The sequence below is a fragment of the Sphingomonas sp. BL-S-29 genome, assembly GCF_055521495.1.
Genome location: NZ_CM145482.1, coordinates 2,159,958 through 2,217,628 on the forward strand (window position 1 = coordinate 2,159,958; position 57,671 = coordinate 2,217,628).

51 protein-coding genes, 1 tRNA gene and 1 pseudogene (1 of these 53 only partly in view) are annotated in these 57,671 nt (G+C 64.5%); 14 read left to right on the top strand and 39 right to left on the bottom strand.

The annotated features are described in order from the left end of the window. The 3 genes in view from ACZ1I2_RS10320 to ACZ1I2_RS10330 are tightly spaced (at most 52 nt apart) and all read left to right on the top strand, a layout consistent with a single transcriptional unit that may run on beyond the window. Positions 1-435, top strand: partial view of a UDP-glucuronic acid decarboxylase family protein gene (locus ACZ1I2_RS10320; protein ID WP_465169786.1) — the end only. It extends 492 nt beyond the left edge of the window; only the last 435 of its 927 coding nucleotides appear in the window; its start codon lies beyond the left edge, outside the window; the stop codon is at positions 433-435. Between the two features lie 18 nt (positions 436-453). Continuing rightward, a complete protein-coding gene (locus ACZ1I2_RS10325) occupies positions 454-1,932 on the top strand; it encodes an oligosaccharide flippase family protein (protein ID WP_465174184.1) in 1,479 nt (492 codons plus the stop codon). Positions 1,933-1,984: 52 nt separating this feature from the next. Continuing rightward, complete coding sequence (locus ACZ1I2_RS10330) at positions 1,985-3,013, top strand: glycosyltransferase family 4 protein (RefSeq protein ID WP_465174183.1); 1,029 nt, start codon at positions 1,985-1,987, stop codon at positions 3,011-3,013. Between the two features lie 68 nt (positions 3,014-3,081). Here ACZ1I2_RS10330 and ACZ1I2_RS10335 read toward each other — a convergent pair whose 3' ends face one another. The 27 genes and pseudogenes from ACZ1I2_RS10335 to ACZ1I2_RS10465 form a co-directional block, all read right to left on the bottom strand. Beyond that, on the bottom strand, positions 3,082-3,918 hold the full coding sequence (locus ACZ1I2_RS10335) for a glycosyltransferase family 2 protein (RefSeq protein ID WP_465181633.1): 837 nt from the start codon (positions 3,916-3,918) through the stop codon (positions 3,082-3,084). Between the two features lie 2 nt (positions 3,919-3,920). Next, complete coding sequence (galE, locus tag ACZ1I2_RS10340; protein WP_465174181.1) at positions 3,921-4,913, bottom strand: UDP-glucose 4-epimerase GalE; 993 nt, start codon at positions 4,911-4,913, stop codon at positions 3,921-3,923. Next, entirely contained in the window at positions 4,910-5,527 is a 618-nt protein-coding gene (locus tag ACZ1I2_RS10345) for an LbetaH domain-containing protein (RefSeq protein ID WP_465181634.1), read from the bottom strand. Before ACZ1I2_RS10345 ends, galE begins: the two co-directional genes overlap by 4 nt. Next, entirely contained in the window at positions 5,482-6,654 is a 1,173-nt protein-coding gene (locus ACZ1I2_RS10350; protein ID WP_465174179.1) for a glycosyltransferase, read from the bottom strand. The genes ACZ1I2_RS10345 and ACZ1I2_RS10350 overlap by 46 nt, the downstream gene beginning before the upstream one ends. Then, complete coding sequence (locus ACZ1I2_RS10355; protein ID WP_465174178.1) at positions 6,651-7,913, bottom strand: glycosyltransferase family 4 protein; 1,263 nt, start codon at positions 7,911-7,913, stop codon at positions 6,651-6,653. Before ACZ1I2_RS10355 ends, ACZ1I2_RS10350 begins: the two co-directional genes overlap by 4 nt. 33 nt (positions 7,914-7,946) lie before the next feature. Further along, positions 7,947-9,074: a glycosyltransferase family 4 protein gene (locus tag ACZ1I2_RS10360; protein ID WP_465174177.1), complete on the bottom strand. Its 1,128-nt coding sequence runs from the start codon at positions 9,072-9,074 to the stop codon at positions 7,947-7,949. Further along, on the bottom strand, positions 9,071-9,904 hold the full coding sequence (locus ACZ1I2_RS10365) for an FkbM family methyltransferase (protein WP_465174176.1): 834 nt from the start codon (positions 9,902-9,904) through the stop codon (positions 9,071-9,073). Before ACZ1I2_RS10365 ends, ACZ1I2_RS10360 begins: the two co-directional genes overlap by 4 nt. A gap of 150 nt (positions 9,905-10,054) precedes the next feature. Further along, positions 10,055-11,227 (bottom strand): glycosyltransferase family 4 protein, encoded by a 1,173-nt coding sequence (locus ACZ1I2_RS10370; RefSeq protein WP_465174175.1) that lies wholly within the window; start codon positions 11,225-11,227, stop codon positions 10,055-10,057. After that, positions 11,224-13,221 (bottom strand): acyltransferase family protein, encoded by a 1,998-nt coding sequence (locus ACZ1I2_RS10375; RefSeq protein WP_465177155.1) that lies wholly within the window; start codon positions 13,219-13,221, stop codon positions 11,224-11,226. Before ACZ1I2_RS10375 ends, ACZ1I2_RS10370 begins: the two co-directional genes overlap by 4 nt. 107 nt (positions 13,222-13,328) lie before the next feature. After that, positions 13,329-14,630, bottom strand: a complete 1,302-nt coding sequence (locus ACZ1I2_RS10380; RefSeq protein ID WP_465174174.1) for a hypothetical protein — start codon at positions 14,628-14,630, stop codon at positions 13,329-13,331. Between the two features lie 27 nt (positions 14,631-14,657). Continuing rightward, positions 14,658-15,476: an FkbM family methyltransferase gene (locus ACZ1I2_RS10385; RefSeq protein ID WP_465174173.1), complete on the bottom strand. Its 819-nt coding sequence runs from the start codon at positions 15,474-15,476 to the stop codon at positions 14,658-14,660. A 10-nt stretch (positions 15,477-15,486) separates the two neighbouring features. Continuing rightward, positions 15,487-16,533 carry a glycosyltransferase gene (locus tag ACZ1I2_RS10390; protein ID WP_465174172.1) on the bottom strand — a complete coding sequence of 349 codons (1,047 nt, stop codon included), beginning with the start codon at positions 16,531-16,533 and terminating at the stop codon, positions 15,487-15,489. A gap of 42 nt (positions 16,534-16,575) precedes the next feature. Continuing rightward, positions 16,576-17,916 carry an O-antigen ligase family protein gene (locus tag ACZ1I2_RS10395; protein ID WP_465174171.1) on the bottom strand — a complete coding sequence of 447 codons (1,341 nt, stop codon included), beginning with the start codon at positions 17,914-17,916 and terminating at the stop codon, positions 16,576-16,578. Between the two features lie 64 nt (positions 17,917-17,980). Continuing rightward, entirely contained in the window at positions 17,981-19,048 is a 1,068-nt protein-coding gene (locus ACZ1I2_RS10400; protein ID WP_465174170.1) for a tetratricopeptide repeat protein, read from the bottom strand. A gap of 149 nt (positions 19,049-19,197) precedes the next feature. Next, positions 19,198-21,303, bottom strand: a complete 2,106-nt coding sequence (locus tag ACZ1I2_RS10405) for a GumC family protein (protein WP_465169769.1) — start codon at positions 21,301-21,303, stop codon at positions 19,198-19,200. Positions 21,304-21,461: 158 nt separating this feature from the next. Next, positions 21,462-22,163 (bottom strand): polysaccharide biosynthesis/export family protein, encoded by a 702-nt coding sequence (locus tag ACZ1I2_RS10410; protein WP_465169768.1) that lies wholly within the window; start codon positions 22,161-22,163, stop codon positions 21,462-21,464. 161 nt (positions 22,164-22,324) lie between these two features. Continuing rightward, positions 22,325-23,290, bottom strand: a complete 966-nt coding sequence (locus ACZ1I2_RS10415) for a GDP-L-fucose synthase family protein (protein WP_465169767.1) — start codon at positions 23,288-23,290, stop codon at positions 22,325-22,327. Positions 23,291-23,527: 237 nt separating this feature from the next. Then, the gene (gmd, locus tag ACZ1I2_RS10420; protein WP_465169766.1) at positions 23,528-24,628 is read right to left on the bottom strand and encodes a GDP-mannose 4,6-dehydratase; all 1,101 of its coding nucleotides are present in this window, start codon (positions 24,626-24,628) and stop codon (positions 23,528-23,530) included. Between the two features lie 168 nt (positions 24,629-24,796). Continuing rightward, positions 24,797-25,033 carry a hypothetical protein gene (locus ACZ1I2_RS10425; RefSeq protein WP_465169765.1) on the bottom strand — a complete coding sequence of 79 codons (237 nt, stop codon included), beginning with the start codon at positions 25,031-25,033 and terminating at the stop codon, positions 24,797-24,799. 95 nt (positions 25,034-25,128) lie between these two features. Further along, positions 25,129-25,953 (bottom strand): HesA/MoeB/ThiF family protein, encoded by an 825-nt coding sequence (locus ACZ1I2_RS10430; RefSeq protein ID WP_465174168.1) that lies wholly within the window; start codon positions 25,951-25,953, stop codon positions 25,129-25,131. After that, positions 25,950-26,327 carry a hypothetical protein gene (locus ACZ1I2_RS10435; protein WP_465169763.1) on the bottom strand — a complete coding sequence of 126 codons (378 nt, stop codon included), beginning with the start codon at positions 26,325-26,327 and terminating at the stop codon, positions 25,950-25,952. The genes ACZ1I2_RS10430 and ACZ1I2_RS10435 overlap by 4 nt, the downstream gene beginning before the upstream one ends. Next, on the bottom strand, positions 26,327-26,773 hold the full coding sequence (gene dut, locus ACZ1I2_RS10440) for a dUTP diphosphatase (protein WP_465174167.1): 447 nt from the start codon (positions 26,771-26,773) through the stop codon (positions 26,327-26,329). Before dut ends, ACZ1I2_RS10435 begins: the two co-directional genes overlap by 1 nt. Positions 26,774-26,868: 95 nt before the next feature. Then, positions 26,869-27,252 (bottom strand): VOC family protein, encoded by a 384-nt coding sequence (locus tag ACZ1I2_RS10445; protein ID WP_465169761.1) that lies wholly within the window; start codon positions 27,250-27,252, stop codon positions 26,869-26,871. A 63-nt stretch (positions 27,253-27,315) separates the two neighbouring features. Further along, a pseudogene (gene coaBC, locus ACZ1I2_RS10450) lies at positions 27,316-28,487 on the bottom strand (bifunctional phosphopantothenoylcysteine decarboxylase/phosphopantothenate--cysteine ligase CoaBC). A 9-nt stretch (positions 28,488-28,496) separates the two neighbouring features. Continuing rightward, entirely contained in the window at positions 28,497-29,615 is a 1,119-nt protein-coding gene (locus ACZ1I2_RS10455) for a hypothetical protein (RefSeq protein ID WP_465169760.1), read from the bottom strand. A gap of 180 nt (positions 29,616-29,795) precedes the next feature. Continuing rightward, a complete protein-coding gene (gene ubiB / locus ACZ1I2_RS10460) occupies positions 29,796-31,331 on the bottom strand; it encodes a 2-polyprenylphenol 6-hydroxylase (RefSeq protein WP_465174166.1) in 1,536 nt (511 codons plus the stop codon). A gap of 10 nt (positions 31,332-31,341) precedes the next feature. Continuing rightward, positions 31,342-32,073 carry a class I SAM-dependent methyltransferase gene (locus tag ACZ1I2_RS10465; RefSeq protein ID WP_465174165.1) on the bottom strand — a complete coding sequence of 244 codons (732 nt, stop codon included), beginning with the start codon at positions 32,071-32,073 and terminating at the stop codon, positions 31,342-31,344. A gap of 80 nt (positions 32,074-32,153) precedes the next feature. Here ACZ1I2_RS10465 and mutM point away from each other — a divergent pair, with 80 nt between their 5' ends. From mutM to dnaA, 4 genes are all read left to right on the top strand, one after another. Next, positions 32,154-32,963 carry a bifunctional DNA-formamidopyrimidine glycosylase/DNA-(apurinic or apyrimidinic site) lyase gene (gene mutM / locus ACZ1I2_RS10470; protein WP_465174164.1) on the top strand — a complete coding sequence of 270 codons (810 nt, stop codon included), beginning with the start codon at positions 32,154-32,156 and terminating at the stop codon, positions 32,961-32,963. A 16-nt stretch (positions 32,964-32,979) separates the two neighbouring features. Next, on the top strand, positions 32,980-33,240 hold the full coding sequence (locus tag ACZ1I2_RS10475) for a pentapeptide repeat-containing protein (RefSeq protein ID WP_465174163.1): 261 nt from the start codon (positions 32,980-32,982) through the stop codon (positions 33,238-33,240). 134 nt (positions 33,241-33,374) lie between these two features. Beyond that, the gene (gene rpsT / locus ACZ1I2_RS10480; protein WP_272627889.1) at positions 33,375-33,638 is read left to right on the top strand and encodes a 30S ribosomal protein S20; all 264 of its coding nucleotides are present in this window, start codon (positions 33,375-33,377) and stop codon (positions 33,636-33,638) included. Positions 33,639-34,132: 494 nt separating this feature from the next. Then, a complete protein-coding gene (gene dnaA / locus ACZ1I2_RS10485; protein ID WP_465169755.1) occupies positions 34,133-35,485 on the top strand; it encodes a chromosomal replication initiator protein DnaA in 1,353 nt (450 codons plus the stop codon). Between the two features lie 39 nt (positions 35,486-35,524). Here the strand turns inward: dnaA and ACZ1I2_RS10490 are convergent, their stop codons facing one another. From ACZ1I2_RS10490 to secB, 4 genes are all read right to left on the bottom strand, one after another. Next, a complete protein-coding gene (locus ACZ1I2_RS10490) occupies positions 35,525-36,175 on the bottom strand; it encodes a DUF4136 domain-containing protein (RefSeq protein WP_465174161.1) in 651 nt (216 codons plus the stop codon). Between the two features lie 157 nt (positions 36,176-36,332). Further along, the gene (gene trpS / locus ACZ1I2_RS10495; RefSeq protein WP_465174160.1) at positions 36,333-37,337 is read right to left on the bottom strand and encodes a tryptophan--tRNA ligase; all 1,005 of its coding nucleotides are present in this window, start codon (positions 37,335-37,337) and stop codon (positions 36,333-36,335) included. A 12-nt stretch (positions 37,338-37,349) separates the two neighbouring features. Continuing rightward, positions 37,350-38,918, bottom strand: coding sequence for a murein biosynthesis integral membrane protein MurJ (murJ, locus tag ACZ1I2_RS10500; RefSeq protein ID WP_465174159.1), 1,569 nt, complete (start codon positions 38,916-38,918; stop codon positions 37,350-37,352). Between the two features lie 152 nt (positions 38,919-39,070). Then, positions 39,071-39,580, bottom strand: a complete 510-nt coding sequence (gene secB / locus ACZ1I2_RS10505; RefSeq protein ID WP_465169751.1) for a protein-export chaperone SecB — start codon at positions 39,578-39,580, stop codon at positions 39,071-39,073. A 177-nt stretch (positions 39,581-39,757) separates the two neighbouring features. Here secB and ACZ1I2_RS10510 point away from each other — a divergent pair, with 177 nt between their 5' ends. The 3 genes from ACZ1I2_RS10510 to ACZ1I2_RS10520 are packed head-to-tail and all read left to right on the top strand — an operon-like array spanning position 39,758 to position 42,268. Continuing rightward, positions 39,758-40,402 carry a Tim44/TimA family putative adaptor protein gene (locus ACZ1I2_RS10510; RefSeq protein WP_465169750.1) on the top strand — a complete coding sequence of 215 codons (645 nt, stop codon included), beginning with the start codon at positions 39,758-39,760 and terminating at the stop codon, positions 40,400-40,402. A gap of 5 nt (positions 40,403-40,407) precedes the next feature. Then, complete coding sequence (gene mltA / locus ACZ1I2_RS10515; protein WP_465177154.1) at positions 40,408-41,658, top strand: murein transglycosylase A; 1,251 nt, start codon at positions 40,408-40,410, stop codon at positions 41,656-41,658. A gap of 25 nt (positions 41,659-41,683) precedes the next feature. Further along, positions 41,684-42,268 (top strand): Smr/MutS family protein, encoded by a 585-nt coding sequence (locus tag ACZ1I2_RS10520; protein ID WP_465177153.1) that lies wholly within the window; start codon positions 41,684-41,686, stop codon positions 42,266-42,268. 207 nt (positions 42,269-42,475) lie between these two features. On the opposite strand, the gene ACZ1I2_RS10525 is transcribed toward ACZ1I2_RS10520, so the two are convergent. From ACZ1I2_RS10525 to ACZ1I2_RS10540, 4 genes are all read right to left on the bottom strand, one after another. Further along, the gene (locus ACZ1I2_RS10525) at positions 42,476-45,967 is read right to left on the bottom strand and encodes an autotransporter domain-containing protein (protein ID WP_465174158.1); all 3,492 of its coding nucleotides are present in this window, start codon (positions 45,965-45,967) and stop codon (positions 42,476-42,478) included. A gap of 540 nt (positions 45,968-46,507) precedes the next feature. Then, entirely contained in the window at positions 46,508-48,031 is a 1,524-nt protein-coding gene (locus ACZ1I2_RS10530; RefSeq protein ID WP_465174157.1) for a terminase, read from the bottom strand. 115 nt (positions 48,032-48,146) lie between these two features. Further along, positions 48,147-48,614, bottom strand: a complete 468-nt coding sequence (locus ACZ1I2_RS10535) for a helix-turn-helix domain-containing protein (protein ID WP_465174156.1) — start codon at positions 48,612-48,614, stop codon at positions 48,147-48,149. Between the two features lie 198 nt (positions 48,615-48,812). Next, positions 48,813-48,965, bottom strand: coding sequence for a hypothetical protein (locus ACZ1I2_RS10540; RefSeq protein WP_465169746.1), 153 nt, complete (start codon positions 48,963-48,965; stop codon positions 48,813-48,815). A gap of 288 nt (positions 48,966-49,253) precedes the next feature. On the opposite strand from ACZ1I2_RS10540, the gene ACZ1I2_RS10545 reads away from it, so the two are divergent. The 3 genes from ACZ1I2_RS10545 (at position 49,254) to ACZ1I2_RS10555 (ending at position 50,757) form a co-directional block, all read left to right on the top strand. Next, on the top strand, positions 49,254-49,898 hold the full coding sequence (locus tag ACZ1I2_RS10545) for a transposase (protein WP_465174155.1): 645 nt from the start codon (positions 49,254-49,256) through the stop codon (positions 49,896-49,898). A 30-nt stretch (positions 49,899-49,928) separates the two neighbouring features. Continuing rightward, entirely contained in the window at positions 49,929-50,582 is a 654-nt protein-coding gene (locus ACZ1I2_RS10550; RefSeq protein ID WP_465174154.1) for a Rossmann-fold NAD(P)-binding domain-containing protein, read from the top strand. Between the two features lie 98 nt (positions 50,583-50,680). Next, positions 50,681-50,757 (top strand) — tRNA-Pro (locus tag ACZ1I2_RS10555). A 50-nt stretch (positions 50,758-50,807) separates the two neighbouring features. On the opposite strand, the gene ACZ1I2_RS10560 is transcribed toward ACZ1I2_RS10555, so the two are convergent. The 3 genes from ACZ1I2_RS10560 to ACZ1I2_RS10570 all read right to left on the bottom strand — a co-directional run bounded on the left by ACZ1I2_RS10560 (position 50,808) and on the right by ACZ1I2_RS10570 (position 53,757). Further along, on the bottom strand, positions 50,808-52,115 hold the full coding sequence (locus tag ACZ1I2_RS10560; RefSeq protein ID WP_465174153.1) for an FAD-dependent oxidoreductase: 1,308 nt from the start codon (positions 52,113-52,115) through the stop codon (positions 50,808-50,810). Positions 52,116-52,296: 181 nt separating this feature from the next. Further along, positions 52,297-52,842 (bottom strand): peroxiredoxin, encoded by a 546-nt coding sequence (locus tag ACZ1I2_RS10565; protein WP_465174152.1) that lies wholly within the window; start codon positions 52,840-52,842, stop codon positions 52,297-52,299. 120 nt (positions 52,843-52,962) lie between these two features. After that, a complete protein-coding gene (locus ACZ1I2_RS10570; protein WP_465169741.1) occupies positions 52,963-53,757 on the bottom strand; it encodes a CsgG/HfaB family protein in 795 nt (264 codons plus the stop codon). Positions 53,758-54,092: 335 nt separating this feature from the next. Here ACZ1I2_RS10570 and lepA point away from each other — a divergent pair, with 335 nt between their 5' ends. Further along, positions 54,093-55,904 (top strand): translation elongation factor 4, encoded by a 1,812-nt coding sequence (gene lepA, locus ACZ1I2_RS10575; protein ID WP_465174151.1) that lies wholly within the window; start codon positions 54,093-54,095, stop codon positions 55,902-55,904. Between the two features lie 551 nt (positions 55,905-56,455). On the opposite strand, the gene ACZ1I2_RS10580 is transcribed toward lepA, so the two are convergent. Continuing rightward, entirely contained in the window at positions 56,456-57,427 is a 972-nt protein-coding gene (locus ACZ1I2_RS10580) for a hypothetical protein (RefSeq protein WP_465169737.1), read from the bottom strand. Between the last annotated feature and the right edge of the window lie 244 nt (positions 57,428-57,671).

The following is a 57,671-nucleotide window of genomic DNA, read 5'->3' on the forward strand; positions in this document are numbered from 1 at the left end:
GCCCGTATCTTCAACACCTATGGCCCGCGCATGCACCCGGCAGACGGTCGTGTTGTTTCCAATTTCGTAATGCAGGCGCTGAACGGTGAGCCGATCACATTATATGGCGACGGCCAGCAGACTCGCTCCTTTTGCTATGTTGACGATCTGGTCGCTGGCTTCATGGCGTTCATGGATACAGCCCCGGAAGTGTCGGGACCGATCAATCTGGGAAATCCGGTCGAGTTTACCATCCGGGAGCTGGCGGAACTGGTCGTCGAGATGACTGGCTCGAAATCGGAGCTGGTGTTCCGGCCATTGCCGCAGGACGACCCGATGCAGCGCAAGCCCGACATCACTCGTGCCCGCGAGACTTTGGGCTGGGAGCCATCGATTCCGTTGCGGCAGGGCCTGATCAAGACGATCGACTATTTCTCCGAGCTTCAGAAGGGCTGAGGCACAGCCGCCACAATCATGGCAATTCGCCGCAACAGTTTCGTCAATCTGGCAGGCAGCCTTGTAGGGCTGGTGCTGTTCGCGACGCTGACGCCGCTGTATTTCCATGTCATCGGCAACGAACGTTACGGTATCCTGGCGATCATCTGGGCGTTCCTGACCTTCTTTTCCGCGTTCGACCTGGGGATGGGCTCGGCCCTCACCTATCGGATCGCGAGCGAGAGCAAGGATGATCGAAGCCGTCAGTCGGACTATTTCTGGACGGCAATGGCAATCAGCGTGCCCGTTGGTGCGGTGACGGGTGTCATCCTGTTCGGTCTGGTCGGCGGCGGTTTCGGCAACCTGTTCAACCTCAGCCCTGCGGTGAGCGACGAATTGTTGCGCTCGACGCCCGCTTTGCTCGCGATCGGGCTCTCGACAGTGCTGAATTCCACGGCGGGGGGGCTGCTACGAGCGCGCGAGTATTTCGTCACCAGCGCCGTGCTCGGGGCGATCAACCTGGCGCTGTCGATTACCATGCCGGTGCTGGCCGCAGTGCTGATCTCGCCATCGCTTGAATCATTGATCATCGCGACGCTGATCGGCAGATTGATACTTGTCATCGCTTCCATGACGATCGCTCAGGTAATCCTCCTGCAGAATGCGCGGCCCACCATATCGCTGGCGTCGGCGCGGGCGCTGCTTGGATATGGATCTTCGGTGTCGATCGGTGGGCTGCTCGAACTGGCCATCTCGTCAGCCGACCGGTTGATTCTCGGCGCCGTGGCGGGCTCCGGCGCGGTCGCCTATTATGCGGTGCCGTCGAGCGCGATTTCCCGCGTGATGGTTTTTCCCGCCAGCCTGGGTCAGGCGGCCCTGCCGCAACTGGCCGCGCGTGCTGTCGAGGAAGAGAAAATTCTCGGGCAGAAGATGCTTCGAATGATCGCAGTGCTCAGCCCGGTCTTCGTTATCGGCATCTTTCTAACCAGGCCCTTTCTCACCCTGTGGATGGGGGCGTCGTTCGCGCTGCTGGCGACTTTACCCATGCAGATATTGCTGGCCGCGTTCTGGCTCGAGATGTTCTCCGGCTCGCTCTATTACCGCATCCTCGGGCAGGGACGGCCGGCCGCCAACATCTATGTCGCCGGCGTCATCATCGCACCCTATTGCGCCTTGCTGTTGGGCCTGTCGCATCTCTGGGGTGTCTCCGGCGCGTGCGTCGCTTATTTTGGTCGCAACATCATGTATCTCAGTGGCCGGGCATTCTTCACGAAATCGGGAAAGACCTTGCTTGCCACCATCGCGCCGGAAGGGAGTGTCGTTTTGGCGAGCCTGGTCGTCTGCCTCTTCGCACTGCCTGAACAGCCACCGGTGGCTGTCGGCATCATCCTTTCGATTATTTCCATCGGCATTTTTGCCCGGCGCCGTCCGGTTGAATTCGACACACTAATTCATGATCTTATGGGGCGATTCCGGCTTTCCTCCTTCATGCCCCATTCCTTCCGAGAACGGCCATGAGGCCTGCCTGCCCAGACCAGGGGCCTCTCTTCAATTTGGGAAAGAGCAGCGTTTGAAGATTATCTGGTGCGCCACGTCGTTCCTGCCGCGCGTCGGTGGAATCGAGAACATCGCCGACATGATGGCGCAGGCGCAGGCGCTTGCCGGCGATGACGTGACTGTGCTGACTCTTTATGACGGCCCTCCAATGCCGGAGCGTGCCTATCGCCTGATCCGGAATCCCTCCATGCTGACGGTCTTTCGCATCTGTCGTGAGGCGGATGTCGTCATCATGCCCAATATTGGGCTGAAGCTGGCCATGTCGGTCGTTGCCTCGGGCACGCCGCTCTTCGTCTGGCACCAGCATGAATATCGATTGTCTGACCGATCGGATCGGCAGCAATCCTACCCGACGCAACTCAAGGGCTTGCTTATCAAGCGTTATGTCACGGCCAATTTCGGGTGCAGCGATTACATCACCGCCACTCTGCCGCCGGGTCGGCCCCGCCTCACGTTGCTCAACCCTTATGACGCGGATGTGATCTACGAGGAAGAAGGCGTCGAGCGCGACCAGGATATCCTCGCGCTTGGCCGGCTCGTCGACGAAAAAGGCTTCGATGTGGTGCTGCGGGCGATGGCACTGCCGGGAGGCCCGCTGGATCACGCCAGGCTCACGATCGTCGGCGAGGGCTCAGCTGAAGGAAAACTGCGGGATCTTGCAGCGTCACTGGGTTTGTCCGATCGCGTGGAATTTTTCGGTCCGGCCCGCGGTGCAACGATCAGAAAATTGTTGAACGCGCACAGGATTCTCGTCGTCCCCTCGCTCTGGCCGGAACCCTTCGGTATCGTTGCGCTTGAAGGACTGGCGGGCGGTTGCGCCACCGTGGTCTCGGATGTTGGGGGATTGGCCCAGGCCGCGGGAACACAAGGGCGGTTGTTCCGTTCGGGCGATCCCGTTGATGCGGCACGGGCGCTCGCGGCTGCGTTAAGCGAACCGCGCGACCCGAATCCGGCCGCGCGACAGGCCCATCTCGCCCGGCACACGGCGCACGCCGTGGCGAAGGAAATGCGTCGACTGATGGTTTCTTTCCTGCCGGCGTAGAGCCTGGTCTGGGATGCCGGACGGGCTATCTGCCGCGCCGTCGCATGGGCGTCGCATGGGCGATGCCGTCAGGGCTTGATGTTGCGCGCGGCAAAACGGCGTTCGATCAGGAAGAGGGCGATCATCGCTTCGTAGAGCGCGTTCATCACGCAATAATAAAGACCGACGCGGCCGTCCAGAAAGCCCATGCGCAGCACCGTCATGTAGAAGAAGCGCGCAGGCGGCCGGGCAAGGGGAGGGAGCCTGTTTGCCATGCGTTTCATCGCCCGGCGCCGATTGGTCGAGCTGAGCTGGCCTGCTTCGTCCGGCGCCACCGCCTCGGCCCGTGATTGGACAATCTGATCGGCCTCCGCACGGGCATAGCCGACATGCTTGACGAACCAGTTTCTCAGCCCGTGGGAAAAAGCATAATGATTATAAGGCGTGTCGAGCGTGGCGACTTGGCTGGCCGTCAGGTTTTCGCGCTGGCCATGGCCATGTTCGTGGAAGGTACACAGGTCGCGGTCGCCGAGCCGCACCTGATAGACCGGATACATGCCCGATCGCCGGAGCCATTTGCCGAACAGGATCGTCCTGGACGGAATACGATATCCGTGGATGCCTGCCGGCGGAACGAGCCGTTCGACCGCGGCCCTGAATTCGGGCGTTACTTCCTCGTCGGCATCGAGGTGGAGCACCCATTGGCAGCGAAGGTCGCCGTTGGCGAGCGCCCAGTTGCGCTGCGTCGAGAAATTGACCCAGGGATTGTGCATCACACGCGCGCCATATTCCGCGCACAGCGCGAGCGTGGCGTCGGTGCTGCCGGAATCGACGACCAGGATATCGTCGCACCATGCCAGCGATTGCAGGCACCGCGCGATATTGCCCTCTTCATTGAAGGTCAGGATGACCGCCGAGACCTTCATCGTCAGGCCGTATGCCGCGCAGGATTGTCGGCGGCGCGCAGCCACGCCCAGGCGCTACGCATGATCGTGTCGATATCCGAATGCCGTGCCTGCCATCCGAGCGTCGCCAGCGCCTTTGCCGGATCGGCGACCAGCACCGGCGGATCGCCGGGCCGGCGTGGCTTGATGTCAACGGCGATATGGCGACCGGTGATGCGCTCGGCCGCGGCGATAAGCTCGCGGACGGACAGGCCATATCCCGTTCCCAGATTGATCGCGTCGAATCCGGCGGTACCGCTCAATCTTTCAAGGGCGCGACAATGGGCGTCGGCCAGATCCTCCACATGGAGGAAGTCACGTACGCAGCTGCCATCGGGCGTGTCGTAATCGACGCCGAGGATGGAAAAGCGCTTCGCCGGATCCGCGGCCGCCTGAAGGATCAGCGGAATGACATGGGTTTCCGGATCATGCGCTTCCCCCAGATACCCCTCCAGATCAGCACCCGCGGCATTGAAATAGCGGAGCGCGACGCAATCGATCTGGTGCACGGCGCTCACGCCGCGCATCATCGTCTCGCCGAACAGCTTGGTATCGCCATAGGGGTTGATCGGGCGCTGCCGTGTGGCCTCGTCGATCGGCACGACGTCGGGGATCCCATAGGTTGCGCAGGAACTGGAGAAGACAAATTTGGTGACGCCGGCCTCCACGGCCGCTTCCAACACGTTGCGCGTTCCGCCGACATTGTTGCGGTAATATGCCAACGGCCTGGCGATCGACTCTCCCACATAGGCAGAGGCTGCGAAATGAATAATCGCGTCAGGCAGATGCCGCGCCAACGCAGCGTGAAGCGCGCCGACATCATTGATGTCGCCTTGGACCAACGGACCGAAACGGGCGAAGCCGCGGTGGCCCGTAGACAGATTGTCGAAGACGATCGGTTCATGGCCCGCCGCCGCAAGCTTCTTGCAGGTGTGACTGCCGATATAGCCGGCGCCGCCGGTGACCAGGATTCTCATCGCCTTCCGACCTCGCGCGCGGGGTTGCCCGCCATCACCGCACCAGCGGGCACATTACGCATCGCCACCGCCCGCGCGCCAACCACTGCCCGCGCGCCAATGGTGACGTGTGGACCAACGAAGCTATCGGCGCAGAGCCACGCCTCATCTTCCACCCGGATCGTCGCGCGAATCAGAGGCATGTGGGGATCGCGAAAATCATGCGTTCCAGCACAGAGATGTGCGCCTTGCGAAACCGTGACCCGCTCGCCGATGCTGATCGCGGCCAGATTGTACAGGATCGCCCGGTCGCCTACCGACGACCAGTCGCCGATCTCGAGCTGTGACGGCATGAAGATTCGCACCGTCGGATAAATCTGGCAATGCCTGCCGATTCTGGCACCGAACAGGCGCAGCCAACTTGCGCGCGCGGCGAAGAAGGGGCGAGGGATCGCCGCGAAAACCAGCCTTCCCATGCTCCAGGCGATCCGCGCAAGGCGCTCACGTCTCGTATAGTTCGAGGTGCGCCGGTTCGCCGCGATGTCGATGCGGGGTGCGGTCCGGTCGGATGGAGGTGTATCCGCCATGATCAGCTCGCGATATGATGCGGGCGCGGCCCCCGGCCTGCCAGCCACGAGAACAGCCCGATGTGCTGATCCACGATTCGCTCCCAGGTGAAACGTTCCTCCACCAGCCGACGGCCGCGCTCGCCAGTCCTCACCAGAGCGGACGGCTGATCCAGATGATACTGAAGCGCGGTGGCCAGGGCGCCGGGCTCGTTGTCGATGCGACAGGCCGCGCCGGCAACAAACCCCTCCGGTATGTTGCATGCATCGGTCATCAGGACCGGCTTGCGGTGGGCCCATGCCTCCAGCACGGTCATGGGCATGCCCTCGCTATAGGATGGCAGGATGAACGCATCGCATTGGGCATAAGCGGCCTGCTTTTCCTGCCCGTACAAGGGGCCCGGGAATGTCACATTGCCGAGCTGTCGCTCCTCTGCAAGCCGCGTGAGTTGCTGGAGATGATTGCCGTCGTCCCATCCGGCGATCTGCAACTCCCAGTCGTCGCGGATTGCGCGCGACGCTTTCCCCGCGATCGCCCATGCTTCGATCAGCTCGGCGATTCCCTTTTTCGGGTGAATCCGCCCAAGAAAAAGCAGTTTCTTCCGCGACGGATTCGCGGATGAAGATTCCGGCTCGTCCATGGGCAGCGCGACGCCATTGGGAATGACGGCGATCGGCACCCCGAGACCCAGCGCTTCGATGGCATCGGCCTCCGCCCAGCACAAGGCACGCAGAACAGCGGCGCCGCGCAGATTGGCATTTTCAAACGCCCATTTCGCGACGCGCTTCTTCACATGGCTGTTTCGCTGTGCCCAGGGGTCGAGCATGCCATGTGGCGAAATGACCAGAGCGCCCTCGTTCCGCCGGTTCCAGCGACGCGCGGCGACGGAAGAATAGTTCCAGAGGCCATGCAGGTGGAGGGCATCGTAGCGGTTTGCGCTGAGCTCGCGGCCCAATCCGGGAGCAAAGGCGAACCGTTTCGGCCCGACCACGGGAAACGCGCGAAAGCGATCCACCTTCCATGCATCGCGGCCGACGTTCAGGCCCTCGTCGACGACGCCGTACACCGACACGATGTGTCCGCGATTATGCATCAAATTCGCCGGGAGCCTGACCGATTCGAACAAGCCGCCGGCCTCCGCACTAAGCGATGCGGTCAGGATACCGAGGTTCAACGGGCGAATACTGCCGGTCATTGCAGCGACCGCCGCCACATTGCGAAACCGATCGCAATTCGCGCCATCGCTGATGGGCGCTTGCGCGGCGTTGCCACCGCGTAACGAGCGGCATCGGCCATACCCTGCCCGAACCGGCTCGGCTCCCATGCCGCGATCAGCGACCGGCTTGCTTCTCGCATGGCGGCCAGACTTTCGGTGGCCGCAATCGCCTTCATTCCCGTAACCAGTGCCTCTGTGTCGAACGGGGAGAAAGTGAATCCATTGACGCTGTCGCGAACGAGCACCGAGGTGCAGCCGCACCGGTCCGAGACGAGAACCGGCAGACCCGACGCCATCGCCTCGTTCACTACCAATCCCCATTGTTCGACCGTGCTGGCGTGGACGAAACACCCCGCAGTTCCGTAATAGGCCGGCAAAGCGTCATACTGCCGAAAGCCGGGCATATGAACATGGCCCTCGAGATTCAGCGCCGCGCGCTGCCGCTCCAGTTGTGCGCGAAGGTCTCCGTCACCGAGCAGGACCAACGGCCAATCTGCGGGGTCATCGGTACGGGCTTGCCGGAAACGGGCATAAGCATCGAGGACGACGGCGAGGTTCTTCTTGGGGATGAAGCGGTTTGACGCGAGGAAATAGCGACCCCGCGCCGCCTCGGGAAGACGCTCGTCCCGATTGCCTAGGGGCATCGCAGCATCGCGGGCGGCATTTGCCATCCGCCGGAAATAGCCGTTGTCGACAATGTTATAACCGCGAAAAATCGCCTCGGACGGCAAGCCGAGTGTGTGGAGATACGCCGCCTGCCCGTCACTGCTGCAAAGGCCAGCGGTAAAATATTCGAAAACCTGCCGCTTCAGGAACTCGGTGGCCCATTTGCGCCGAAAATCCCATGGGTTCGTCTCGGACATCGTTATGACAGGAATATTGCGCGCGACCGCCCAGCTCGCGAGGGCAAGCGCCATCTGGGACGACCATCCGGGAACCGCGATCACGTCCGGCTTGAAAGGGCCTACCTTTTCATCGATCGCGGCAAAGATGTCGCCGGGGCGATCCGAATTTTTTGTCGTGCTCAGCACGACCCGGGCGAGCCCTTCGGGAGCGTCAGGAGAATCCCACGCATAAAGACTGCTTGTCGACGCCCGCTCGACGGCAAGAACATCGACCTCCTTCGCCGCCGCGGCGAGACGGGCGATATGATATGGGCCGAAATTGTCGAAGGCGATCGCTACGCGAATATTACCGCTCCCTGCGTACTCAAGGCTGGTATCGCGGTTTTGTTGCAACCGCGAGGGAAACTTTGTGGGCGATGATCTTGCTCAGGCAAACGCACCGAGATAGCCCCGCAGCCTGGTAGCCGCCGCCTTCCAGGTGAATCCGGCGCCGCGTTCCAACCCACGGGCGACCAGCTCGGCGCGGGCCGAATCGTCGGACAGGAGGCTGTCCAGCGCCGCCACATGCTGGGCGGGCGACGATGGATCGACCAGCAAGGCTGCGTTGCCCGCGACTTCGGGGATCGAGGAACTGTTGCTGGCGACCACCGCGGTGCCGCAGACCATCGCTTCGATCACCGGGATGCCGAAACCTTCGTAAAGCGAAGGAAACCAGACGAGCTGGGCTGCGTGATACAGCGAGCAAAGCGTATCGTCGCTGACGAAGCCCGGCATGATGATCGATGCGCCGACCGCCCTTGCCCGCTCGGCATAGCCGGGCGTGCATTGGCCCGTAATGACCAGCAGGAGGTCGGGGTGCATCGCTCGCACTATGGGCCATGCCGCCAGCGCGACATCGGCGTTCTTGCGGTAGGACAGGCCACCCGGCAACAGGATGAACGACCGACCGCTCAGGCCCAGGTGTCCCAGCTCCGCCTGACCCGCTGCGTCAGGCGGCTGGAAGAAGCGCTCGGTTACGCCATTGTGAACCACGCGGAGACGATCCCGCATTGCCGGATGGAAATGCGCGATGCGTTCGGCGGAGAACTGCGAGACAGTGTGGAACATGTCCACCTTGCGTTCGAGCTTGCGGTACAACATCTGCCACTTCGCCTTTTGCCGGGCGAAGCCCGAATCGCGGGGCAGGGCGCTGGGCTCGAAATAAGACGCGTCGTGAAGCGTGACCGCGCTCTTCGCGCGTCGAGTCGGTACGTAGGATTCGCTGGTGCAGTAGACGATCTCGGCGTCCGGCCACCAATGCTCGGCACGCGGTCGATCAGTCGCGATCCACAAGGCTTGCTGCCAGGACGTGTCCAGTGAAAAGTCGAGATAGCGATAGTCGCTCCAAGGCTTCCCAACCTTTGGAATCACCTCGCGACGATCAGCACGGTCGGCCAGGATTCTGATCTCGTCCTGGCCCAGGAGATCAAGCTGTTCCACGATGTTTCGTATGACGCGTCCTGCACCGGTGGCGTTATGAATCCGGCGCAGATGCACATAGGCGAGCAGCTTCATCGCGGAGTGGCTAGCCAATTCTCCAGCGCGATGCCCGATATTTCGTCGATCGCCGCGTGCGTCAGCGCGCCGCTGTCGGTCAACCGATAAAGGTCATAGCCAGCGTCAAGCAGTATCCGCGCCGGGTCGGCGGGGTCGAAGCCAGCACGCTCGGTCAGGGCCGGGCATACCTCGAAATAGATCGCCGCCGGGCGAATCTTGTTCAGCACCTGCCGAGAGCCACGTAGGACGAGCGTCTCATATCCTTCGACATCGATCTTCAGCAAGCCGATGTCGGTGATCCCGTGCCTGGCGGCGAAGCTGTCCAGCGTCGTCGCGGGCACTTCAGCCGCATGGCCGCCACCATCCTTGCTGATGCTCGCTGTGCCGCGTTTGACCGGGTCGTTGTCGAACATCACCGTTCCATCCGCATCCGACACGGCATAGCGATGGCAGGACACCTTCTTCGCGCCATTGCGCGCGATATTGGCTTCGAGCGTTTCGAAGGTCGTCGGATTAGGTTCGAATGCGTGAATGGTCCGATCCGGGAACCGGCGCGCGAGCACGAGGCTGACCAGCCCGATATTCGCGCCGACGTCGATGATCGGCCCGTCGCCGAACGAGCTTTGTTCGAAGAAGCGCCGCTCCGCCGCGTTGATGAACTCGGGCACCGAGTGATATTCGGAGAAACTGGAGAAGCCGCCCACTTCGATGCCGTCAAGCAGATGCCGGGAGGGATTGCCCCCCGATCGGGCGGAACTGGCAATCCACGCCAGATACTCTCCGACCATGGCGGGATCGCGAGCAAGGCTGGCCGCGTTGCGGGCTAGTTTCGAACCGAAGCCAGCCATTTCAAGCGAGACCTTCGGACCGGTTTTTGCAAGCGTGGTCCATCGTGAGATTCTCCTGTCAACGCGTCTATATTAGCTGGAATTCGATCTGTCCTGCCTCAACTTCCTGGCCGCGCCTTCGAATCCAGGGCGGTCGGCAGATCGGTGTTTTCAGCCATCGCGCGAAAACTCCCGCAACGCGCCGACAAAGGCGTCTTCCCAGGCGCGTTCATCATACGCCATGAATTCCGCACGCGCTGACCGCGCCATCGTATTGCGCCGCCGCCGGTCGCCAACAATTGCCAGGATGGCGTCGGTCAGCGCATCCACATCGGTCGGAGGAACCAGGATTCCGCTCTCGCCGTCGCTGAAATCGACCCCTGCCTCGCGCGTGGTGACGACCGGCAGTCCAGCGGATATCGCCTCGAGCACGACGCCCGCCGACCCTTCGGCCAGCGATGGGAAAGCGAGAATGTCGGCGCGCAGGAACTCGGCGCGCATCCTGTCGCGCGAGATATGCCCCAGTATCTCGATATTCGGGGCGCGAAGCTGCTCCGCCGCCGCAGCCGTCACCCCGCCGGCGAAAATGAACTGGATTGACGGATCGCTGTGGGCGATCTTCGCCGCGGCGAGCGCGAGATATTGTGGCCCTTTGCGGAGATGGATCGAGCCGGCGAACAGCACGCGCTTGGGGATCGGATCGTTGGGCTGTTCGAAGGTGAGGCTGGACCCGTATCGAACCAGTCGGCATTTGGCTCGCGCTGCGGGATTATAGGTGGCGACATCGTCGATCACGCTCCGTGAAGGGCAGAACAGGCCGTCCGAACGGTCGATCATCGCCTGGCTGACCAAATCAAGGGCCGCGGCCGCCTCAGGCGAGTAGGGCGTCTCGCGCCACTGGGGGAATTTCTCTGCCTCGCGGTTCACGATCCGATGGGCCGAGGGCATGATGAATACGTCCGAGACGAACCTTGCGCCGTGCGTCGTCAATTCGTCGAACTGCAATCCACCAGCGAAATATTGGGAATAGATGACATCGGCTTCACGCAGGTCGCGCTCCCGGAACGCCCATCGTTCAGGCTCGTCGGGTGCGCGCTTCTTGGCGAGCAGAGAGCCCATCGGAAGGCGGCGCAGCGCTGAGCGCGGCAATCCAGAAACCACGCGCCGCGACAAGGGCTGTGCTTTTGAATGACCCGCCATCGCGGCCTTTACCAGAAATTGCTCGATCGACCCTTCCGCGACGGCAAAGTCGGTATAGAGCGCCTGCAGCGCGCCTGCCCTTTGAAGGAAGCGGGCAAGGGCATAGCCGTGCCGCGCGCCAGGCTGGATCAGGATCGTCTTCACCGGCGCGGTTCTCCTTGCGGAGCGCTTTGAGGCAATCCAGTATCTTTCAACCAGGGCCCGAGCACATCGCGGGCCGCATGCAGCGAAAGATGGTTACTGTCGCTGTAGAGGGGGCGACCATCCGATTCCAGCGCGCAAACCACAGCGCAGAAGGGTGCCAGCAATGGCACGTAGAGAGCTCCTTGTCGCTTGGAGATCATGTCGAGGACGGTGCCGGCGGGGGCGTCAGCTAGTCGGGCACGTTCCATCGTGTTCAGCCGGACCTGTCCGACGCCGTTATGGCGCGCGAGTGCCAGTATGGATGGTACGTCGAAGCCTGGTTCGGGAACGCTTCCGATAACGACAACCGTCTTACCCAACGCCCGCATCTGATGGATCGTGCGATCGAGCGAGCGTTCGAAGACCCGCAACGTCTCTTGCGCGGTGGGGACACTCGTCATCTCGTCCCTGAGGAAGGTCCGCAACGTACCGCCGACCTCCGGCACCGTCCCGCTCACCAACGGAGCCCAGCGTCCGGCGAGGAAGACGGTATGGATCGAAGGCGAACGGGCGAGGTCGGCCAGGAAATGCTGACGGAAGGCGTCGCATGCCGGGTCATTCATCGGCACCATCTCCGCGCCGAGCAGCGGCGGGCATCCCTGGTACCACCATAGGGTGCCCCGACCTTTGCCCGCCATCGCATATTCGATCGCCGGACGCAGTGCCGCGGCATGCGAATCACCGATGATCACATAGCTGGGGTCTCCCTGGCCTGGGCCGAACCGGCATTCCCGTGAACGGCCGCCAGTCTCATAGCCGGTGCAGGGCGTACGCAGGGGGTCGATGTCGAGCGCCGCAGCCTGCGCCGCCAGCACGGGCGGGCTAAGGCGCGCCGGCAGGCCGTTAAAGCAAGTGACGACAAATCCGGCCGAGATCAGAACCAGGGCACCGCCCACCGAAAAGCGCGCGATCGCCTTTGCTGGCCATCGCCGGGCGTCTCGAAACGGGCGCTCGACGAAGTGCCAGCTCACCGTAGCCAGAACAAAGGAGGTGAGGAGGGCGCCGAGGATCGCTTGCCATCCGAGATCGATCGCTGCGGTGAGCATCCTCGCGAACGAAAAGATCGGCCAATGCCAGAGATAAAGGGAATAGGAGATCAGTCCGATGAATACCAACGGCTGCCAGGACAACAGGCGCGCGGTGACGGTTGACTGGACGCCGCTGTGCAGCAGCGCAGCAGCGCCGAGGCATGGCAAAAGAGCAACAAAGCCCGGAAAGGGCTGCTGGGCATTGATCAGGAATACCGATCCGACCACCGACGCCAACCCGGCCAGTCCGACCCATTCGCTCGCCCGACGCGTCAATGGCGGGACGGCACCTATGCCAAGCAAGGCTCCAATCAAAAGCTCCCAGATCCTGGCCGGCAACAGGTAGAAGGCTCCAAAGGGACGGGTAAACGACAAATAGACGCTTCCCGCAAAGGCGACGACAAGGAGCAGCCAAAGGGCTCGATTGATGTTCATGGGCGCGCCACGAACCAGAATCAGGATCAGGGGGAATAACAGATAGAATTGCTCCTCAACCCCCAGCGACCACGTGTGCAGGAGCGGAGCGAAATTGAGATCGGGCGCGAAATATCCGGACTGCCGCCAAAAAAAGATGTTGCTCACCGACAGGACGGCGGCAATGGCGGATTGGGCGAAGCCGTCATAGTGCGTCGCCAGCATCAGCCGGTAACCGATCAGGAAACAGGCCGCGATGACGACGAACAGCGCGGGCAGGATGCGTCGAGCGCGGCGCTCGTAGAAGCGCAAGACCGAAAATCGGTTTTCCTGGAGCTCCGTCCAGATAATCTTGCTTATCAGAAATCCGCTGATCACGAAGAATATGTCGACGCCGACAAAGCCCCCCTGAAACAGGGGAAGGCCGCTATGGAAGAGCAGCACGGGCAGCACAGCAAGCGCCCTGAGGCCGTCGATGTCCCGTCGGTATTTGATCGTCGCACGACCCGCCATGGTCGTCACGTCAGGCCGCCAGCGACCGTCGAGAACGGGCGAAACGCATCAGGTGAACATGCTGCGCATCGACATGTCGGTGCCTCCGCTCGAAATAGCGGTCGGGCTCACGATCCGCCCTGCAATTGGGGCGCAAGCTTCAGGCGTTTCCCTTCGGCAATGGTGATGCGCGCGTAGCGGAAGGGCAGCCAGACGACGAGCAGCAGGAACGGCAACGAGCAGATGAATTCCTGAAAGGCATGCGTAATGCCGTGGAGGCCGGTACCCAGCAGGGACACATAGAGATACTGATCCCTGAGGCCGCCTACGGATGCCATGCTGAACAGCCAGCCGAAGATCCCACCCAAGAGAGCGAAAGCGAAGACACCGAAATACCAATAGTCGAGAAAGGTGTCGGAAAAGCCCGTTCTGGTTGCGCCGGCGGCGTAGTAGCGGTTGCTTAGCGGATTATCTGCGGTCTTGATCATCACTGCATTTTTCGCCTCACGCCCGAATATGAGCGCGGGAAAGTACCGGGACATCATGCCGTTATATAGCGATACGAAGGGGCGATAATCGCCCAGGTCAGTGGCGATCGCGATGTCCGTCACCGCGCCGGTGATCTCGGGCGCGGCAGCGACCTGCATATTCTTGCCATATTCGCCCGAAAGTACCTCGCCAGAGGTAAGCGCGCCAACCAGCGTCGTATCGTTGTTCTTTACATAGCCACGCAACATGCCCGCCTGGTTGACGATGAAAGCGCCGATCAGGCAGGCTGCAAAGAGGAAGAACCTCGGCATGACGAAGTTGCGGACGAGAAAGAGGCTACCGAAAACGATGATAGCGAATTCGAAGATGAATTCCCGTTTGACGGCGACGAGCAGGCCCGGGGAGAATATCCCCGCGGCGATTAAAAACAGGATCAGCGAGATGCGGCTTCTCGTCCTGAGAAAGATAAGGAAATTCAGCGCGGCGCCGAACACCAGCCCTTGGGCCAGCATCGCGTAGACGAGGACGATGCCGGTCCACCCGCCTTCATAGGTGGTTGACGCGGCGGTCCGCGTCATCATGAAGAAGCCGGCAGCGCCGACCAGGATCAGGACCAGCGACGCCTGCGCCATGCGCTTCTCGCTGTACATCGTCGCGATTTCGGCCTGCTTCTTCTCGGCAGTCTGTTTGCCCAGCATGCGCCCGAGCTGATATCCTACGAAGAGAAAGATGATCGCAAGGGTCATATAGGTCCAGGCGATCGTTGGATCGAACGGATCGGCCAAGCCGTCCTTTTCGACCGCCCAAGCCTGCGGCAGAAGCCACACCGACAGGAACATGCCGACGACGAAGGGGTATTCGAACATCTTGCGTGGCGCGAGAAGGGGCACGGCGCCTAATGCCAATATCAGCCCCGACAGGATCATCAGCGAAGGGCTCACAGGCGTTTCTCCACCATTGTCATGGGGTTATCGACGCGCAAGGAAGGACAGTGGGCCTTCCGCAAGATCGGCTCGAACGGCAATGAAGTTTGCCTGAATGAAATTGTCCAGCGCCGGCGCATATTCAAAATACTCGATTCTGTCACGCAACAGCCGGCCGATCCGCATCTGTGGCGCGAGCGACGCGAAGAAGTCGCGCAGAAAGGTTCGCGAGAAGATCGACATGTAATTATATTCGAACTGGATCACGTCGACTCTGCCAGCATCGATCAGGCTCCGGAAGCCCTCGATCACCTTGAGATCGTGCCCCTCGGTGTCGACCTTGAGGAACCTGATATGGGTGATGCCCAGTTCCGCGCAGACGTCCTCTCCGGTGCGACGCTGTACTTCGACGACTTCGCTCGCCATCGACATATCCTCGCCGATCGTCTCGATCGACGAAAAATGCGAATTGCCAGGCGTATAGTTGATTTCGACGGTGCCCACCGCGTTGGACAGGGCGTAGGGCAGGATTTCGGCCCCTCCACGCGCCAGATTGGCAGCGAGTCGCTCGCGGACCTGTGGCACGGGTTCGAACGCAATCAGCCTCGCGCCGGGCGCGTAGTCGAGCACCAGCCGGCTCCAGTCGCCGACATTTGCGCCGACATCGACGAATACTGCATCCTTTTCCGGAGCGCGTTTGGCGATCGTCTCGACCAGCCAGCGCTCGCCATTCAGATCGATGTCGGTCTCGGCGTTGCTCCACGCCATCACATAGCGCCGGCAGAAGACGTAAAGGGCGTTGCTGAACGGCGCACGGGTCGCGGCATGCCACGACATCAGCTGGCGGATCTGTTTGGCGATCACGCGGTGTTTCCTAACTGATCCAAGGCGCCAGCGACGCCACGCGGTCGTCCCAACTTTCAAGGCGCGGGCGTCGCCCCCGCGCCGCGGCCGTCTTAGCAGAGCGAATCGATCGATCAAGCGCGTCACCCGGCGCGACGACGAAAATGCCATCCTGCCGCACGATCTGGTCGCAGGCATCGGTCGCGATGATCGGCTGGCCGATCGCGAGATGATCCCAGAGCCGCATCGGCGAGCAGAAATGGTTGAACCGGGTCGGCGCATAGGGGATCACGGCAATGTCGATCCCGGACATCCATGCATGAATTTGATCGTGTGGACGGGCGCCGAACCAATGGACCTTGGGGTTGTCGCGTAGCCGCGCGATCAATCCGTCGGGATCAGGGCAATCCTGTAGCGGCCCGACCAGGGCGAGCGAACCGACCTCGCCGGAACAGGCCAGGCGATCAAGAAAGCCGAAATCGATCCGGTCGTTGAACACGCCGACGGTGCCGAAGACGGGGCCTGGCAATCCGGCCAGTTCCACAGGGCGCGGGGTCGTGTCGATAAAGCGCGGCTCCGATGCATTGGGCGCTATGACGCAGGCGCTCGGATCGAGGCCATATTCAGCCACCGCGCGGTCGCGCAGGGCGGCGCTGACGAAGATGGACAAGGTGGCGATCCGGCAAAGCTCCGCTTCCTGCGTGATTGCCGCGTCACCGTCCCAGCCGACATAGCTGCGATAATCGTCGGAGCAATAATAGAAGATGCGGGCCTGGTGGCGAAGGCGTTTGGCAAGGGGAAGATAGTGGAAAGAAGTGAAGATCGCTGTGTCGATCTTCCCGCGTCGTGCCGCAGCCAGCGCGCTGGCCCGGCGGAGCAGGATCGGCATCGCCAGGATCGCGGTGCGGGTTGCCCAGCCCGGCGGCAGGGAGACGGGGGTCAGTCCTTCCTCCTCGGGCATCGCGCCGACAGATCTCCAGGCGCGGGGGGCGAACAAAAGCGTGTCCGGCTTGCGGCGTTGAAGCGCCTGGCCGAATTTCCGACGCCAGATGGTGTTCACGTCGAACTGCGCGATCACCGGGTATGCCCATCGCGGTGAAGAGCCGTCATTGCGGGGTGCTCATTCGGCCTTCAGGTGTCGACCACCTGATGAGGCTTCTTCGCTTTTCACGTCGGGCCTTGGCGCCATCAGCGCCAGACAGGCCGCCAAGATCGCCGCGATCGCACTCGTGCGCGCCGGATAATCGACCATGCTGTGCGCCAGGATGGCGGCGCTCGCGACCACCGCCGCGCGATCAATTCTGGTCGGCGTCCGGACAAACCATATCGTCGCTGCGCGGCGGGCCCACCAGAGAGCCAGGCAGGCTATTACCAGCACCCCGACGATGCCGCCTTCGAGGACGAACTCAATATAGTCAGAATGGGCGTGGTTGACGAAGAAATTGGTCACCATGCCCGGTTCTTCGAACAGCTTGAAGACCGGCACGAAGCTTCCGGGGCCGCTTCCCAGGGGCCAGAAATGCCAGAGGGCGTTTGCCGCGATCTTGTACATGGCTGGTCGCGACAATTGGCTTTGCGACAAGGCCGGATCGATGACGATAGCGGGGCCGATGACGATGACTGCGACAAGGGCTCCGATTGTCACGACCGCTATCGCGGTACCGATATAGCGTGCAGGCCCAAGCGAACGTGGCCTGGCGATCGCCCAGCTTGCGACGGTGACCGGCAGGGCAAGCACATAGGCTGCATAGGACTGCGAGATGGCGATACCCATCAGGAACATCGCCACCATCGCCGCGAAAAGCAGCTCCCGACCCTGGCCTTTGGATCCGACCGTCCTTTCCGAGCCGGCCAGCGATGCGACAAAAGGGATCGCGCATAGCATCAGCGTCGCCTGATGGTTCGCGTTCGCCATCAGGCCGACAGGAAGGCCCTGGTTGCTCGTGCTGTAGAAATACAGGGGGGATGTAACCCCGCCGATCAATTGGGCCACGCCGAGCAACAGCGATATTACAGCCAGAAGGGGAATGAGCCATCGGAGCCCGTTTGAATCGGCGGCGGGACGGGACAGGATCGCGGCGCCGATCGCCAAGGGCGGCAGCAAGGACGCCAGATGCGAGATCGTGCCGGCCGGATGCAGCGATAGCGGTAGCCAGGGCTGCGTATTTCCGCCCGCCGCGAGCCTCTGCACCAGAACATCGCGGCCCGGCGCCAGCACCCATATCGACGGGGGCAGAGGCAGCAGCTGCAGGCATGTCCACAGGAGCCAGCTCGCAACAATCACGATGAGCAATGTCGACGTCCGTGACAAGGGCGTCGCCCCGAAACGTGCCACGCTATACCCGAATAGGAGAGCAGCGATCAGTTGCAGCATCGCATTGGCCAGATGGCCGCCGCTGCTTGATCCACCCAGCAGGATACAGAGTGCCATGAAGCCGGGGATCAGCAACTGACCGATCATCGTCGCCGGTGTCGTGGCGACTGTGCGGGTCGAACGGCGAGTGGTGGATCTTGGTTTCATCGCTTCATTTCACCAGCTCGACCATGACCGACTCGAACAGCACGCTCGTGGTCCGTGGAAACTCGGCAGGCGACCCCATCAGAGCGAGTCGTTGCGCACCGCAATCGGCGGCCGGGACATCAAATTGGGTGGTGTAGCGTTGATGGTTACCGTTTAGGCCAGTGATCTTCATCGTTTGCAAAGGCTCACCGACACCCGGACAGGTTACCGTCCATGAAAGCTGGTTGTTTTCATCGGAGCCAGATGCGACCGCTGTCAGGCGATAACGGCCCGGCGACAGCAGCAATGTCTGTTCCGTAAGGGGCGTGGCACTACCACCCAGATAGGAAACGTTCAGCCCGTGCGGTTTGCTGAATTCGCTCGATCCCTCCGCACTGTCGGTCAATTGCCAATTGAATGGCAAAGGTCCAGGAAGCTTCTGGAACTGCGGATCATAGACCGGACCGAGCTGTTTGAGCGATGATTCAGGCAGGAAATTGATCCAAGCCAGATAGGCGCGCTCATATTCCTTGTTCTTCAGCAGCGACTGAAGCAGCGCTGCTTGTTCGAACAGCACCTGACTCTTGGCCGAGTCCTGCGGTGTCAGCTGATAGATGACGTCGGGCGACACGCCCTGCTGGTTGAGTGCGTACAGAAAGGTGGCGCGCCACGGCGGGTTGGTCGCCAGCTTGCGAGCCAGCGGCGCGCGGCTCGCGGGATCGCGGACAACGCCGGCCATCGCATTGATCAGCGCGGCGGTCCCGGGAGGACCGATCCTCACCAGCCGGTCGAAATGCTCGATCGCCGCGCGATAGTCGCGGTGGCGCAGATCCTGATCCAGGAGCCAGAGCCGAGCGCGAAGGGCGCGCCCGTCGCTGCGCACGGCCAGTGTCATCAGTGTCCGGGCGCGGATCGTGTCGCCCTTTCGGTCCGCAGCAAGCCCGAGATAGGTCAGTGCCACGGGATCGAGCGGGTCGGCGACCAGCAGCCGCTCGGCTCTGTCGGGAGCATTGATCGCGATATTGGGGCCGTTAGCTGGCGCGAGCTCGGCGGCAAGTTCATGACGCAGCGCCGCAACGCTGTCCTTCGCCAAGCCCGCCAACCCCGTCGGACGCGCATCACTCACCGATGCACTGACCAGATTAGCCAGGGCCGCCGCAAGTCCAACCGCCGCTGCCGACGCGCCGAGAAGCGCGAACCCGACCGACCTGGTCCTGCTTCCCCCTGTTGCCGTCATCCCGTTTACGACATCAGCTCGATGCGCCGCTGCCGATCCTTTTCGTTCTCGCCCTTATCGGCACCATAGCCGTAGCTGTAGCCGTATCCATAGCCGTATCCATAGCCATAGCCTTCGAACTTCGGGTTGAACTTGGTCAATACCACACCCATCACCCGGGCACCGGCAGCGCGCAGGTGCTTGATCGAGTTGAGTGCCGCAGGCCGGCGAATCGCGCCGGATTCAATGATCACCACCGTCCCGTCGCATGCCGCGCCAAGCAGCGGCGCGTCGGCCAGGCCAAGGATCGGCGGACCGTCCACCACGATCAGGTCGAAACGCTCCCGCATGATCGCGAGCAGCCGCGGCAGATTCTGGCTCGCCAGCAATTCGGCCGGGTTGGGCGGGATCGGCCCGCTGGGTAGCAGATGCAGGTTGGTGACGTTGGTCGACAGTATTTTCGGCTCCGCGAGATTGCCGCCCGCCAGGAGTGCGGACAGGCCAGTGCCGTCGCCCTCCTTGGCGGTGAAGGACGGTTTGCGCATGTCAGCGTCGATCAGGAGAACCTTCAGGCCAACCTTGGCGAAGCTTTGCGCCAGGCCGAGTGCCGAGCTCGACTTTCCTTCCGAAGGCTTGGTGCTCGTCACCAGCAGTACGCGAGGGGTGCCCTCGGGCGACGAAAACTGGAGCGAGGTCCGGGCGGTAAAATAGGCTTCGGATATCTTCGATCGCGAGACCGACAGTTCCTCGATCAGGGTCGTGTCGCGAGCCAGCTTCGGGATCACGCCGAGCACGCTGACCTTCAGCTTCGTCTCGACATCCTCCGGCACCTTGATGGTGTCGTCGATATATTCGATCGCCAGGATCACCGCGATGCCGAGCAGCGCGCCGATCAGCAGGCCCATGATCAAATTGGTACCAAGACGCGGGCTGAACGGACCGCCCGGCGGGATCGCGTGATCGACCACCGAAGCCTGGCTCTCGCCAATGCCGCCGGCGACGCCGATCTGTTTGTAGCGCTGGAGCAGCGCGTCATAGAGCGAGCGGTTGGTATCCACCTCGCGCTGCAGGATATTGTACTGGATACTGCGGTCGCGCAGATCCAGCACTGATCCCTTGAGTTCGTTCACGCGGCTCTTGAGCGCGGTTTCACGAGACAGAGCTGCCTCATATTCCGACCGGAGGGCGCTGGACACGGCCGCTCGCTCGCGCGCGATCTGCGCGTCGAGCACGCCGATGCGGGCCTGCATGTCCTTCATCTGGGGAAAGTCGGGTTTATAGATACCCAGCTTCTCCTGATAGTCGGCGGACAGGCGGGTACGCTCTCCCTGCAGCGCGCTGATCGTCGGGTTGGTGAGGGCCTCGGTCGTCATGCCGTTGCCGCGGGCCTCCCTGTACCGACCCTCGGCAGCCATCCGGGCGTCCTGTGCCGCGGACAGAGATCCATTGAGGGCGGTCAGAGAGGAGGCGTCGAGCGAGGTTCCAGTACCCTGACGGCCGTCCGGTCCCGGCGCGCTCTCGATGTTCACGATCCCCTGCTGGCGCGCATAGGCGACAAGCGCACGATCGGACTGATCAAGCGCTGCCTTCACTGCGGCGATGCGCTGCTGCAGGAAGTTGCGGGCATAAGCCGTCGCGTCATAGCGCCGCTCCAGCCCGCTCGATATGAAACTGTCTGCAAAGGCGTTGGAGATGCGCGCCGCCTCGTTACGGTCAGCGCTGACGAAATTCACGTTCATCAGGCGGCTGTTGCCGACCGGTGCCACACTCAACCCGCTGCGCAACCGTCCTACCGCGATGTTCTCACGCGCTTCGCGTGGAAGCGATTGGGGTGCGTAGGCCGGATTCGACGCCAGGTTCAGGCGCTGCGCTACACGCACTGCGAGGTCGCGGCTCTGCAACAGCCCGAACTGGGTCGCCATCGCCGCCGGGTCGTTGACCGCGACCGGCTCGAGCGAAGACTCCTTCATGATCTGCGATTCCTGCCGCTTAATCTCGATCGTCGAGGTCGCGCGGTAGAGCGGTGTCGCCAGCAATGTCATCGCGGTGGCAGCGGCGAGGCCAGCGACCACGAATGCCACGAACAACCAACGCCACTTCAGCAGGATTCGCAGGATCGTGCGCAGGTTCATTTCGAACTCTGGCGTCTCAGGCGGTGGAAGGGTCAGTGCGGTCGAAACCGCGCCGCCGGTCTGGGCGGTCGGAAGCGATGTAGGACCACTGCCGCGGAAAGCTTGGATCGTATCGGTCATAACGGGAAGCAATCCATTTCGTCTTTAAGATCGCGGACTTAGAAGGGTCGGAACAGGGCGAGCAATGGAATGGTCTGGACGACGTTCTTGAACGCGCTCTTGGATTCGGATCCGTCGACCACGACGATATCGTCCCCAAAGACGGGTGTGTCGGACATCTCCCCGCGACGGATCGACTTGAGATCGAACGCCGCGGCCTGGCGCTGACCGTTGATCTGACGGAAGATGACCACGCGGCGCGGGTTGGCATCTTCTGTCGTGCCCTTGGCCATCGCGACGGCCTGGAGCAGCGTGGTGGGGCCGGCGATCGGGTAGATGCCGGGCGCGCCAACGGCACCGTCGACCGTGATCCGTGCGCTGGACGCCGACTTGACGATGACCTGAACCTCGGGGTTGTTGATGTACTTCTCGCCGAGCTTTTTCTTGATATCGCCGGCGAGCTCCGCGGAAGTCTTTCCGACAGCGGTCATCTCGCCGATCAGCGGCATCGTGATCTTGCCGCTGGCGTCGACCGGCAACTCACCCGAAAGATCAGGAACACGGTACACGGTGATCGCGAGCTGATCGAGCGCGCCGATCCGGTATTCGACATCCGCCGCCGCTGCCACCGGAGCATCCGGCCGCCCGAAATCCTTGACCTCATAGGGAACCGAACCGCCTCGCCCGGTCGAACAACCAGCCAGGACAACCGGGACGAGTAGGGCCACGACCATCGTGCGCAGACGATGCATGATTGTCATTCTGAATATCCTACGCGTGACGAATCGCGACGATTTATCGCCGCCGGTTTATGTGGTTATAGGCCCCTCGAACCTTTAACCGCGCGGCTGCGTCCGTCAACCCTGCCGCACGTTGCATCACGGCGGGAAAGGCCGGTCGCGGGGCAATTTCGCGCCAGGAATCAGGCGGCTGTTGTGCCCATTCGCACGACGTTACCCGTATCCAAAAACCAGCGATAGGTGTCCGCGATCCCCTCACGCAACGAACGGTGCGCATTCCAGCCAAGCGCGTTCAGCTTGCCGGTGTCGACCAGCTTGCGCATCGTGCCGTCCGGTTTGGACGCGTCGAACACGATGTCGCCCTGAAAGCCGACGATGTCGGCGGTCATTCGGGCGAGCTCGCCGATGCTGATCTCGTCACCCGATCCGACATTGACGATCTCCTCGCCTGAATAGGATTTGGCGAGAAAAACCAGTGCATCCGCCAGGTCGTCGACATGCAGGAACTCACGCATCGGTGTACCGCTGCCCCAGACCGGCAGGGTTGCGGCGCCAGCCAGCCGCGCTTCGTGCGCCTTGCGGATCAGCGCGGGCAGGACATGGCTTCCCCGCAGATCGAAATTGTCGAAGGGTCCATACAGGTTGGTCGGCTGGGCCGAGATATAGTCGCACCCATATTGGCGGCGATAGGATTGAGCGAGCATGATCCCGGCGATCTTGGCAATCGCATACCATTGATTTGTCGGCTCGAGCGGGCCGGTCAGCAGCGCGTCTTCGCGCATCGGCTGGTCGGCGTGTTTCGGGTAGATGCAGGACGATCCGAGGAACACGAGCTTTGCTGCACCGGTGCGGCGCGCGCTCTCGATCACATTCGCCTCGATCATCATGTTGTCGTACAGGAATTCTGCCGGCAAGGAATCGTTGGCAGCAATTCCGCCGACCTTCGCCGCGGCGAGAAAGATCAGGTCGACCGGGCTGGCCGCCATCCAGGCAAAGGTCGCCGCCTGATCGCGCAGGTCGATACGCGTCGTGGGAGAGACGATCTCGCATTGTTCGTTCGCAAGGCGCCGGACGATCGCCCGGCCGACCATGCCACGCTCGCCGGCGACCCAGACTCGCTTGCCGGTCAGGGAAAACACTTCGCTCATCTTGATCTTGCCACATCCCTGTTCTGGTTGAAGGCGCCGTGCGCCTTACAGCAATTTCGCCTACTCGCCGATGATCGCCGCACGCGGATAGGCGCTTGCACAGGCGCCCGCAATCTCGCCTGCACGCCATTCGGCGAAGGCGCGGACGATGCCCGCAGCGGCATTCCGAACACCCTCGCGCCCGCGCGTTCGATCTCGCTGACTGCGGGCAGGTTGGTCAGCAGGTCGAGCGGATATTCAGCCCTTGATCGCGTACAGCGAGCTCGGTCGCTCCTCGTCGGGCCGGCGGGTCTCGGCCTCGCGCGCGATGACCTTCAGGTCCTCGCGGACCATTTCCGAGACGAGCTCGGCAAGAGTGGTGGTCGCTGCCCAGCCCAGAACCCGCTTGGCCTTGGCAGGGTTGCCGATCAGCAGATCGACTTCCGTCGGGCGGAAATAGCGTGAATCGACCTTGACCAGCGGATTGCCCGTCCTGGTGCATCGGCCAACCTCTTCGACGCCTGTACCGGTCCATTCGATCTCGATGCCGACTTCGGCGAAGCTCAGTTCTACGAAGGACCGGACGGTCTGGGTGTGTCCGGTCGCCAGCACGAAATCGTCGCCTTTGTCCTGCTGAACGATGCGCCACATGCCCTCGACATAGTCTCGCGCGTGACCCCAGTCGCGCTTGGCATCGAGATTGCCCAGCCAGAGAATATCCTGCAGCCCGAGATGGATCGCCGCGACGGCACGGGTGATCTTGCGCGTCACGAAGGTCTCGCCGCGCAACGGGCTTTCATGGTTGAACAGGATGCCGTTCGACGCGTGCATGCCATAAGCTTCGCGGTAATTGACGGTGATCCAATAGGCGTAGAGCTTCGCCACGGCATAAGGAGAGCGCGGATAGAAGGGGGTCGTCTCCGACTGCGGCACCTCCTGGGCGAGTCCGTACAGCTCGGATGTGGAGGCCTGGTAAAAGCGGGTTGTCTCGTGCAGCCCCAGCAGGCGGAGCGCTTCGAGCAGGCGCAGCGTACCGATCGCATCGGCATTGGCAGTGTATTCCGCGGTATCGAAGCTGACCTGCACATGGCTCTGCGCGGCGAGATTATAGATCTCGTCGGGCTTTACCTCCTGGACGATCCGGATGAGGTTCGTCGAATCCGTCATGTCGCCATAATGGAGATGCAACCGCGCGCCCTTTTCGTGCGGGTCCTGATAAATATGGTCGATGCGTCCGGTGTTGAACGAGGACGAGCGACGCTTCACGCCGTGCACGTCATAGCCCTTGGACAGCAGCAATTCAGCCAGATACGCACCGTCTTGCCCGGTGACGCCGGTGATCAGGGCGGTCTTGGTCATCGATACAGCTCCATGCTTGGCGCGACCGCGATCGTACCAGTTCAGCCTGCCTTACCAATTTGGTGCATGGGGTCCAGTTCTACCGTCGGCGCCGAGCCGTTTGCGGTGCCCGCCGAGGCTGGCATGGGCTTGCCGATTGACCGGGTAGACGCCGCGGCGCGCAGCAGCTTATCGACGCGATCCGCGTACGCGCCGCTCGGGCGTGCCTTCTTCGCCGAACAGCGTGAGCTTGCGGGGCCGGTGATCCTCCGGCCTGGACTTGCGCCATTTGCCGGTCTTGGGATCGCGGAACAACTCCCCGGAGCAGACCTTGCACCGGGCGAAGACATTGCCTTCGAAACCGCGCCTGGACCCGGCTGCGGGCTTATGTTTGAACGCCATGCACCATAAGCCGAATATGCGCATGCGAGCCTTTTCCTCCCTATGGTTCTCGATCTGATTCGAGGTCGTTTACCGGTCTCAGCCTGCAACGTCGTGAATGAAAATCAATCTCCCGTCCATCAGGCCAGGCGGGTTTTCATTTCCGGACTCGACGAAGACGGACTCCCCTTGGCGCGAACGGGCTCAGGGTCATGCTGGCCGCAAGCGGCGCAGCCGGGGTCCTTGGGAAGGGTGAGAGTACGGAAGCGGAAGGCCAGTGCGTCCACCAACAGCAGTTTGCCCGCGCTGTCCTCGCCAAAGCCAATGATGGCGCGCATCGCTTCGAGCGCGGCGAGGCTGCCCAGCACGCCGGTCATCGCGCCGAGCACGCCTGCCTCGGCGCAACTCGTCTCGGGCCGGTCGGGATCGCCGCCGACGAAGCAACGATAACAGGGCTTGTCGGCTTCCCACCCGCGGAACAGGCCGAGCTGACCTTCGAACTGGCCCACGGCGGCCGAGACCAGCGGGATGTGCAGCGCGAGCGCGGCATCGGCGACGGCGAGGCGAGTGGCGAACGAATCGGTGCCGTCGAGCACGACATTGGCGCCGGCGATGAGGTCGCGGGCGTTGGTCGCGTCGATTCTGGTGCGATGTGTCTCGACCGCGACGCCGAGGTTGAGCCGCGCGACTGCGGCGGTGGCGGCCTCGACCTTGGGCGCACCGATATCGTCGGCGCCGAACAGGGTCTGGCGCTGGAGGTTCGACAGGTCGACATGGTCGTCGTCGATCACGACCAGCCGGCCGACACCGGCGGCCGCTAGATACTGGATCGCGGGCGACCCGATCCCGCCGGCCCCGATGATCGCGACCGTCGCCCGGCGCAGCTTTAGCTGGCCGGCTCCGCCGACCTCCTTCAGGACGATGTGGCGGGCATAGCGCTCCAGCTCGGCGTCAGTGAGGCTCATCCGCGCCAGTCATAGACGATGGTCGCGCGGTACCAGAGATCGGTCGCGCTGGCATGGGGCTGGGGATTGGCCCGGGCGGCGCCGACGACGAGGCCGGCGCTGTACTGCTCGACCGTCGGGCAATCGATCGCGCGGGGCAGCGAACGGCGGATCGACCCGTCGGTACCGATCAGGGCGGCAACATCGACCTTCAGGACATAATGGCCGTCGGCCGGCTTCGGCTGGACGCAGCGCCCAGCCGCGACTTCGTCCGCCACGAAGCGGGTGAGCGGCGGCGTCACCTGTGGCGCCATCGCGGCGGGCAGCGAAGGAAGCGTGGACCAGTCGGCCGGCACGGCCGGCGAGGCGATCTGAAGAAGGAGAAAGAACAGCATCAACGCCCAGTCGAGCCGAATCCTCCGGCTCCGCGTACGGTATCCTCCAGCGTCTGGACTTCGTCCAGCACGGCGCGTTGGACCGGGGCCGGAACGAGTTGAGCGATCCGGTCGCCGCGCGCGATGACGAAATCCTCCTGGCCGAGATTCGCGAGGATCACCTTCACTTCGCCGCGATAGTCGCTGTCGATCGTACCCGGCGTGTTGAGGCAGGTGACGCCGAACTTGAGCGCCAGCCCCGAGCGCGGGCGCACCTGCACCTCATAGCCCGGCGGGATCGCCACCGCGAAACCCGTCGCGACCGCGGCCCGCGCGCCCGGTGCGAGAGTCAGGTCCTCGGCGGAGACGACGTCCATGCCGGCGGCGCCCTCCGTCGCATAAGCGGGCAGGGGAAGGCCGTCGCCGTGCGGCAGGCGCTTGATGTGGATCGACAGGGAAGAGGTCATGCTCCCCTCCTACCGCTCAATCCGCCTTTTTGAAGGCGGTTCCGCTTCGCCGGGGCAAAGAATGGGTTGAACCGCTGCCCCGTCAAGTGCCCGCGTCACTGGTTGCACACCACCGCCAGCTTGTTGCCCGTCGGATCGCGCAGATAGGCGGCATACCATTTGGGGCCGTAATCCGGGCGCGGTCCCGGCGGGCCCTCGCAGCTACCGCCATGCACCATCGCCGCTGCGTGGAACGCATCCACCTCGGCGGGCGACTTCGCGTTGAAAGCCATCATCGTGCCGTTGCCCGCGCTGGCCGGCGCGCCATCGAACGGCTTGCAGATCCAGACCGTGAATCCCTCGCCGGTGCCGCGCTCGGAATAGGCGCGCCATTCCCCGAAGGACATGTGCGAGGACCAGCCGATGATCGCCAGCGTCGCATCGTAAAAGGCGCTGGATTTTGCCGAATCCAGGGCGCCGAGCGTCATGTAACCCGACATGATTCTTCTCCCTTATGTGCAGGGCGAAATACCGTGGCGAGCGGAACGGATCAAGAACAAATGCTATCGGGTCAGCGCCGCCGCAATCCTGTCGGCCAGCCGCGCCGCCACGTCTTCCTTGGGCAGCCGTTCCCAGCTCTCGACCCCGTCGGCGGTGACGATATGCACCGCATTGGCGGTGCCGCCCATCACATCGCCCGACACGTCGTTGGCGACGATCCAGTCGGCACCCTTGCGTTCGCGCTTGGCGGTCGCGTGCTCGATGACATGCTCGGTCTCGGCGGCGAAGCCGATCAGCAGGCTGGGCCGGTGGGGGCTCTTTGCCAGGGTGGCGAGGATGTCGGGATTCTCGACGAGATGGAGGACAGGCGGCATTACGCCCTTCTTGATCTTCTGGCCGGCGGTGTCGACGCGCCAGTCGGCGACGGCGGCGACCATCACGGCGGCATCGACCGGCAGCGCCCGGGCGACGGCATTGGCCATCTCCACCGCCGTCTCGACATCGACGCGGTCGACGCCGGGCGGCGTGTCGAGCGTCACCGGACCGGCGACCAGCGTCACGCGCGCGCCGAGCTTCGCGAGCGCGCCGGCAATGGCGAAACCCTGCCGACCGGAGGAGCGGTTGGCGAGGTAGCGGACCGGGTCGATCGGCTCGTGCGTCGGACCGGCGGTGACCAGGATATGCTTGCTCGCCAGAGTCACGAGGCGGCGAGCGCCTGCTGGATCGCAGCGAGGATCGCCTCGGGTTCGGGCAGGCGGCCGGGGCCATATTCGCCGCACGCCATCGGGCCTTCGTCGGGCTCCAGCACGGTGACGCCGTCGCCGCGCAGGGTGGCGACGTTGCGGCGGGTCGCGGCATGGCCCCACATGCGCACGTTCATTGCGGGCGCGGCGAGCACTGGCTTGTCGGTCGCGAGCAGCAGGGTGGTGGCCAGATCGTCGGCGATGCCGGCGGCCATCTTCGCCATCAGATCGGCTGTGGCGGGGGCGATCACCACCAGGTCGGCCTCGCGGCTGAGCTGGATATGGCCCATCTCGGCCTCGTCCTTCAGGTCCCACAGGGTGGTGTAGACCTGGTTCTCCGACAGGGCGGCAAGCGTCATCGGCGTAATGAAATGCTGGCTGCCAGCGGTGAGCACGCATTTCACCTCGATCCCGGCCTTGCGGCACAGCCGGATCAACTCGCAGGCCTTGTAGGCAGCGATGCCGCCGCCGACGATGAGCAGGATCTTCATCGCGCCATCCTATCTGACCATTCGCGTCACGATGATCCGCCGTCGGTGGAATGCGGCGGTGACCAAGTCGCGCAGGGCGTCGGGCACGAAGGCCAGGCCGACCAGGATCACGGGCGCGATCATCAATCCCCAATAGAAGGTGTCGGTGCGCCCGAACAGGCTCAGCAGCACGGCATAGGCAGCAAAGACGGCCACCGCCCGAAGCGCGAGTTCCTCCTGCCATCCGGCCCAGCCGAACAACGTCAAGGCAACGAGCAGAGCGGCGAGCCAGGTCGGGGCGAGGTTCAATGCGGTCGACAGCGACATGGTCTTCACGAAGAAACCGAAGCCGAGCATGCCCGACCAACCGGGCGAGGCGGGGTCGATCGGCCGGACGACCAGGCTGACGGCATGCGCGTGGAAGCCGACGACCACGGCCAGCGCAAGGATTGCAACGCCCCAGCCGATCGCCTCGCGGCGACGCCCCTCGGCGAGCGCGAGCACCAGCATGGTTCCGACATAGAGCGCCGCGGTCTCGCGGATCAGCATCGCGATCAGGCCGAACGCCACGGCCTCGACCCAGCGGTCGCGGCGCCGGAGCGCAAGCGACAGCGCGATCAGCAGACCCGCCCATATCTCGTGGAAGCTCGCCAGCTCGGGCTGGACGAACGCCATCATGCCGCCCGCGAGCAGCACCAGCGCGATGGCCAGCGGCGGCGCGCGGGCAAAGGCGGGGCGCAGCCGGACGAACCAGGCGAGCATCACTGCCGCTGCGAGCACATAGAGCAGGATCACCGTGCCGATCGGCGGTATCGCTGCCTGCAGGGTCGCGAGCGTCGGCAGGCGGAAGGTAACGAAGGGGCGAAGGGGATAATTGCCGCTGCGCAGCGCCTGCGCCGTCACCGCATAATAGTCGCCGCCGCCGCGCACGCCGGCGACGATCGTCTCGTACAGCACGACATCGGCTTCGTCGTCGGCGCGCTGGGCAGGATCATGGCTGACCGGCGGTGGCCCCGGGGCGACCAGCGCGGACATGCTCGCAACGAGCAGGATCGCGAGCAGTGCCAGAACGATCTGCGCGGTCGGCCGCTTCAGCGCTGCGAAGCGGGTGGGGCCGGTTAGCCAGAGGGGAGCCTGCGGGCGCGCCATTTTATTCAAGCCCCTCCCTTTTTACGGAGGGGTTGGGGGTGGGTGCGCGCGTCTGCGCACCTACAAAGACTCGTTTCACCAAGCGCCGAAGCGACGATCGTGGCACCGAGCCCCGTTCGCCGCTGCCCCACCCCTTGCCCCTCCCCTGAAGGGGAGGGATTGGAAACAGGAAGGGAGCGATCACTGCAGCACCAGCCATGTCGTCGCGACCGCGATCGCGGCACTCACCACCGACACGACGACATAGCGCCAGCCGCCGCCGATGCGGACGACCTCGATTTCCTTGAGCGGCGGGGCAGGGGGCGCGCCGCCGGGCGCGGGATAGCGAAGCTCGATGTTGCGGATCAGGTCGGGCAGGCGCGCCAGCGTGCGAAGATCAGTGATGATCCGGTCGGCCACCGCGGCCTCGGGCCCAAGTTCGGTCCTGATCCATTCGCGCACGAACGGCGCGGCCGCATCCCAAAGGTTGATATCCGGATCGAGGCTGGTCGCCACGCCTTCGACCATCACCATGGTCTTCTGCAGCAGCAGCAGATGCGGCTGAGTCTGCATGTCGAAATCGCGGGTGATGTTGAACAGCCCGTCGAGCATCATGCCGATCGACATGTCCTTGACCGCAAGCCCGCGCATCGGCTCGCCGACCGCACGGAGCGCGGTCGCGAACTCGGCGACATTATGGTGCGCCGGCACATAGCCTGCCTCGAAATGGATTTCGGCGACGCGTTTGTAGTTGCCGGTGATCAGTCCGTAGAGAATCTCCGCCAGCCACACCCGGGCGCGCCGGTCGATCCGCCCCATGATGCCGAAATCGATCGCGGCGATCCGCCCGTCGGGCAGCGCGAACAGATTGCCCTGATGCATGTCGGCATGAAAGAAGCCCTCGGCGATCGCCTGGCGCAGAAAGGCATGGACGAGGGTATTGGCGAGCTTGGGCAGGTCATACCCCGCCTCGACCAGCGCCGCGCGGTTTGCGATCTTGATGCCGTCGACCCAGGCGATGGTCAGGACCTTGCTGGTCGTACGCTGCCAGTCGATCGCGGGCACGATGAAGTCGGGCTGGGCCTCCATCGCTTCGGCCAGTTCCGAGGCCGAGGCTGCCTCGCGCCGCAGGTCGAGCTCGCGCGCGGTCCAGCGCTTGAACGTCTCGATCACCAGGCGCGGGCGCAGGCGCGACAGCTCGCCGCCCAGTCCCTCGATCTGCGCCGCCGCCCATTGATAGGTGTCGATCGCCTTGGCGAACTCTTCCTCGACGCCGGGGCGCAACACCTTGACCGCGACATGCCGGCCGTCGGTGGTGATCGCACTGTGCACCTGTGCGATCGAGGCGGCACCGACCGGCACCGGATCGATCGTGGCGAACAGATCCTCCGGCGAACGCCCGAAGGCCCGCGTCATCGCCGCGTAGATCGTGTCATAGGGCAAAGGCGGCAGCGAATCCTGCAGCCGCATCAGATCCTTCGCCGCGGCCTCGCCGACGATGTCGGGGCGGGTCGCGAGCGTCTGGCCGAGCTTGATCGCGGCCGGGCCGATCGCCTGGAGCGCATCGGCATAGGCCGGCGTCTCGGGAACGCGTGCGCCCAGCCGGGCGACGCGGACGAGGCGGCGGATTCGCGTCGGCGTGTTCGGATCGCGCTCGATCCCGCGGAGCGCGCCGTGACGCGCGAGGATTCGACCCCATTTCAGGAGCCGCCAGAGATGCACGGCGGGTGCGGTCATGAGGACTGACTCAAATCTTCCAGCCGCTATGGATCGCGACCAGCCCGCCCAGCATGGGCTCGACACTGGTCTGCACGAAGCCGGCCTCGCCGATCATCCGCTCGAAGGTCGGCATGTCGGGGAAGCGGCGGATCGATTCGATCAGGTAGCGATAGCTTTCGGCATCGTGCGCGAGCAACTGGCCGACCTTGGGCACCACCTTGTGCGAATAGGCGTCGTAGATGTCGGCGAAGCCCGGCCACAGCGTCGTCGAGAATTCGAGGCAGAAGAAGCGCCCGCCACGCCGCAGCACCCGTTGTGCTTCGCGGAGCGCCCTGGGGATGTCGGTCACGTTCCGGATGCCGAACGCGATCGTATAGGCGTCGAAGAAACGATCCGGGAAAGCCAGCGTCTCGGCATTGGCCTCGGTCCAGACCAGGCCATCCACGCCGCGCTTCTGCGCCCGCTCCATGCCCACTTCGAGCATCTGCGGGTTGATGTCGGCGACCGTCACCGAGGCGCCGGACTTTGCCAGCCGGAAGGCGATGTCGCCGGTGCCGCCCGCCATGTCGAGAATCTGCTCGCCCTCGCGCGGCTTCACCCGGCGGACGAAACGGTCCTTCCAGACTCGGTGCATGCCGCCCGACATCGCATCGTTCATGATGTCGTAGCGCGAGGCCACGCTGGAGAAGACTCCGCCGACCCGGCGCGTCTTCTCCTCGGGGGCCACGTCTTCATAGCCGAAGGAAACAGTGTCGCTCATTCGCGTCGCTCTAGCGGAGGGCGCGGCCAGAGCAAACCGTCACGTTTGACTTGTCTGTGCTGTTCCCGTGAAGAAGCGCCATGCCAGAGCTTCCCGAAGTCGAGACCACCGTCAACGGCCTGCGCCCGGTGCTGCAGGATCAGCGGATCACGCTGGTCCAGATGCGGCGCCCCGACCTGCGCCGGCCGTTCCCCGCCGATCTGGGCCAGCGGCTCACTGGTGCCGTAGTGACGGGACTTGGGCGGCGCGCCAAATATGGGCTGATCGATACCGATCGCGACGATACGATGATCTTCCATCTCGGCATGTCGGGCCGATGGCGAGTCGATCCGAGTGAGGTGCTGCCGCACGATCATCTGATCCTCGAGACGACAAAGCATCGCCTCGCGCTCAACGATCCCAGGCGATTCGGATCGCTCGACCTGGTGCCGACCGAGTCGCTCGCCCGCTATCCACCGTTCCTCGCGATGGGCCCGGAGCCGCTCGGCCCCGATTTCACCGCCCGCTACCTGCTCAAGGCGCTCGACGGGCGGATCGCGTCGATCAAGCTGATGCTGCTCGACCAGCGAATCGTCGCGGGGTTGGGCAATATCTATGTGTGCGAGGCGTTGCATCTCGCCCGCATCGCGCCGATGCGCCCGGCAGGGCAGATATCGCCGGCGCGGCTCGAACGGCTCGTCGTGGCGGTGCGCACCGTGCTCGAGGCAGCGATCGAGGCGGGCGGATCATCCTTGCGCGACTATGCCCGACCCGACGGCGAGCTCGGCTATTTCTCCAAGCAATGGCGGGTCTATGGCCGCGAGGGCGAGCCCTGCGACTGCGGGGGCAAGGTCGCCCGCTACACCGAGGGTGGACGATCCACCTTCTGGTGCCCGAAATGCCAGCGTTGAACGAGAGGATCGGACGATGAGCGGACCACGATTCGAGAATCAGAATCTCGGCGGCATCCTGTTCGGCAACTGCAATCTCGCCGGGGCGAGCTTCGACGATTGCAACCTGTCGGGCTCGAGATTCAACAACATCAACCTTTCCGGCACGACCATCACTGACGTGAACCTCTCGGGCGTGACGATCGATGCCGCCAATGTCGAAGGGCTGACGATCATGGGCCACGATATCGCCGCGCTGATCAGGGCGGAGCATGATCGGGGCCGGTCCTGTTCCTGAGGAACGGGGGGAATCGTCACACGACCGTCATTCGGCCGGTTGACCGACTCAGTCTTCGTGGGTAAGAGGCCCGCTTTCCGGGGCTGCGGGCTTTGCCGTCCGCGCCCTTTCTTTATTTCAGATCAGAGGGCTTCATGGCGAACACGCCACAGGCGAAAAAGCGAATTCGGCGCAACGCACGTCGCGCTGAAGTTAACGGCAACCGGGTTGGCCGTATCCGGACCTTCGTGAAGAAGGCCGAGGCCGCGCTGGCGTCGGGCGACAAGGATGCCGCGAGCGCCGCGGTTGCAGCGATGCAGCCCGAGCTGGCCAAGGGCGTCGCGAAGGGTGTGCTTCACAAGAACACCGCTTCGCGCAAGTTCTCGCGCCTGACCAAGCGACTCACCGCGCTCGCCTGATCTCTACCGATCGGTCGGAACAAAGACCCGCCGGGACATTTCCGGCGGGTCTTTTGTCATGAGCACGCAACACGTTTATGGTGCCATGCAAGATTTGGTACCATTTTGGGTCCGCTCCGTACCCGAATCATGAAAAGTCAGGATTCCCCACGATTCGCAATAGTCGCGCTTGTTGCGATAGGGAATTATCGATGATTCACAGTATCTTGTAAGATTTTTGACGGGAATCCTTGGCGTATCCCGAGTCAATCCCGTTTATTTCGGTTTTGTTACGCGCGCGGCTCTTGCCCGACTCGCTTCGATCTTCATAATCGAGGTTTGCAGCGCGGACGTTCAGTCCCGCAGCCTTATTGAGACCTTCGAAGTCAGACGGACCGTGATTCCGGCTGGGGGGAGGCTTGTCTGGTTGAAGTCAGGCGGCCCGGGGCGACGTGCCCTGGTACCGGGAGAAGGATTGAGTGTTGGCGGGGACTGTTACCGGAGAGGCGGCTCGATTGAGCGATGCAGCAAGGGCGTGGAACACGGTACGAGGCCATCTGCGTGAATCTGCCGGGGTGCGCCTGTTTGATCAGTGGCTCAAGCCGATCGAGCTGATCGACGACGCCGAGTCGGACACGATTCGCCTCGCGCTGCCGTCCGCCTTCATGACGAACTGGGTCCGCAATCATTATGCCGACCGGCTGTTCCAGGAATTCCACGCGATCCTGCCGGATGTGCGCAGCGTCTCGATCGAGACTCGCTCGGCCAAGGCTACACCTGCGGTACTGACCATCGTCGCGCCCGTTGATCCGGTTCCGGCCTCAGCGGCTCCTGTTGCCGCGGCGCGCCCTTCGCTTGACCCGCGTTTCACCTTCGACCGGTTCGTGGTGGATCAGTCCAATCGAGTAGCGTTCAATGCGGCCCAGGCGCTGGCCGAGGCCGGCAAGCCTCGCTTCAGCCCCTTGTTCCTTCACAGCGGCACCGGGCAGGGCAAGACTCATCTGATGCACGCGATCGGCGCCGCCTATCTCGAGGCATGCCCGAGCGCCAACGTGGTGCTGATGTCGGCCGAACGATTCATGTTCGAGTTCGTCCAGTCGCTGCGCGCGCGCGACACCCACAGCTTCAAGGTGCGGCTGCGCGCCGCCGACCTGCTGATGATCGACGATCTGCAGTTCATTGCCGGCAAGGACGGGACCCAGGAGGAATTCTTCCACACCGTCAGCGAAGTGATGGCGGCCGGCAAGAGGCTGGTGATCAGCGCCGATCGTTGCCCCCAGGGACTCGACGGGGTCGAGGCGCGGATCACCTCGCGCCTGTCGGTCGGTCTGGTGGCGGACATCAAGGCGCCCGACCTGGCGCTGCGGCGCGCGGTGCTCGACCGCAAGCTGTCGGACGTGCCCGACGCCAGGGTCCCGGTCGAAGTGCTGGATCTGCTGGCGTCGCGTATCACCGCCAATATCCGCGACCTGGAAGGCTCGCTCAACCGGCTGGTCGCCTATGCCCAGCTGACCGGCGAAACCATCGACATGGATTTCGCGGTGGCCACGCTTGGCGAGGTGTTGCGCGGGGCCGAACGGCGCGTGACGATCGACGAGATTCAGCGCGCGGTTTCAACGCATTTCGACCTCAAGCCGATCGATCTGGTGTCTGCGCGGCGCGCGGTGGTGGTGGCGCGTCCGCGCCAGATCGCCATGTATCTGGCCAAGCGCCTGACGACCCGGTCGCTGCCCGAGATCGGCCGCAAGTTCGGTGGCCGCGACCATTCGACCGTGATCCATGCGGTGCGCCGCATCGAGGAACTACGCGACAAGGATCGCGAGATAGACGGTGCGGTGCGAACCCTGCTGCGCGAGCTTGAGGGGTGATCTTGCGCGCCCCTCCCTGAAAGGGAGGGGCGAAGAGGGCTATTTCTTCTCGGGCGCGATCGTGATCTTCACCGTCTCGCCCGAATTGCCCGGGAAGCCAGTGAACATCGCCTCGACCAGCCGCGGAACGAGATAGGGCAGGTCGTCATTGCGCGACTGGGCCTTGGCGGTGCCTTCGAACACGCTCTTGCCATTGTCGGCGCGGTCGATCCGCAGGTCCAACTCGCTGGTATAGATGGTGAAGCTGCTTACATCATTGTCGAACAGGAACGGGTCGTAGAAACCGAAGGCGAAGCGGCTGCGGCCATAATAGCCGAAGGGGCCGCCATAACCGCCATAGCGGCCGAAGCCCGGACCATAACCGCCATAGCCGAAGCCGCCGCCAAAGCCCGGCGTCGTCACGACCTTCTCGCGGCCCTTGTCGACGCCATAGCCGATCTTCACCACCAGATCGGCGCGCGTCGGGTCGGCCGCCGCCTGATAGCCCTGCGCCGCCAGCTTGGCCGACACGAGCTGGGCATATTGGCCGAACTCGATGCCGCCGTCGTTGCGCGGGTCGATGGCCTTGACCACGAAGCTCTGGCCCTGCGCCTGGGGCAGCTGCTGGAAGCGGGAGACCCGGGCGTTGAACGGCGTGGCGCAGCCGCCCAGCGCGAGCAGGGGGATAGCGGCGATCGAGAACATCTTCATGGGCTTGCGACCTTGAGCAGGAGAAGGCGAGAGATCGGGAGAAAGCGTCGGAAAGTCAGTCGGTTGCAATTGTGCTGCTGCCGTTATGAATAGCGCTTGAATGGCGCGATGCAAATCCCCCGGAAAACACCGGTCCAACCCAAGATGGGGAAGCCGATCAGACGTGCAAGCCCACAGCCCGTTGCGCCGCCAGAAGCGTCGGCGCGGCGATGGCATTTGCCCGCGCACCGCCCTTGGCCAGCGCCGCGCTGACCGCCGCACGGTCGCCCAGCAAGGCCGTCAGCCGGTCGCGGATCGGCCCGAGCTTGGCCACCGCCAGATCGGCCAGCGCAGGCTTGAATGCGCCGAAGCCCTTGCCGCCATACTCCGCCATCACCGCATCGGTGGTGGTGTCGGCCAGCGCCGAATAGATAGTGACGAGGTTCTTCGCCTCGGGGCGTTCGGCCAGCTCGGCGAAGGTCGCGGGCAGGGGCTCGGGGTCGGTCTTCGCTTTCTTGAGCTTCTGCACGATCATGTCGTCGCTATCGATCAGGTTGATGCGCGACGCGTCCGACGGATCGGACTTGGACATCTTCGTGCTGCCGTCGCGCAAGGACATGATGCGCGGCGCCGCCTTGGAGACGAATGGCTCGGGCAGGGTGAACAGCTCGACCCCGTAATCATTGTTGAACTTGGTCGCGATGTCGCGCGCCAGCTCGAGATGCTGTTTCTGGTCCTCGCCGACCGGCACGTGAGTCGCCTGATAGAGCAGTACGTCGGCCGCCTGCAGCACCGGATAGGTGAACAGGGCGACGCTCTGGCTCTCGCCGCTCTTGCCCGCCTTGTCCTTCCACTGAGTCATGCGGTTGAGCCAGCCCATGCGCGCGGTGCCGCCCAGGATCCAGGCAAGCTCGCTATGCGCCGGCACGCGCGCCTGGTTGAACAGGATCGCGCGATCCGGATCGATGCCGCAGGCGAGCAGGGTCGCCGCCATCTCGATCGAGTTCGAGGCCAGCTCGGCGGGCACCACTGGCTGCGACAGGGCGTGGAGATCGGCCAGGAAGAACAGGCAATCCTCGCCCGGCTTCATCGAGTCCTGCATCGCGACCCATTGTTTGATCGCGCCCAGATAATTGCCGAGGTGGAGATTGCCGGTGGGCTGGATGCCGGAGACGACGCGCATGATGTTCTCGTGTCAGGGGGCGCGTTTGCGCCGCAGGAAAGCAAGATCGTCACGAGTGAAGGCACCCAGGACGAAGGTGGCGACCGCATAGACGAAGCCGCCCGTGGCGACCAGCGCAAGCATGGCGCCGGTGCGGATCACCCAGCTGCCATGGAGATAGGGGGTCAGCAGCCCTTCGAGCAGCCAGAGGATGCCGCCCATCACCAGGGCTGCAGCACCGAGCCGCCAGGCGCGGTGGAGCAGACGCCGGTCGGGCTCGAAATGACCGCGCAGACGCAAGGTGCGATAGAGCAGGAACACATTGACGGTCGAGGCAAGCGCGGTCGCGAGGGGCGGGCCCATATGCTGGAGCGGCACGATGAGGGCGAGGTTGAGCACGAGGTTCACCGCCATGCTGATCGTTGCGTAGCGCACCGGTGTCTTCGTATCCGACCGGGCATAATAGCCCGGCGTCAGCACTTTCACGAGAATGTAGCTGGGCAGGCCGATCGAGAAGGCGGACAGCGCCTGGGCCGTGAAATAGGTGTCCTGCGCCGTGAACTTGCCATGTTCGAACAGCGCCGCGACGATCGGCGCGCCGCACAGCACCAGCGCCACGGTGGCGGGCAAGGTGAGCAGCAGCGCGAGCTCCATGCCGCGATTCTGCGATTCCATCGCGGCTTTCTCCTCGCCCGCGCCGAGCTGGCGGGAGATGAGCGGCAGCAGGACGGTGCCGAGCCCGATGCCGATCAGGCCGAGCGGCAACTGGTTCACCCGGTCGGCGGTATAGATATAGGTCACCGAGCCGTGCGGCAGCAGCGAGGCGGCGAGCGCGGTCGAGACGACCAGGTTGATCTGCACCGCGCCGGCGCCGGCGGCGGCGGGCCAGATCAGCGCCATCAGCTTCTTCACGTCGGGGCTGAACCGGGGAAGCTTGAGGCGGAGCCTGACCCCGTTCGACCAGCAGGCATGGGCCAGCCAGAGGAATTGCAGCACGCCGGCCACGCTGACCGCGATCGCCTGGTTGCGCGCGGTCAGATACGGATCATGGTTGTGGAAGAACAGCAGCGCGGCGATCAGCGTGAGGTTGAGCAGGATCGGCGCCGCGGCATTGACCCAGAATTTGTGCAGCGAATTGAGGATGCCGCCGAGCAGCGACACCAGGCTGATGAACAGCAGATAGGGAAAGGTGAAGCGCGACAGCTCGACCGCGAAGGCGAACTGATCGTTGCTGATCCCGTTGAACTTGCCGGACAGCGCCAGCGTGACCGGCCAGGCGAAAATCTCGACGATGATCGTCATCACGATCAGCACCGGCAGCAGCACCGACAGCGCGTCCTCGGCAAAGGCGACGCCGGCGGGAAGGCCGGGGCCGTCCTTGTCCGCCACCTTGCGGTTGAACATCGGGATGAACGCGGCCGAGAAGGCGCCCTCCGCGAACAGCGCGCGGAACAGATTGGGCAGGCGGAAGGCGACCAGGAAGGCGTCCGACGCGAAGCTCGCGCCGACGAAGCGGACGAACAGCGAATCGCGCACGAGCCCCAGCACGCGGCTGGCCAGGGTGAGACCCCCGATCGATCCCAGCGCGCGCGTGAGGTTCATGGAATAGCCTGTCCTGTCACCGTTCGTCCTGAGTAGCCGCTGAGCTTGTCGAAGCGGCGTATCGAAGGATATGCCCGGCCCATCTCCTTCGATACGGGCCTTCGACAAGCTCAGTCCCTACTCAGGACGAACGGAAGAGATAGAATTCGGAATCAGGCGGTGCCGATTTCCCCGGCGGCGGCCTGATCGCGCGCTTCTGCCTGCTGCATGTAGATCGCGGCGAAGTCGATCGGCTCGAGCAGCAGCGGCTGGAAGCCGCCGTCGCGGACCGCATCGGCGAGCACACGGCGCGCGAACGGGAAGAGCAGGCGCGGTGCCTCGGCCAGCAGGAAGGGCTGGACATGCTCCTCGGGGATGTTGCGCAGGCCGAAGATGCCGGCATAGGTCAGCTCGACGATGAACGCGACCTGGCCCTCGGTCTCGGCGCGGACCTCGACGCGGAGCACCACTTCATGGACCTCCTCGCCGACCTGGGCAGTGCCGATGTTGAACTGCACGTCGATCTGCGGCGGGGTCGTGATCTGGAAGATCGCCGGCGCGTTGGGATTCTCGAACGACAGGTCCTTCACATATTGCGAGATCAACCCGGCCGCCGGCGTCGTGTCGGCACCGTTGGGGAGGGGCTCGGTGCCCGTGATGATACCGTCGTCCTGCTCGCTCATCGAAAGTCCATTCCTTGAAGATCGAAATATCGGCCGCCCCCTGTGGCGTGCCGGCGACCGCGCGCCTAGCAGGGGGCGGCGGGCAGTTCAACGGCTGCTGCCCCTATCTTGCGTTGGGCCATTTGAAACGTTGGCGCGTTACGCCTATGTAGGCCATTAGCCGATAATGGAGGCAAGGTGCTCTTTGTAGTTCTTCTCGCGATGGTCGCCGCCTTTCTGGCGTTGCGTCTCTATATGGTGCTTGGCAAGCGGACGGGGCATGAACAGGTCCTTCCCAAGCCCGCCGAGGAGCGCGCGCCGGTAACGCCGCTGCCCCGCCCGATCGAGATCGCGCAGGAGCCGCGCGAGGTTTCGACTCGCAATATCGACCCGCGTGCCGAGGCCGGCCTTCGCGCCATCGTCGCGGCCGAACCCGGTTTCGACGTCGCCCAGTTCCTCGAAGGCGCCCAGTCGGCCTATCGCATGATCCTCGAAGCCTATTGGAAGGGCGAAGAGGATACGCTCGGCTGGCTGGTCGACGACGAGGTCCGCGGTGCCTTTGCCGAAGCGATCGCCGAGCGCGCAGCCGCCGGCCATGTGCTCGACAACCGGCTCGTGTCGATCGAGCGCGCGCTGATCTCCGACGCCTCGGTCGAGAATCGCCAGGCGCGCATCACGGTGCGCTTCGACGCCGATATCGCCGCGGTGACGCGCGATGCCGACGGCAACCTGGTCTCCGGCTCGATGAGCGACGCCGTCGAGACTCACGACATCTGGACCTTCGCCCGCACGCTGAAGAGCAGCGATCCGAACTGGAAGCTCGCCGACACCGACGAAGCGTGATCGTCATGCGGCGCGGGGGGACGGTCGCGCTGGCGCTGATGCTGAGCGCCTGTAGCAGCGGGGTCGTGCCGCGCCCCGCCGGACCATCGACCATCGCCGAGCCGCCTGCGCGCAAGCCCGTCGCGGCAATCCCGATCGCGCCGGCGCCGGCGGTGGTCGCGCCGGGCACCGCCACCGCCGCCGGGGCGGGTGTGCTGGCCGGTCCGCCGCTTACCTCGCTGCCCCTTACCGAAGCCCAGGCCGTGCGGGCACTGACCGCGTTCCGCACCAGCTGTGCCACCCTGCAACGCCGCACCGATGCCTCGGGGCTGACCCGGGGCGCCGACTGGCAGCCTGCCTGTTCCGCCGCGGCGACCCTAGGCGCGGCCGGCGCGCGAGGCTTTTTCGCTGACTGGTTCGAGACGGTGCAGGTCGGCGACGGCAAGGCCTTCGCCACGGGCTATTACGAACCCGAGATCGCCGGGTCGCGCGAGCGCCGGACCGGTTACGACGTGCCGATCTATGGCCGGCCAGCCGATCTGGTCGATGTCGATCTCGGCCAGTTCAGCGCCGACCTGAAGGGCAAGAAGATCCGCGGCAGGGTCGAAGGCAGTAATTTCGTGCCCTATTTCGACCGCACCGCGATCGAGCAGGGCGCGCTGGCGCAGCGCGCGCCGATCATCGCCTGGGCGGCGGACCCGGTCGAGCTGTTCTTCCTGCAGGTCCAGGGGTCGGGGCGGCTGAGGCTGCCCGACGGATCGGTGATGCGGATCGGCTATGAGAGCCAGAATGGCCGCGACTATACCGGCATCGGCGCGCTGATGAAGCAGCGCGGGCTGCTCGGACCCGGCCAGACATCGATGCAGGGCATCGTCGCCTGGCTGCGCAGCCACCCCGTGGAGGGCGCCGCGATCATGCGCGAGAACAAGAGTTATGTGTTCTTCCGCGAGCAGCAGACGCCGCCGATCGGCGCGCTGGGCCTGCCGGTGACCGGCGGGGTGAGCGCTGCCGCCGACCCCCGGTTCGTGCCGCTCGGCGCGCCCGTCTTCCTGTCGATGGACCGCACCGACGCGACCGGGCTGTGGGTGGCGCAGGATACCGGCGGCGCGATCCGCGGCAGCAATCGCTTCGATACGTTCTGGGGCGCCGGCGACGACGCGCGCGCGATCGCGGGGGGCATGTCGGCGCGGGGCACGGCCTTTCTGCTACTGCCGACCGGCACCCTGGCGCGGCTCGCAACGGAGAGGGCCAGTGGCGGAGCGCCCGTTAACCCCTGACGAAGCCGCGCTCTGGGCGAAGGTGATGGCGACGGTGCGGCCGATCCGGCCCGCGCCGAAGGCCGCGCCCAGGGCTGCCGTGCAGGCACAGTCTTCCAAACCCCTCCCCGTCAAGAAAGCGGTTCGGCGTGGGGCGAGCGAAACACCCGGTTTGCTGATTACCGGGGCGGTGGGTTCCAAGAGCAAGAGTCTTTCGAGCGCGCAGACGCGCGTGCCCATCCCTGCCCCTTCCCCCGAAGGGGAAGGGCTTAAGAAAGGGGGAACGCTCGACGGCAGCTGGGACCGGCAATTGTCGCGCGGCCTGGTGTCGCCTGACGACACGATCGATCTCCACGGCCATAATCTCGCCTCTGCGTACGCGCTGCTCGATTCAGCGCTCGACCGGTCGATCCGCGCGGGCGACCGGCTGATCCTGCTCGTCACCGGCAAGCCGCCGCGCGCCGAGAGCGAGCGGCCGCACGCGCGCGGGGCGATCCGCGCGGCGGTGGGCGACTGGCTGGCCGGATCGCGCCACGCCGCCGCGATCGCAGCGGTGCGCGGCGCGCATCCGCGCCATGGCGGCGCGGGGGCGCTGTACATCGTGCTGCGCCGGGCGCGGGGTGGGCGTTAATCAGAGACACAATCCGGTTGGCTGAGATATTCCCTCTCCGTTCACCCGAACGGTAAGAACTTCTCGACGATGGCAAAGAGCGCGCCGACACGACCGGCGCGGGATGCTGTGCCAGATCCAGCGCCCTGGTTGAATCGATGCCAGGACAAAAGAAAGGGGCCGCTTCCGGATGTGGAAGCGGCCCCTTTGCCGGTCAGGAACAGGCCATCAGAAGGAGAAGGTGACCGTTCCGTGATAGCTCTGGTTGGTGACATCCTTGCGGCCGATCGTGGTGTTGGCGCCGACCGAGAGGCGGAGCTTGTCGCCGGCCGCGATGCTCAGGCCGCCGCTGATTTCCCCCCAGTCGCGGTCCGAGGTCGCCACCGCGAACAGCGCATTGGGGCCGACCCCTCCGACGAAGTTGGCGCCGATAAAGCCGGGCTGGCGGCCGAAATCATGCACCCAATAGGCGGACACATAGGGCTTGACCGTCGCGCTGGTGCTGTGGGCGTTGAACCCGGCGCGGGCCTGGGCGCTGTCCAGGGTGCCCGGCTTGTAGACCAGCGCCGGGCCGCCGCCCGTTTCGTTGATGGTGTCGAACATGATCCGCGTGCCGCGGATCGAGACGCGCGGATCAAGGGCGATCATGCTGGCGACGGGAACGGAGCCGCCGACCCCGACCTCGCCCGACATGAAGAGCGACTGATCGTCACCGACCAGGCGATAGCTGGTCCCGGCCAGGCTGACGTTGCGCACGGTGTGCGAGTCGAACACGCCCGCGCTGAACGTGCCGTCGACGAACAGGCCGCCCGGAGTCCTGAGCTTGCCGTACAGCGTGCCCTGGAACAGCTTGCTGCGCGCTTCCTGGCCGGCGAAGGACGGCGTGGAGTCGAGATCGGTATAGGCGAAGGAGAAGCCGAGCAGCCCGCGCTCGCCGACCTCGGCCTCGAGACCAGCGGCGACGAACCAGCCGTTGAACTGGTCGCGGCGGGCGACCGGAACCGCGGTCGGCATGGATTCGCTGTCGCCGTCGATATAGCCGCCCGCGAGGAACGCGCTCATCGTCTCGGGCAGCTTGCCTTCCTGCGTGACCATGCCGCCGCCCGCGTCCGTGCGGCTTTCCTGCGTGCCGGGTAGGCCGGACGAGGCGAGCGCCGCGATCTGGAACGGCTTGCCTATCATCGCGACCGAGCCGCCGAGATTGCCGACCTCGAGCGCGGCGAGGCGATCGCGGTAGAAGCGGCCGGTATTGTCGACCGACGCGGTCGCCAGTGCCTGGCGAGTGGTCGCGGCGCGCGGCGCCAGGCCTTCGAGCGTTGAACGGATGGTCGCCGCGCTCTGCAGGTCGAGGATTCCGTAGAGGTCGCGCAGCCCGTTATAGACCACGCGGTCCTGGTCGAGCAGCTTCGCATAGGCCGTCTGCACCGGCGTATTGCCGACGACATTGGCATAGAGCCCGGCATCGATCGTCACCGACACCGACTGCGCCTGATAGGTGAGGCGCGGCGTCAGGATGGCGCTGAGCGCTGCCGGCGTGGCGAACCTCCCTTCGATCGGCCGATCCGCCGTGAGGAAGGTATAATTGTCGCCGGCGCGGATGATATAGCCGGCGGCCGGGGCGAAGGTGACGAAGCCGCCCAGGCTGGCAATGCCGTTGGTCGGCACGTTGCCGGTACCGAAGGTCGTCGCCTTGACCGCGATCTTGTCCGATACGCCGTTCGCGCCGAGGTTGATCGCCACCAGGCTGCCCGACGACAGGATGATATTGCCTTCGAAGGTGAGCGTCCCGGTGGTGGTCGAGGTGCCCGGCGAGATCGTGCCCGCCACGTTGGTGAAGAACGGGCTGCGGATCGTGCCCGCGCCGCTGAGACCGCCGGTCATCATGAAGAAGTCGCCCGGCGTCCGCAGCAGGCCGTCGACATTGATCGTGCCGGCAAACTGGTTGATGTCCATCAGGCTGGTCAGCGAGCCGGCCGAGGTGATGTTGAGCGCCGCAGCGCCGCGGATGGTGAAGCGGTCGACCGTCACTGCCGTGTCGAGCGTCGTGGTGCCCGCCGCCGACAGGGTCACGTCGAAATAGCGCGACATGGTGTTGGTCAGGCGATCGCCGTCGCTGTTGTTGGGCACGAAATTGGTCGCGCCGGGCAGGCCGTTGGCGAGCGTCGCGGACGGCAGCGCCGCCACGGCGACCGCCGCGCTGGTCTGGGAATCGCTGGCGCTCTGGCTCCCGGCGCTGCCGGTCAGATCGGCGACCGACGCCGTGCCGCGATCGTCGCTCGCGACGCCGGGCGTGTCCTGGCCGATCGGGCGCACGACCACCTTTTCGGTGCCTGTCGCGATGTCGAGACAGTCGCTCACACCGCCGCTCTCGAAACAGGCCTGGCCGAAACCGGGCTGTTCGGCGGTGCCGGCACCGGGGCTGGTCGGCACGCCGTTCACCAGCTGGCCATTGGGGCCGATGATCTGGTAATTGGGATCGAGATTGGTCACCCAGTGCGCCGCGTCCGACCATTTGCCGTCGCCGGCCTTGGCCGAGACATAATGATAGGGGTTGTTGGCGGCGATCCAGTCCCAATAGAGATAGAGCGGCTGGTAGAAGCTGGCCGTGCCATAGCCGTTCGGCGCCTGGCCGTTGAAGAAACGGGTATAGCCGCCGGAGAGCACGCCGATCACGACCTGCTTGGCAAAGGTCTTGTCGAGGATCAGCGGACCGCCCGAATCGCCGCTCGCGGTGATGCCTTCGCTGGGCAGCGCATTGTCGCGCCATGCGTTGAAGTCGAACGGGCTCGCCTGGGGCGTGCCCCGACGGGGATCGTCGAAATCGATCCAGTAGAGATTCTGGTGGAGGCCGTTCGGCTCGCCGAAGATGAAGGTCTCGAACTCGTCGAGCGAGGCGAGGGCGCCGAGCGTGTTCTCGGCGATGCGCCGCCGGTAATCGATGCCGCCGGTCGAGCCGGTGGTGCCGGTGCCGTTATTGCCATAGCCGTCGATCACGACATGATAGCCGGTGCCGGCGGCGGTGATCGTGGTGGCGGGCAGGGCGGAGAAGAGCAGCGCCCAGGTCGGGATGTCCTCGGCCGGCGTATCGAGCGAGGCGAGCGCGACGTCGCCATAAAGGAAGCCGGCCGACTCCGGCTCGAGCGACAGCGGGTTGTAGCGGACCTGGTTGACGTCATACATGTAGCGCGAGACGTTGGTCGCGTAATTGCCCAGCCAGCCGCCGAATGCGCTGGCGCCCGCGACATTGTTGTTGTTGCCGAAACCGAAGCCGATCGGTCGCCCGCCCGAATTCTGGCCATAGCTGGTGGCGGGCATTTCGTTCACGCAGTGCGCGGCGAAGATCACCGTGCGCGGGTTGATCAGCGTGCCGGTGCACAGGCCGATAAAGCCGTCCTGCGTGTCGACGATCATCTGGCCGACGCCGGTGACGTTGTTCGGGTCGCGCGCGGTGGTCGGCGTGCCCGGGTTCGCGATCACGATCTGCGGCTCCAGATAATCGCTGACCGGTGCGCTGATGCGATTGTCCTGCGCCTCCAGGAATGCGCTGGTCGGTGCGCCCGCGCCGCCATCCTGCGCGCTGAGATAGCTGTTGGTGGGAAGCTCGACATTCGAGCTCTGCGCCTGGGCGGAGCCTGCAATGACGATCGACATCGTGGCGGCCGTAGCGAGCAGCACCGCGCGCGAGCGTGCGGATAACGCGAGAGAAGCGGTCTTAGTCATTGATAATCCCCCGTTTTCGGAACGCGTCCGAAACCTTTCATTTAGATGAACAAAAGCTATTCCCATGTTTTCGAAGGTCAAGTGAGGATATGACCGTTACGGCCATGTAAGCCGGCAGGGCGCATATTCGCCCGGCAGTGTGGCGCGCCGGCAACAATGCACATCAATGCCGGCGTGGCGCGTCATGAGTCGAGGACGGCATCATCCGGCGGGCTTCGCTAACCGAAGGTCGCGGCGCTAGCGGGGTTCAGCCCCCACCGTTTGGGGGGTTACCAATCCTCCCCGGAACGGGGAGGGGCGCGTTCTCCCTCTCCCCTTGTGGGAGAGGAGCGTCGGGTGAACAGCGCCCCGCGCTGTTCAGGTCATGCCGGGGGCATGACCGACCCGACGCTGGGCCCGCTGCCGAAGGCAGTGGGAAGGGTGAGGGGGACATTCGTCGTTGCGGCCCCGAACCTCACTCCCCCTCACCCGACCTCGCTTCGCTCGGCCACCCTCTCCCACAGGGGGAGAGGGAAGGGAGGATGAAACGTCCCGCCAGCCTCAGTCCGCCTCCCGCAGCTCGCGGTAGAGATCGTAGCCGTCGTCCAGGTCGCGGTAGAGATCCTCCTCCTCGTCCCGGCTCCGCCGCTGCTCCGTCACGCCGTAGCGCGACGGGTCGAGCCAGCTCGGATCGCGGTGCAGCACCGGTTCGGCGAAGGTCAGCGCCAGCGCGTCGGCATCGTCGGGGGAGCCGAGCCCGCGCGCCTTCATATGCTCCTTCTTCTCGAGCAGGATCGACACCTGGTCCGCGGCATAGCCATATTCGACGCCGGTCAGGTCCGCCGCCAGCGCCTCCTCGTCGGGAATCGCCCCGCCGGACAGCCAGCCGCGCATGTTGGTCCACATCTCGGAGCGCTTGTTGGCGCACTTCACCCGCATCTCGCCGGCCCAGATCGCCTCGCGCCCCTTGCCGCCGAACCACACCTCATGCACGTTCGGCACGCCGAGCTGGCGCAGCCGGTCGACCACCGCGCCGCCGATATTGCCGGCATCGACGAAGATCGCATCGGGATGGAAGCCCTGCACCTGCAGCGCGACGTCGCCCGCCATGGTCATTGCGTCCACTCCCTGCCAGCGTTTCCACGGCCGCGTCCGCGCATCCCGCCCGCAGCGGATGGCAAGGGTCGAATGATCGTCGCCGAAGCGCGCGCAATCCAGGCCGAAGATCACCGGATCCCAGGTCACCCCGCCGAACAGCTCGCGTGCCCGCGCCGCCGCGACCAGGTCATGCCCGATGAACTGCATCGAGGAGTTGGACGGGAATTGCCCGCGCACCCGCACCCGCACCACGTCGCTGTCCTCGCCGTACGTCGCGACCAGCTCGTCGAGATAGGCGCGGTTCACCCCCTCGACCGAGCGGCTGTCGATCTGCCGCCCGTTCCACAAATGCCGGTGCCGCCCGAAACAGTCGCGGAAAGGCCCCGTATTGTGCGTCGGGTTGCCGAAGGCGAGGAACAGGATCTCGGTCCCCTCGTCGGTCAGCGCGCCCAGCGCCACCTCCCACACTTTCGGCGCGATGCCCGATGCCTCGTCGAAGATCAGGATGATGCGCTTGCCCTGGTTGTGCAGCCCGGCGAACGCCTCGGTATTGGCGACGCTCCAGGTGACGAGATCGCACCGCCAGCTCCGGTCGTGCCCCGCCACGGTGGAGACGAGCGACGTCGCCGTCGCGCTGAACCAGTCCTTCGTGATCGACAGATTATGCCATTTTACGATCTCCGGCGCGGTCTTGGTCAGCAGCTGCACCTCGGTATTGGCGGTGGCGACGATGCGCGTGTCGATGCCGGTGTCGAGCCCCCATTTGATCAGCATCGCGATCAGCGCCGACTTGCCGATGCCGTGGCCGGAAGCACGCGCGATGCGGCACGGCATGTGCCGCGTGGCGGGATCGGACAGATGCGCGCCGATCGTCTCCATCACCTCGCGCTGCCACGCGCGCGGGCCCGAGACGCCGGCGAGCGGACCTTCGCCCCAGGGATAAGCGAAGCGGGCATGGGCGAGAGGATCGTGCCGGAAGGCCTTCATAAGCGCGAAAAGACTGTCTTCCGCCGCTTCCCGGGTTTCGGGCAGGGTTGGCCTGGAGGGGGTCAGCCTGGATTGGGTCGGGGGGGCGCCCGCTGCCTTCCTCCTGGATGTCGGTTCAGCTCGTCTCATAGTTTGCCTCCCGGTCGGCGACGCGCGCCATGGCCTTGCGCATGCGCTCGATAAAGCCGTCTGCATCATCGTCGGATTTGTTCAGGCCGCCCCATGTCTCGCGATCGCGGACGCGCAGCCAATGGAGCTGGGCACGGATATCCGGCCGCACTTCGCGGGCGAAGCGGACGATCTCCGGGGCGGCGGCGCCCGCGGGCATAAAGACCTGTACCGCTTCCTCCTCATAGCCGATGGCGCGTTCGTAGAGCGCGCGCTCGACACGCTCGTTCGCCGTCGCCTTCCCGAGCGCGGTGGCCTCGGCGAAGTCGGGATAGGCAGCGCGCCAGCGGAAGATCGTGCTGCGCGAGACGCCGAATTCGGCGGCCAGCTCGCGATCGGTAAAGCCGTGAGCATATTGCTCGCGGGCGCGCCGGGCATAGGCGGCTTTGTATGTGGTGGGGCGGGTTTCGGTCATGCAGCGCGGTTTAACCGCGCGGTTTGGTAGTTTGAATCAAGCGGCATGGCGTGTGGTAAAGGGTTTTGCGGGAGATATGGGACACCAGCTGTGTCATATCTCCTGCGCCGCATTACCAAGCTGTCGCACGATTAAATTGTTATATTTCAATTAGATGTTCGGGCTCAATCCATCGCCCAAGCGGCGATGGCGAAAGGCTCAGGCGGCGGCGGTGCTCAGCGGGCGCCGTGCCGGGCGGGCGATGCGGATGCTGTCGCCCACGCCGCTGCGTTCCATCCGGCGGCGCAGCTTCTCTGCGAGGACTCTGCCGACAAGTTCGTGATCGGCGCGGAAGTAAATGGTACCGTTCATGTCAGTCTCCGTAACCTTCGCTCAGTCAATCCTCGATTCAGAGTGGTTAATCCCACTTCCTGCACATCTCGTCTCATAACGCAGCGGAACTACGCTTTGTTCCGAATCTGCATCGAACGCGAGTCGTGTGCGACCGGGCATCGACGAAAATGGGATGGCCAAGGTGACGGTCAGAGGCTGATCCCACATTTAATTAATAAACTGTCACCGAAATAGCGGTTTCGGTGACAGTTTACTAATTAGCCAATTCCGGCTACCAATAAGGATATGGCGCGCCTGGCTAGAGTCGTGATCCCTGGAGTTCCGCACCATGTCACGCAGCGGGGCAATCGGCGCGATCCGACCTTCTTCGAGGACGCCGACTATGCGCTCTATCGCAAGCTGCTCGGCGAGGCGGCGGGCAAGGCCGGCGCGGAGGTGTGGGCCTATTGCCTGATGCCGAACCATGTCCATGTGATCCTGACGCCGTCGGACGCGGATGGACTGCGCCGGACCTTTGCCGACCTTCATCGCCGTTACACCAGCATCATCAACGCGCGACAGGGCTGGACCGGGCATTTGTGGCAGGGGCGGTTCGCTTCGGTGGCGATGGATGACGCGTATCTGGCCAGCGCCGCGCGGTATGTGGCGATGAACCCGGTCCGGGCGCGCCTGGTCGAGAGGCCGGAGGACTGGCGCTGGTCGAGCGTCGCCGCACATCTGGCGGGCAGGGACGACGGCGTGGTCAAGGTGCGTCCGCTGCTCGAGCGTACGGGGGACTTCCGGGCCTTTCTGGGGGATGAGGAGGATGCCGCGGCCTATGCCGCCCTGCGGCAGTCGGAGACGACGGGCCGGCCCCTGGGGGGAGCGGCGTGGATCGAGGCGGTCGAGCGGCAAACCGGCCGCAGCCTCGCGCCGCGACGACGGGGACCGAAACCAAAGGCCGTTAATTAGTAAACTGTCACCGAAATAGGATGGGCGGGGATGACGAGGCTTCTTGTGGCGGGCGCTACCGGGTTGGTCGGCACGGCGGCGCTGGCGCTGTTGCTGGACGATGCGCGGGTGACTCAGGTGGTCGCGCCGACGCGGCGGGCGCTTGCCCCGCATGCGAAGCTGCTGAACCCGATCGTGACGAGCGGGAACCTGCCGCTCGACGCGGCGTGGTGGGCGGTCGACGGCGCGATTTCCGCGCTGGGCACGACGCGGGCGAATGCCGGGTCGGCCGCGGCCTATCGCGCGATCGATTACGACTATGCGCTCGCCATCGCGATGCGGGTCCGTGAAGGCGGCGCGACCGCCTTTGCGCTGACCTCGTCGATGGGGGCCAATGCGCGCTCCTGGTTTCGTTATCCGCGCACCAAGGGCGAGCTCGAGGAAGCGATCGATCGTCTCGGCTTCCCGTCGCTGACGATCCTGCGGCCGGGCTTCCTCGGCGGGGCGCGCAGCGAGCACCGGCCGATGGAGAAGACCATCGGGCGATTGCTGGATATGGCCGCGCCGATCCTGCCGGCCAGCGCGCGGACCAGCCCGGCCTCGACCGTCGCGGCGCTGCTGGTCGAGGCAGCGCTGCAGGGCAAGGCGGGCCGGCACGTGATCAGTTCGCGGGAGATCGCGCTGGCAGCCGAAGGCCGGCGTTGACCAGCGGCCGGGAAGACTGCGCGCGCGCAGCAGGCCGCCGATCTTTTTGGCTTGATCGCCGGTCGCTGGCCCGCTAGGCGCACCCCCCTGCAATGTGTCGGGGCGTGGCGCAGTCTGGTAGCGCACTGGTCTCGGGGTCCAGGGGTCGTAGGTTCGAATCCTATCGCCCCGACCATTGCAGCTTTCTTTCCCGGCGGTCTTTTCGCGGGAAGATGAATTCCCCGATCAGCCTCTCGCGCCGAGCATGTCCTCGATACTGGTGAATTTCTCGCGCGGGGCGCCGTCGCGGGCGCGGGCGATTTCGGCGGCTTCGATCTTCTGCCAGTCGCGGAAGGTGACGACATCGACGTTCCGACTGGCGAGCAGCGAATCGAGCCCCGCGCGGCCGGCCTTGCCGCTGTCATCGCCAAGGTCGGCGGCGATGTGCTCGGCGATCAGGAAGCCGTCGGGGCGGTTGGTGCCGATCGTGCCGGTCGGGCCGCGCCGCGCCCAGCCGACTGCGTAGAGGCCCGGGCCGATCCGCCCGTCCTGATTGGCGAAGCGGCCGAGCTTGTCGTCATAGGGCACGCCGTGGATCGGCGGGGTGCGATAGCCGATGCAGCTCACCACCAGGCCGGCGGGGATGGCATAGGTCTCGCCGGTGCCCAGCGCGCGGCCTTCGGCGTCGATCGCGGTGCGCTCGACGATGACGCGCTCGGCCCTGCCCCCATTCTCACTGCTGCCCTCGACGCGGACGGGCATGGCGTAGAAGTCGAAATCCACCTCGATCTGACCGCGGTCAGCCCGCGTCGCGAAGTCGCGCAGGTGCGCGACCGCCTTGCGCTGGCCGGGGTCGAGCGCGGCGTCCTCCTCGATCGGCGGGAGATCGGCCGGATCGACATGCGGCACGGCGCGGGCGAGATGGCCGAGCTCGCCCAGTTCCTTGGGGGTCATCGCGATCTGGTGCGGGCCGCGCCGGGCGAGGATGGTGATGCGATCGTGAGTCGCGGTGCCGAGATGGTCGAGTGCATGGCCGACAATGTCCGATCCGGCGAACTCGCTCTCGGCCTTGGCGAGGATCCGCGCGACGTCGAGCGCGACATTGCCGGCGCCGACCACCACCGCGCCGGGGCCGTGGAGCGAGGGGTTGAGCCCGGCGAAATCGGGATGGCCATTGTACCAGCCGACGAATGCGGCCGAGCCGACCACGCCGGGGAGATCGTCGCCGGGCACGCCGAGCGGCTTGTCGGCGGGGGCGCCGGTCGCCAGCACCACCGCGTCGTAGAGGTCACCCAGTTCGGCGATGGTCACGTCGCGGCCGACGCTGACATTGCCGACGAAGCGGACATTATCGGTGAGCGCGACCGCCTCGTAACGGCGCGAAACGCCCTTGATCGACTGGTGATCGGGCGCGACGCCGGTGCGGATCAGGCCGTAGGGGACGGGCAGGCGATCGATGATGTCGACGCGGACCTGATCGCCGAAAATCTTCTGGCAGGCTTCCGCGGTGTAATAGCCGGCCGGTCCGGAACCGATGATCGCGATGTGACGCAAGCCCGCTCTCCTGTCTTTTGCCCGATGCTAGCGGACATGGGCGGCAGAACAAGCCGCCACGGGCCGCGCCGGGGCGGGGAGGGTGAGAAAAGGTCTTGTCCCGCAACCGGTTCGACTCGGGCCGACCCATTGCACCAGCAACGGGCCTGGTTGAATCGACCGGTGCGGGAGAAGGATGGCGTCAGCCGCGGCGCTTGGCGCGCCAGGCCTTGACCGCGGCCATGGTGCCGGTGACGTGGCCGGCGGGGCTCATCTCCGAATGGACGAAGATGATCTTGCCGTCGGGCGCGATGACATAGGAGGTGCGGTTGGTCATCGTCTTGCCCTTGGCGATGTGCACGTCATAGCCGCTGACGGTTTCGGGCTTGGCCACGCCGACCGGGAAGGCGTCGCGGCATTCGACCTTGGAGAAATCGGCGAGCTTGTCGATCGGATCGGCGGAGAGGCCGATCAGGGTCGCGCCGTTCTTCTGGAACTCGGCGGTGGCCAGGGCGAACTCATGCGCCTCGATCGTGCAGCCCTTGGTGAAGGCGGCGGGGAAGAAATAGAGGACGACCGGGCCTTTGCGCAGCGCGGATTTGAGCGCGAAGTTGAACTGCTTGCCGCCAAGCGCCGCCTGGGTGGTGAAATCGGGCGCCTTGGCCCCGACGGGGAGCGCGGCGGTGGCGGGGACGGCGAGAGCGAGGGTAGCGAGCAGGGCAGCGGTGAACCGGGGGGCGTGCTTCATGTGAGTCTTCCCTTGGAGAGTCACCGGCATCCTAGCCCGCCCGACGATATGGCACCATCGGGAAAAGGGGCCGCCGCGCTAGGGACGCGACGGCCCGCTCCAGGCCCGAGGGTTCGGGCTTTACTTGGCCAGCGGCGCTGCGTCCGCGGCATTTTCGGGAAGGCCGCCGAGCTGGTCGACGAGCTTGATATAGGCATCGAGATAGGCGAGCACGATGACCTGGCCGATCGCGGTATCCTGATAGCCGCCGCCGCCGGCACCGCCGAAGGCGCCGCCGCCGAACACCGCGCCGCCGCCGCCGAAGCTGACATCGGACTTGCGGGCATGGCCCTCGGTCAGCGCCTCTTCCTCGGTGGTGCGGGCGTTGACCACCGACAGGGTCACCGCCGCTTCCTTCTTGTTGACGTTGATGCCGCCGGCGACCGCACCGAGGCCGCCGAGCAGGCCGCCGCTACGGCCGAGAAAGCCGCCCAGCGCCGCGCCCGCGCCGCCGCCGCCCGAGCGGTTGTTGGCGGTGACGATATCGGGCTGGAGGAAATAATCCGCTGCCTTGACCTGGCCCTTGCCGAGGTTCGAGCCGTCCTGCAGCTCGCCCGAATCCGCCATGGCGCGTTCCATATTGCGGCTGGCCATCGAGCGGCCGCGATTGACCAGGCCGAAGCAGCCGGATTTCTGGACGAACACCTTGATGATCGCCTCCGGGCTGCCGAGATTATATTCGCGCCACCACTGGCTGTCCGGCTCGACGATCGCGATGGTGCCGATCCGCTTGCGACAGACCGGAATGTTCAGCTCGCCATTCTTCTGCATCTGATAGGCCGACGAGCCCTTGTCCTTGGCGAGGGCGGGCGTGGCGGTGAAGGCACTGGCGGCGGCGAGCGCGCAGAGTGCCGCGCCTGTCAGGAAAGTTCGCATGGTGATCCCCTAAGTCTTCGCGCGCCCTGTTCTTGCCGGTGCGAGCGTTCAACGATGGTGCGACCCCGTGACGGCGCCGATATTAGCACCGCCCCGATAGCCGCGCTAGGCACTTCGGACCCGATCAGGGCGCGGGAGACGATCGCCGTCCCCTTAACCATCACCGTCGAAGCGCCTCTGCCCGGCGTCGTCACATACGGCTCTAGCCGCCCGGCGGATGCGCGGTGAAGGCAGGTGCGACGGAGAGTCGACGGGCGCGCGATGGCGGCGACGAAGAGCGGGCGCACGCGACCCCCTTCGCAGACGCCGCCGCGCCTGCTAACGCGCGTCCGATCATGTCGACCGACCTTTCCCGAATCCGCAACTTTTCGATCATCGCCCATATCGACCATGGCAAGTCGACGCTGGCCGATCGCCTGATCCAGGCGACCGGGGGCTTGAGCGACCGCGAGATGTCCGAGCAGGTGCTCGACAATATGGACATCGAGCGCGAGCGCGGCATCACCATCAAGGCGCAGACCGTGCGCCTGCGCTACAAGGCGAAGGACGGGCTCGATTACGAGCTGAACCTGATGGACACGCCCGGCCATGTCGACTTCGCCTATGAAGTGAGCCGGAGTCTCGCCGCGTGCGAAGGCGCGCTGCTGGTGGTGGACGCCGCGCAGGGCGTCGAGGCGCAGACGCTCGCCAATGTCTATCAGTCGATCGAGCACGACCATGAGATCGTGCCCGTCATCAACAAGATCGACCTGCCCGCGGCCGACCCGGACAAGGTTAAGGCCGAGATCGAGGAAGTGATCGGGCTGGACGCGTCCAACGCGGTGCTGACCTCGGCCAAGGCGGGCATCGGCATCGCCGACGTGCTGGAAGCGGTGGTGACGCGCATCCCGCCGCCCAAGGGCGATATCGACGCGCCGCTGAAGGCGATGCTGATCGACAGCTGGTACGACCCCTATCTCGGCGTCGTCATCCTGATCCGCGTGATGGCCGGCGTCCTGAAAAAGGGCCAGCAGATCAAGTTCATGCAGACCGGCACGCTGCATCTGGTCGACCGGGTCGGCTGTTTCCGGCCGAAGATCGAGCAGCTGAGCGAGCTGGCGGTGGGCGAGATCGGCTTCATCACCGCGCAGATCAAGGAAGTGGCGCAGACCCGGGTCGGCGACACCATCACCGACGCCAAGCGTCCGGCCGACGAGCCGCTGCCCGGCTTCAAGGAAGTCCAGCCGGTGGTGTTCTGCGGGCTGTTCCCGGTCGACGCCAACGACTTCGAGAAACTGCGCGAGAGCATTTCCAAGCTGCGGCTGAACGATGCGAGCTTCAGCTTCGAGATGGAGACCAGCGCGGCGCTCGGCTTCGGCTTCCGCTGCGGGTTCCTCGGGCTGCTGCACCTCGAGATCATCCAGGAGCGGCTGACCCGCGAATATGACCTGGACCTGATCACCACCGCGCCGTCGGTGGTGTATCAGATCGAGCTGGCGCACGGCGCGGGGCATGTCGAGCTGCACAACCCGGCGGACATGCCAGACCCGAGCCGCATCGCGAGCATCGCGGAGCCGTGGATCGAGGCGGTGATCTATGTGCCCGACGAATATCTCGGCAGCATCCTGAAGCTGTGCCAGGACCGGCGCGGCATCCAGAAGAACCTGACCTATGTCGGCGGCCGCGCGCAGGCGACCTATGAACTGCCGCTCAACGAAGTGGTGTTCGATTTCTACGACCGGCTGAAGAGCATCAGCCGCGGCTATGCCAGCTTCGACTATCACCAGATCGGCTATCGCGAGGGCGACCTGGTCAAGATGAGCATCCTGGTGAACAACGAGCCGGTCGATGCGCTGAGCATGATCGTGCACCGCGGCACCGCCGAGGCGCGCGGGCGCGGGATGTGCGAGCGGCTGAAGGACCTGATCCCGCGGCATCTGTTCAAGATCCCGATCCAGGCCGCGATCGGCGGCAAGGTGATCGCGCGCGAGACGATCGCGGCGCTGCGCAAGGACGTGACGGCGAAATGCTATGGCGGCGATGCCAGCCGCAAGCGCAAGCTGCTCGACAAGCAGAAAGAGGGCAAGAAGCGGATGCGGGAATATGGCTCGGTGAGCATTCCGCAGGAGGCGTTTATCGCGGCGCTGAGGATGGGCGACGACGCCTGAGCGCCCGAGACCGGGGAGGGGATTGCGCCAGCAATCGCCGAGCCGGGCGAGGATCAGCGCCAGGCCGGCCGGCGACCGGTCGAGCTTGTCCTCGACCGGATCGTCCGGCGACGCGGCTTTGCCGCGGCGCCACCCGCTATCCCGGGCGGTTTTCCGACTTTTATTTTTCCGCTGTTATGTTGGAGTTTCGGGCGGGAATAGGCGTGTGAATTCAGCGGCTTGATGTCCGTTTTCCCTGTTACACCGTAACAGCGGAAAAACGCGTCGATTTTCAGCGATTTTTTCCGCTGTTCGTGACGAATTCGCAGAGTTCCGGTGACAGTCCACTCAATTGATAAGTCAGTGGGGCGGCGATATGAAGCGCGCCCAGTTAAGTGAAGAGCCACTGGAAGCGCTAATTAGTAAACTGGCACCGTAATTCCTGTAATGCGGGATCGTGCAGCGAGGATGATATCTGCTGCGAAAGTCGATTCAGCTGCCCGGTGAGGTAAGTAAGTGGACTGTCACCGGGTTCCCCCATGTAATTCCGTAACGCGACGATCCCCCGCAGATCAACGCAGCGGCAACGTGCCGGTGAATGTACCGTCATTACCGCTGTTGCCGTTCAAGCGATTGTTGCCATAGGAATAAATGACACCGCCGCCTGACGCATTCACGCCGCCGCCATTGTTGTTGATGTTGGAATTGTTGACCAATATACCGGCCAGCGTGCCGGCTGCGGTTATGCCGAAGGTTTGACTACCCGCGACCACGACGCCGTCGAGCGAAATAGTCGAAAAGGCGGCGGTCCCGTTGCTGGTGCGGACACCCGTCTGTCCGCTGTTGGTGATATTGGTATCCTTCAGGGCGATGAAGATCGAACCGGTGGTGCTGCTGCCGACCGCCAGAATGCCAAAGCTGGCGTTGCTGAACTGGCTGCGCGATACGTTGGCGCGAACCGAAGCCGCGCCCGTCGGGAAAACGTTGATCGCCCCGTATCCTCCGACGTTGCCGACATTTAAGATCGTGGTGTTGTCGACCGTGAGCTTGGAACTGGCTGCAGGCGAGAAATCGATCCCGGCCCGGGCAAAGTTGCGGATCACCGTGTTGCGCACGATCAGCGAGCCGCCGGCAATAAAATCGATACCGTTAAGGCCGACGCCAGCACCGTCGATTTCGAGGCCATCGATGATGACCACGTCGCTTGCCCCGGCATTGATGATGATGCCCGCCGTACCTGTAGACAAGATGCCGCCGTTGCCGAGTCCGGTGCAATAGATCGTGATTGATTTGGTGATGGTGACGGCGCCGAACCCACCGGGATCAAGGCAGTTGATCTCGCCGCTGACGGCAGTATTGCTGATTGCGCCTGCGAAGGTCTTGCACGGTGCCGTGCGGCTGCATGGGTTCGCATCGTCACCGACGCCCGACACCCAGGTTCGGGTAGCCTGCGCAGAAGCGGGTGCCGCGGCGGCGATGCTCGCCAGGAGGAGCGCCATACCCAGCGCCAGCCAACGAGATAAGCGATTACCCAGAATAGCCATGGTACCCCCCAGAAGAGTCGTGTGTTGACCATAGGTCTCATAGATCCAACAAAGTGGCAACTCTTGATTGATGCATGCCGTGCCAGTGAAATTCCGGAACAACGGTGAGAGCTTCCATTGGGTAAATAGGGGTCCGGTCTTTGTCAGGATGTGGTTGCTGACACCAATCTCGGGTGTCTAGGTGGCGCCGCACGTACTCCACCCGGGAAATACCTTGCTTGTTCCGGAGGACGATGGACGTTTG

Coding starts and splice junctions, on each gene's coding strand:
- ACZ1I2_RS10365 (WP_465174176.1), bottom strand. CDS start 9,904: ATGGCTGGCTTCGGTTCGAAACTAGCCCGCAACGCGGCCAGCCTTGCT.
- ACZ1I2_RS10410 (WP_465169768.1), bottom strand. CDS start 22,163: ATGACAATCATGCATCGTCTGCGCACGATGGTCGTGGCCCTACTCGTC.
- ACZ1I2_RS10520 (WP_465177153.1), top strand. CDS start 41,684: ATGGCGACGGTGCGGCCGATCCGGCCCGCGCCGAAGGCCGCGCCCAGG.
- lepA (WP_465174151.1), top strand. CDS start 54,093: ATGTCGACCGACCTTTCCCGAATCCGCAACTTTTCGATCATCGCCCAT.
- galE (WP_465174181.1), bottom strand. CDS start 4,913: ATGAGAATCCTGGTCACCGGCGGCGCCGGCTATATCGGCAGTCACACC.
- ACZ1I2_RS10375 (WP_465177155.1), bottom strand. CDS start 13,221: ATGGCGGGTCGTGCGACGATCAAATACCGACGGGACATCGACGGCCTC.
- ACZ1I2_RS10570 (WP_465169741.1), bottom strand. CDS start 53,757: ATGCGAACTTTCCTGACAGGCGCGGCACTCTGCGCGCTCGCCGCCGCC.
- mutM (WP_465174164.1), top strand. CDS start 32,154: ATGCCAGAGCTTCCCGAAGTCGAGACCACCGTCAACGGCCTGCGCCCG.
- ACZ1I2_RS10325 (WP_465174184.1), top strand. CDS start 454: ATGGCAATTCGCCGCAACAGTTTCGTCAATCTGGCAGGCAGCCTTGTA.
- murJ (WP_465174159.1), bottom strand. CDS start 38,918: ATGAACCTCACGCGCGCGCTGGGATCGATCGGGGGTCTCACCCTGGCC.
- ACZ1I2_RS10350 (WP_465174179.1), bottom strand. CDS start 6,654: ATGACCGGCAGTATTCGCCCGTTGAACCTCGGTATCCTGACCGCATCG.
- ACZ1I2_RS10580 (WP_465169737.1), bottom strand. CDS start 57,427: ATGGCTATTCTGGGTAATCGCTTATCTCGTTGGCTGGCGCTGGGTATG.
- ubiB (WP_465174166.1), bottom strand. CDS start 31,331: ATGACCGCACCCGCCGTGCATCTCTGGCGGCTCCTGAAATGGGGTCGA.
- ACZ1I2_RS10455 (WP_465169760.1), bottom strand. CDS start 29,615: ATGGCGCGCCCGCAGGCTCCCCTCTGGCTAACCGGCCCCACCCGCTTC.
- ACZ1I2_RS10360 (WP_465174177.1), bottom strand. CDS start 9,074: ATGAAGCTGCTCGCCTATGTGCATCTGCGCCGGATTCATAACGCCACC.
- ACZ1I2_RS10395 (WP_465174171.1), bottom strand. CDS start 17,916: ATGATCGGTCAGTTGCTGATCCCCGGCTTCATGGCACTCTGTATCCTG.
- ACZ1I2_RS10490 (WP_465174161.1), bottom strand. CDS start 36,175: ATGAAGATGTTCTCGATCGCCGCTATCCCCCTGCTCGCGCTGGGCGGC.
- trpS (WP_465174160.1), bottom strand. CDS start 37,337: ATGCGCGTCGTCTCCGGCATCCAGCCCACCGGCAATCTCCACCTCGGC.
- ACZ1I2_RS10425 (WP_465169765.1), bottom strand. CDS start 25,033: ATGCGCATATTCGGCTTATGGTGCATGGCGTTCAAACATAAGCCCGCA.
- ACZ1I2_RS10525 (WP_465174158.1), bottom strand. CDS start 45,967: ATGACTAAGACCGCTTCTCTCGCGTTATCCGCACGCTCGCGCGCGGTG.
- ACZ1I2_RS10565 (WP_465174152.1), bottom strand. CDS start 52,842: ATGAAGCACGCCCCCCGGTTCACCGCTGCCCTGCTCGCTACCCTCGCT.
- ACZ1I2_RS10530 (WP_465174157.1), bottom strand. CDS start 48,031: ATGAAGGCCTTCCGGCACGATCCTCTCGCCCATGCCCGCTTCGCTTAT.
- ACZ1I2_RS10475 (WP_465174163.1), top strand. CDS start 32,980: ATGAGCGGACCACGATTCGAGAATCAGAATCTCGGCGGCATCCTGTTC.
- rpsT (WP_272627889.1), top strand. CDS start 33,375: ATGGCGAACACGCCACAGGCGAAAAAGCGAATTCGGCGCAACGCACGT.
- dut (WP_465174167.1), bottom strand. CDS start 26,773: ATGACCTCTTCCCTGTCGATCCACATCAAGCGCCTGCCGCACGGCGAC.
- gmd (WP_465169766.1), bottom strand. CDS start 24,628: ATGACCAAGACCGCCCTGATCACCGGCGTCACCGGGCAAGACGGTGCG.
- ACZ1I2_RS10540 (WP_465169746.1), bottom strand. CDS start 48,965: ATGAACGGTACCATTTACTTCCGCGCCGATCACGAACTTGTCGGCAGA.
- ACZ1I2_RS10405 (WP_465169769.1), bottom strand. CDS start 21,303: ATGAACCTGCGCACGATCCTGCGAATCCTGCTGAAGTGGCGTTGGTTG.
- ACZ1I2_RS10430 (WP_465174168.1), bottom strand. CDS start 25,953: ATGAGCCTCACTGACGCCGAGCTGGAGCGCTATGCCCGCCACATCGTC.
- secB (WP_465169751.1), bottom strand. CDS start 39,580: ATGAGCGAGCAGGACGACGGTATCATCACGGGCACCGAGCCCCTCCCC.
- ACZ1I2_RS10550 (WP_465174154.1), top strand. CDS start 49,929: ATGACGAGGCTTCTTGTGGCGGGCGCTACCGGGTTGGTCGGCACGGCG.
- ACZ1I2_RS10415 (WP_465169767.1), bottom strand. CDS start 23,290: ATGAGCGAAGTGTTTTCCCTGACCGGCAAGCGAGTCTGGGTCGCCGGC.
- ACZ1I2_RS10535 (WP_465174156.1), bottom strand. CDS start 48,614: ATGACCGAAACCCGCCCCACCACATACAAAGCCGCCTATGCCCGGCGC.
- ACZ1I2_RS10465 (WP_465174165.1), bottom strand. CDS start 32,073: ATGAGCGACACTGTTTCCTTCGGCTATGAAGACGTGGCCCCCGAGGAG.
- ACZ1I2_RS10335 (WP_465181633.1), bottom strand. CDS start 3,918: ATGAAGGTCTCGGCGGTCATCCTGACCTTCAATGAAGAGGGCAATATC.
- mltA (WP_465177154.1), top strand. CDS start 40,408: ATGCGGCGCGGGGGGACGGTCGCGCTGGCGCTGATGCTGAGCGCCTGT.
- ACZ1I2_RS10435 (WP_465169763.1), bottom strand. CDS start 26,327: ATGCTGTTCTTTCTCCTTCTTCAGATCGCCTCGCCGGCCGTGCCGGCC.
- ACZ1I2_RS10445 (WP_465169761.1), bottom strand. CDS start 27,252: ATGTCGGGTTACATGACGCTCGGCGCCCTGGATTCGGCAAAATCCAGC.